Source organism: Brevundimonas kwangchunensis (assembly GCF_039523815.1).
GTDB classification, from domain to species: Bacteria; Pseudomonadota; Alphaproteobacteria; order Caulobacterales; family Caulobacteraceae; genus Brevundimonas; species Brevundimonas kwangchunensis.
The window spans coordinates 244,633-299,135 of sequence record NZ_BAAAGA010000002.1 but is presented as its reverse complement, the minus strand read 5'-3'; the positions used below and the strand labels follow the sequence as shown (position 1 = coordinate 299,135).

General features: G+C 68.3%; 60 protein-coding genes and 1 tRNA gene (2 of these 61 only partly in view). 19 read left to right on the top strand and 42 right to left on the bottom strand.

What is annotated here, in order from left to right:
* Positions 1-995, top strand: partial view of an aminomethyl-transferring glycine dehydrogenase subunit GcvPA gene (gene gcvPA, locus ABDZ95_RS06440; RefSeq protein WP_343791862.1) — the 3' portion only. It extends 352 nt beyond the left edge of the window; only the last 995 of its 1,347 coding nucleotides appear in the window; the start codon falls outside the window, past its left edge; it ends in the stop codon at positions 993-995.
* A 14-nt stretch (positions 996-1,009) separates the two neighbouring features.
* Positions 1,010-2,581, top strand: coding sequence for an aminomethyl-transferring glycine dehydrogenase subunit GcvPB (gene gcvPB / locus ABDZ95_RS06435; RefSeq protein WP_343791860.1), 1,572 nt, complete (start codon positions 1,010-1,012; stop codon positions 2,579-2,581).
* A gap of 63 nt (positions 2,582-2,644) precedes the next feature.
* Here the strand turns inward: gcvPB and ABDZ95_RS06430 are convergent, their stop codons facing one another.
* The 15 genes from ABDZ95_RS06430 to ABDZ95_RS06360 all read right to left on the bottom strand — a co-directional run bounded on the left by ABDZ95_RS06430 (position 2,645) and on the right by ABDZ95_RS06360 (position 13,545).
* A complete protein-coding gene (locus ABDZ95_RS06430) occupies positions 2,645-3,112 on the bottom strand; it encodes a DUF6789 family protein (protein ID WP_343791858.1) in 468 nt (155 codons plus the stop codon).
* Between the two features lie 171 nt (positions 3,113-3,283).
* Complete coding sequence (locus ABDZ95_RS06425) at positions 3,284-3,802, bottom strand: F0F1 ATP synthase subunit B (protein WP_343791856.1); 519 nt, start codon at positions 3,800-3,802, stop codon at positions 3,284-3,286.
* Positions 3,802-4,365, bottom strand: a complete 564-nt coding sequence (locus tag ABDZ95_RS06420) for a F0F1 ATP synthase subunit B family protein (RefSeq protein WP_343791854.1) — start codon at positions 4,363-4,365, stop codon at positions 3,802-3,804. Before ABDZ95_RS06420 ends, ABDZ95_RS06425 begins: the two co-directional genes overlap by 1 nt.
* An 86-nt stretch (positions 4,366-4,451) precedes the next feature.
* On the bottom strand, positions 4,452-4,676 hold the full coding sequence (locus tag ABDZ95_RS06415; protein ID WP_343791852.1) for a F0F1 ATP synthase subunit C: 225 nt from the start codon (positions 4,674-4,676) through the stop codon (positions 4,452-4,454).
* A gap of 53 nt (positions 4,677-4,729) precedes the next feature.
* Positions 4,730-5,521: a F0F1 ATP synthase subunit A gene (locus tag ABDZ95_RS06410; RefSeq protein WP_343791850.1), complete on the bottom strand. Its 792-nt coding sequence runs from the start codon at positions 5,519-5,521 to the stop codon at positions 4,730-4,732.
* A gap of 4 nt (positions 5,522-5,525) precedes the next feature.
* A complete protein-coding gene (locus ABDZ95_RS06405) occupies positions 5,526-5,783 on the bottom strand; it encodes an AtpZ/AtpI family protein (RefSeq protein WP_343791848.1) in 258 nt (85 codons plus the stop codon).
* Between the two features lie 243 nt (positions 5,784-6,026).
* On the bottom strand, positions 6,027-6,437 hold the full coding sequence (locus ABDZ95_RS06400) for a hypothetical protein (protein WP_343791846.1): 411 nt from the start codon (positions 6,435-6,437) through the stop codon (positions 6,027-6,029).
* 790 nt (positions 6,438-7,227) lie between these two features.
* Positions 7,228-7,656, bottom strand: a complete 429-nt coding sequence (locus ABDZ95_RS06395; protein WP_343791844.1) for a hypothetical protein — start codon at positions 7,654-7,656, stop codon at positions 7,228-7,230.
* Between the two features lie 68 nt (positions 7,657-7,724).
* A complete protein-coding gene (dxs, locus tag ABDZ95_RS06390) occupies positions 7,725-9,635 on the bottom strand; it encodes a 1-deoxy-D-xylulose-5-phosphate synthase (RefSeq protein ID WP_343791842.1) in 1,911 nt (636 codons plus the stop codon).
* A gap of 115 nt (positions 9,636-9,750) precedes the next feature.
* Positions 9,751-10,620, bottom strand: coding sequence for a polyprenyl synthetase family protein (locus tag ABDZ95_RS06385; RefSeq protein ID WP_343792292.1), 870 nt, complete (start codon positions 10,618-10,620; stop codon positions 9,751-9,753).
* A gap of 38 nt (positions 10,621-10,658) precedes the next feature.
* Positions 10,659-11,021, bottom strand: coding sequence for a tRNA-binding protein (locus ABDZ95_RS06380; RefSeq protein ID WP_343791840.1), 363 nt, complete (start codon positions 11,019-11,021; stop codon positions 10,659-10,661).
* Positions 11,021-11,269, bottom strand: coding sequence for an exodeoxyribonuclease VII small subunit (locus ABDZ95_RS06375; RefSeq protein ID WP_343791838.1), 249 nt, complete (start codon positions 11,267-11,269; stop codon positions 11,021-11,023). Before ABDZ95_RS06375 ends, ABDZ95_RS06380 begins: the two co-directional genes overlap by 1 nt.
* A 58-nt stretch (positions 11,270-11,327) precedes the next feature.
* On the bottom strand, positions 11,328-11,936 hold the full coding sequence (locus ABDZ95_RS06370) for a peptidylprolyl isomerase (RefSeq protein ID WP_343791836.1): 609 nt from the start codon (positions 11,934-11,936) through the stop codon (positions 11,328-11,330).
* Positions 11,936-12,589, bottom strand: a complete 654-nt coding sequence (locus ABDZ95_RS06365) for a histidine phosphatase family protein (RefSeq protein WP_343791834.1) — start codon at positions 12,587-12,589, stop codon at positions 11,936-11,938. Before ABDZ95_RS06365 ends, ABDZ95_RS06370 begins: the two co-directional genes overlap by 1 nt.
* A 35-nt stretch (positions 12,590-12,624) precedes the next feature.
* Positions 12,625-13,545 (bottom strand): histone deacetylase family protein, encoded by a 921-nt coding sequence (locus tag ABDZ95_RS06360; RefSeq protein WP_343791832.1) that lies wholly within the window; start codon positions 13,543-13,545, stop codon positions 12,625-12,627.
* 63 nt (positions 13,546-13,608) lie between these two features.
* Here ABDZ95_RS06360 and ABDZ95_RS06355 point away from each other — a divergent pair, with 63 nt between their 5' ends.
* Genes ABDZ95_RS06355 through ABDZ95_RS06335 form a run of 5 tightly spaced genes read left to right on the top strand, consistent with a single transcriptional unit; the run spans position 13,609 to position 16,520 of the window.
* The gene (locus tag ABDZ95_RS06355; protein WP_343791830.1) at positions 13,609-14,136 is read left to right on the top strand and encodes a GNAT family N-acetyltransferase; all 528 of its coding nucleotides are present in this window, start codon (positions 13,609-13,611) and stop codon (positions 14,134-14,136) included.
* A gap of 14 nt (positions 14,137-14,150) precedes the next feature.
* Entirely contained in the window at positions 14,151-14,441 is a 291-nt protein-coding gene (locus ABDZ95_RS06350; RefSeq protein ID WP_343791828.1) for a nucleotidyltransferase family protein, read from the top strand.
* Positions 14,431-14,796, top strand: a complete 366-nt coding sequence (locus tag ABDZ95_RS06345; protein ID WP_343791826.1) for a HepT-like ribonuclease domain-containing protein — start codon at positions 14,431-14,433, stop codon at positions 14,794-14,796. Before ABDZ95_RS06350 ends, ABDZ95_RS06345 begins: the two co-directional genes overlap by 11 nt.
* The gene (locus ABDZ95_RS06340; protein WP_343791824.1) at positions 14,796-15,974 is read left to right on the top strand and encodes a vWA domain-containing protein; all 1,179 of its coding nucleotides are present in this window, start codon (positions 14,796-14,798) and stop codon (positions 15,972-15,974) included. The genes ABDZ95_RS06345 and ABDZ95_RS06340 overlap by 1 nt, the downstream gene beginning before the upstream one ends.
* 33 nt (positions 15,975-16,007) lie before the next feature.
* On the top strand, positions 16,008-16,520 hold the full coding sequence (locus tag ABDZ95_RS06335) for a hypothetical protein (RefSeq protein ID WP_343791822.1): 513 nt from the start codon (positions 16,008-16,010) through the stop codon (positions 16,518-16,520).
* Positions 16,521-16,584: 64 nt separating this feature from the next.
* Here the strand turns inward: ABDZ95_RS06335 and ABDZ95_RS06330 are convergent, their stop codons facing one another.
* The 5 genes from ABDZ95_RS06330 to ABDZ95_RS06310 form a co-directional block, all read right to left on the bottom strand.
* The gene (locus tag ABDZ95_RS06330; RefSeq protein WP_343791820.1) at positions 16,585-16,770 is read right to left on the bottom strand and encodes a CsbD family protein; all 186 of its coding nucleotides are present in this window, start codon (positions 16,768-16,770) and stop codon (positions 16,585-16,587) included.
* 100 nt (positions 16,771-16,870) lie between these two features.
* Positions 16,871-17,314 (bottom strand): NUDIX domain-containing protein, encoded by a 444-nt coding sequence (locus ABDZ95_RS06325; protein ID WP_343791818.1) that lies wholly within the window; start codon positions 17,312-17,314, stop codon positions 16,871-16,873.
* A 24-nt stretch (positions 17,315-17,338) separates the two neighbouring features.
* Entirely contained in the window at positions 17,339-18,385 is a 1,047-nt protein-coding gene (locus ABDZ95_RS06320) for a sensor histidine kinase (protein ID WP_343791815.1), read from the bottom strand.
* Positions 18,382-18,807: a response regulator gene (locus tag ABDZ95_RS06315; RefSeq protein WP_343791813.1), complete on the bottom strand. Its 426-nt coding sequence runs from the start codon at positions 18,805-18,807 to the stop codon at positions 18,382-18,384. Before ABDZ95_RS06315 ends, ABDZ95_RS06320 begins: the two co-directional genes overlap by 4 nt.
* On the bottom strand, positions 18,804-20,327 hold the full coding sequence (locus ABDZ95_RS06310; RefSeq protein ID WP_343791811.1) for a sensor histidine kinase: 1,524 nt from the start codon (positions 20,325-20,327) through the stop codon (positions 18,804-18,806). Before ABDZ95_RS06310 ends, ABDZ95_RS06315 begins: the two co-directional genes overlap by 4 nt.
* A gap of 124 nt (positions 20,328-20,451) precedes the next feature.
* Between ABDZ95_RS06310 and ABDZ95_RS06305 the strand changes: the two genes are divergently transcribed.
* Positions 20,452-21,156 (top strand): hypothetical protein, encoded by a 705-nt coding sequence (locus tag ABDZ95_RS06305; RefSeq protein WP_343791809.1) that lies wholly within the window; start codon positions 20,452-20,454, stop codon positions 21,154-21,156.
* 1 nt (position 21,157) lies between these two features.
* Here ABDZ95_RS06305 and flhA read toward each other — a convergent pair whose 3' ends face one another.
* From flhA to fliQ, 10 genes are all read right to left on the bottom strand, one after another.
* Complete coding sequence (gene flhA, locus ABDZ95_RS06300) at positions 21,158-23,242, bottom strand: flagellar biosynthesis protein FlhA (protein WP_343792289.1); 2,085 nt, start codon at positions 23,240-23,242, stop codon at positions 21,158-21,160.
* A gap of 22 nt (positions 23,243-23,264) precedes the next feature.
* On the bottom strand, positions 23,265-24,179 hold the full coding sequence (bla, locus tag ABDZ95_RS06295; RefSeq protein WP_343791807.1) for a class A beta-lactamase: 915 nt from the start codon (positions 24,177-24,179) through the stop codon (positions 23,265-23,267).
* Between the two features lie 14 nt (positions 24,180-24,193).
* On the bottom strand, positions 24,194-25,585 hold the full coding sequence (gene flbD / locus ABDZ95_RS06290) for a sigma-54-dependent transcriptional regulator FlbD (protein WP_343791805.1): 1,392 nt from the start codon (positions 25,583-25,585) through the stop codon (positions 24,194-24,196).
* Between the two features lie 72 nt (positions 25,586-25,657).
* The gene (fliN, locus tag ABDZ95_RS06285) at positions 25,658-25,990 is read right to left on the bottom strand and encodes a flagellar motor switch protein FliN (protein WP_343791803.1); all 333 of its coding nucleotides are present in this window, start codon (positions 25,988-25,990) and stop codon (positions 25,658-25,660) included.
* Positions 25,990-26,640 carry a FliH/SctL family protein gene (locus ABDZ95_RS06280; RefSeq protein WP_343791802.1) on the bottom strand — a complete coding sequence of 217 codons (651 nt, stop codon included), beginning with the start codon at positions 26,638-26,640 and terminating at the stop codon, positions 25,990-25,992. The genes fliN and ABDZ95_RS06280 overlap by 1 nt, the downstream gene beginning before the upstream one ends.
* 2 nt (positions 26,641-26,642) lie before the next feature.
* Complete coding sequence (fliG, locus tag ABDZ95_RS06275; RefSeq protein ID WP_343791800.1) at positions 26,643-27,680, bottom strand: flagellar motor switch protein FliG; 1,038 nt, start codon at positions 27,678-27,680, stop codon at positions 26,643-26,645.
* Positions 27,680-29,317: a flagellar basal-body MS-ring/collar protein FliF gene (fliF, locus tag ABDZ95_RS06270; protein WP_343791798.1), complete on the bottom strand. Its 1,638-nt coding sequence runs from the start codon at positions 29,315-29,317 to the stop codon at positions 27,680-27,682. Before fliF ends, fliG begins: the two co-directional genes overlap by 1 nt.
* Before the next feature lie 95 nt (positions 29,318-29,412).
* On the bottom strand, positions 29,413-30,483 hold the full coding sequence (gene flhB, locus ABDZ95_RS06265) for a flagellar biosynthesis protein FlhB (protein WP_343791796.1): 1,071 nt from the start codon (positions 30,481-30,483) through the stop codon (positions 29,413-29,415).
* The gene (gene fliR / locus ABDZ95_RS06260; protein WP_343791794.1) at positions 30,476-31,246 is read right to left on the bottom strand and encodes a flagellar biosynthetic protein FliR; all 771 of its coding nucleotides are present in this window, start codon (positions 31,244-31,246) and stop codon (positions 30,476-30,478) included. Before fliR ends, flhB begins: the two co-directional genes overlap by 8 nt.
* 4 nt (positions 31,247-31,250) lie before the next feature.
* Positions 31,251-31,514 (bottom strand): flagellar biosynthesis protein FliQ, encoded by a 264-nt coding sequence (gene fliQ, locus ABDZ95_RS06255; RefSeq protein WP_343791792.1) that lies wholly within the window; start codon positions 31,512-31,514, stop codon positions 31,251-31,253.
* Positions 31,515-31,664: 150 nt separating this feature from the next.
* On the opposite strand from fliQ, the gene ABDZ95_RS06250 reads away from it, so the two are divergent.
* From ABDZ95_RS06250 to ABDZ95_RS06240, 3 genes are all read left to right on the top strand, one after another.
* A complete protein-coding gene (locus ABDZ95_RS06250; protein WP_343791790.1) occupies positions 31,665-32,798 on the top strand; it encodes a hypothetical protein in 1,134 nt (377 codons plus the stop codon).
* Between the two features lie 146 nt (positions 32,799-32,944).
* A complete protein-coding gene (folE, locus tag ABDZ95_RS06245) occupies positions 32,945-33,520 on the top strand; it encodes a GTP cyclohydrolase I FolE (protein ID WP_343791788.1) in 576 nt (191 codons plus the stop codon).
* 66 nt (positions 33,521-33,586) lie between these two features.
* The gene (locus tag ABDZ95_RS06240; RefSeq protein WP_343791786.1) at positions 33,587-34,735 is read left to right on the top strand and encodes an acyltransferase family protein; all 1,149 of its coding nucleotides are present in this window, start codon (positions 33,587-33,589) and stop codon (positions 34,733-34,735) included.
* A 4-nt stretch (positions 34,736-34,739) separates the two neighbouring features.
* Here the strand turns inward: ABDZ95_RS06240 and ABDZ95_RS06235 are convergent, their stop codons facing one another.
* Both ABDZ95_RS06235 and ABDZ95_RS06230 read right to left on the bottom strand, forming a co-directional pair.
* Positions 34,740-35,123, bottom strand: a complete 384-nt coding sequence (locus ABDZ95_RS06235) for a VOC family protein (RefSeq protein ID WP_343791784.1) — start codon at positions 35,121-35,123, stop codon at positions 34,740-34,742.
* Positions 35,124-35,178: 55 nt separating this feature from the next.
* Positions 35,179-36,504 (bottom strand): amidohydrolase family protein, encoded by a 1,326-nt coding sequence (locus ABDZ95_RS06230; protein ID WP_343791782.1) that lies wholly within the window; start codon positions 36,502-36,504, stop codon positions 35,179-35,181.
* Between the two features lie 118 nt (positions 36,505-36,622).
* Here ABDZ95_RS06230 and ABDZ95_RS06225 point away from each other — a divergent pair, with 118 nt between their 5' ends.
* The gene (locus ABDZ95_RS06225) at positions 36,623-37,465 is read left to right on the top strand and encodes a 2OG-Fe(II) oxygenase (protein WP_343791780.1); all 843 of its coding nucleotides are present in this window, start codon (positions 36,623-36,625) and stop codon (positions 37,463-37,465) included.
* Between the two features lie 6 nt (positions 37,466-37,471).
* Here ABDZ95_RS06225 and fliE read toward each other — a convergent pair whose 3' ends face one another.
* From fliE to flgB, 3 genes are read right to left on the bottom strand one after another with little or no spacing between them, the layout of a single operon-like run.
* Positions 37,472-37,771 carry a flagellar hook-basal body complex protein FliE gene (gene fliE / locus ABDZ95_RS06220; RefSeq protein ID WP_343791778.1) on the bottom strand — a complete coding sequence of 100 codons (300 nt, stop codon included), beginning with the start codon at positions 37,769-37,771 and terminating at the stop codon, positions 37,472-37,474.
* 10 nt (positions 37,772-37,781) lie between these two features.
* A complete protein-coding gene (gene flgC, locus ABDZ95_RS06215) occupies positions 37,782-38,201 on the bottom strand; it encodes a flagellar basal body rod protein FlgC (protein ID WP_425542975.1) in 420 nt (139 codons plus the stop codon).
* 19 nt (positions 38,202-38,220) lie between these two features.
* Complete coding sequence (gene flgB / locus ABDZ95_RS06210) at positions 38,221-38,631, bottom strand: flagellar basal body rod protein FlgB (RefSeq protein WP_343791776.1); 411 nt, start codon at positions 38,629-38,631, stop codon at positions 38,221-38,223.
* A gap of 148 nt (positions 38,632-38,779) precedes the next feature.
* Here flgB and ABDZ95_RS06205 point away from each other — a divergent pair, with 148 nt between their 5' ends.
* The 3 genes from ABDZ95_RS06205 to ABDZ95_RS06195 all read left to right on the top strand — a co-directional run bounded on the left by ABDZ95_RS06205 (position 38,780) and on the right by ABDZ95_RS06195 (position 40,285).
* Positions 38,780-39,067: a FliO/MopB family protein gene (locus ABDZ95_RS06205; protein WP_343792285.1), complete on the top strand. Its 288-nt coding sequence runs from the start codon at positions 38,780-38,782 to the stop codon at positions 39,065-39,067.
* Positions 39,064-39,885 (top strand): flagellar type III secretion system pore protein FliP, encoded by an 822-nt coding sequence (fliP, locus tag ABDZ95_RS06200; RefSeq protein WP_425542973.1) that lies wholly within the window; start codon positions 39,064-39,066, stop codon positions 39,883-39,885. Before ABDZ95_RS06205 ends, fliP begins: the two co-directional genes overlap by 4 nt.
* 121 nt (positions 39,886-40,006) lie before the next feature.
* The gene (locus ABDZ95_RS06195; protein WP_343791774.1) at positions 40,007-40,285 is read left to right on the top strand and encodes an HU family DNA-binding protein; all 279 of its coding nucleotides are present in this window, start codon (positions 40,007-40,009) and stop codon (positions 40,283-40,285) included.
* Between the two features lie 11 nt (positions 40,286-40,296).
* Here ABDZ95_RS06195 and ABDZ95_RS06190 read toward each other — a convergent pair whose 3' ends face one another.
* On the bottom strand, positions 40,297-43,137 hold the full coding sequence (locus tag ABDZ95_RS06190) for a tetratricopeptide repeat protein (protein ID WP_343791772.1): 2,841 nt from the start codon (positions 43,135-43,137) through the stop codon (positions 40,297-40,299).
* A 183-nt stretch (positions 43,138-43,320) separates the two neighbouring features.
* Here ABDZ95_RS06190 and ABDZ95_RS06185 point away from each other — a divergent pair, with 183 nt between their 5' ends.
* Positions 43,321-43,728 carry a DUF983 domain-containing protein gene (locus ABDZ95_RS06185; protein WP_343791770.1) on the top strand — a complete coding sequence of 136 codons (408 nt, stop codon included), beginning with the start codon at positions 43,321-43,323 and terminating at the stop codon, positions 43,726-43,728.
* Here ABDZ95_RS06185 and ABDZ95_RS06180 read toward each other — a convergent pair.
* The 5 genes from ABDZ95_RS06180 to ABDZ95_RS06160 all read right to left on the bottom strand — a co-directional run bounded on the left by ABDZ95_RS06180 (position 43,725) and on the right by ABDZ95_RS06160 (position 49,958).
* Complete coding sequence (locus ABDZ95_RS06180) at positions 43,725-45,320, bottom strand: sensor histidine kinase (RefSeq protein ID WP_343791768.1); 1,596 nt, start codon at positions 45,318-45,320, stop codon at positions 43,725-43,727. The genes ABDZ95_RS06185 and ABDZ95_RS06180 overlap by 4 nt on opposite strands.
* Positions 45,317-46,027, bottom strand: coding sequence for a response regulator (locus ABDZ95_RS06175; RefSeq protein ID WP_343791766.1), 711 nt, complete (start codon positions 46,025-46,027; stop codon positions 45,317-45,319). The genes ABDZ95_RS06180 and ABDZ95_RS06175 overlap by 4 nt, the downstream gene beginning before the upstream one ends.
* 2 nt (positions 46,028-46,029) lie before the next feature.
* A complete protein-coding gene (locus tag ABDZ95_RS06170) occupies positions 46,030-47,616 on the bottom strand; it encodes a DUF4153 domain-containing protein (protein WP_343791764.1) in 1,587 nt (528 codons plus the stop codon).
* Between the two features lie 106 nt (positions 47,617-47,722).
* Complete coding sequence (locus ABDZ95_RS06165) at positions 47,723-49,474, bottom strand: ATP-binding protein (protein WP_343791762.1); 1,752 nt, start codon at positions 49,472-49,474, stop codon at positions 47,723-47,725.
* Positions 49,475-49,881: 407 nt separating this feature from the next.
* Positions 49,882-49,958, bottom strand: a tRNA-Arg gene (locus ABDZ95_RS06160).
* A 298-nt stretch (positions 49,959-50,256) separates the two neighbouring features.
* Here ABDZ95_RS06160 and ABDZ95_RS06155 point away from each other — a divergent pair.
* From ABDZ95_RS06155 to ABDZ95_RS06145, 3 genes are read left to right on the top strand one after another with little or no spacing between them, the layout of a single operon-like run.
* A complete protein-coding gene (locus ABDZ95_RS06155) occupies positions 50,257-52,737 on the top strand; it encodes a helicase-related protein (RefSeq protein WP_343791760.1) in 2,481 nt (826 codons plus the stop codon).
* Positions 52,734-54,062, top strand: a complete 1,329-nt coding sequence (locus ABDZ95_RS06150; protein ID WP_343791758.1) for an MFS transporter — start codon at positions 52,734-52,736, stop codon at positions 54,060-54,062. The genes ABDZ95_RS06155 and ABDZ95_RS06150 overlap by 4 nt, the downstream gene beginning before the upstream one ends.
* A complete protein-coding gene (locus ABDZ95_RS06145) occupies positions 54,059-54,337 on the top strand; it encodes an RNA-binding S4 domain-containing protein (protein WP_343791756.1) in 279 nt (92 codons plus the stop codon). Before ABDZ95_RS06150 ends, ABDZ95_RS06145 begins: the two co-directional genes overlap by 4 nt.
* Here the strand turns inward: ABDZ95_RS06145 and ABDZ95_RS06140 are convergent.
* On the bottom strand, positions 54,327-54,503 hold the 3' end of the coding sequence (locus ABDZ95_RS06140; protein ID WP_343791754.1) for a YceI family protein. It continues 453 nt past the right edge of the window; the window shows 177 of its 630 coding nt (coding positions 454-630); its start codon lies beyond the right edge, outside the window — the gene reads right to left on this strand; it ends in the stop codon at positions 54,327-54,329. The two genes, ABDZ95_RS06145 and ABDZ95_RS06140, sit on opposite strands and share 11 nt — an antisense overlap.

Sequence of the window (54,503 nt, the reverse complement as noted above, 5' to 3'; positions counted from 1 at the left end):
CCCAGGTTGCGAACCTGACCGGCATGCCGGTGGCCAACGCCTCGCTGTATGACGGCTCGACCGCCATGGCCGAGGGCGTGCTGATGGCGACCCGCGTGACCCGCCGGAACAAGGCCGTCATCTCGGGCGGCGTTCACCCGCACTATGTCCGCGCCACCGAGACCGTGGTCCACGCCGTCGGCGTCGAGACCGAGGCCCTGCCGGCCGCCGTGGACGCCGAGGCCGATGTCATCGCGAAGATCGGTCCGGACACCGCCTGTGTTGTCGTCCAGACGCCGAACGTCTTCGGCACGGCCACGGACGTCACGAAGATCGCCGAGGCCGCCCAGGCCGCCGGCGCCCTGCTGATCGTCGTTGTCACCGAGGCCGTCTCAATGGGTCTGCTCAAATCGCCGGGCGAGATGGGCGCCGACATCGTCGCGGCCGAGGGCCAGTCGATCGGCAACGCCCTGAACTTCGGCGGCCCCTACGTCGGCCTGTTCGCCTGCCGTGAGAAGCTGATCCGCCAGATGCCGGGCCGCCTGACCGGCGAAACCGTGGACGCCGACGGCGAGCGTGGCTTCGTCCTGACCCTGTCGACGCGCGAGCAGCACATCCGCCGCGACAAGGCGACGTCGAACATCTGCACCAACTCGGGCCTCTGCACCCTCGCCTTCACGATCCACATGAGCCTGCTGGGCGAGACGGGTCTGCGGAAGCTGGCGCTGCTGAACCACGAGAAGGCCGTGGCTACGCGTGATGCCCTCGCTGCGATCCCGGGCGTCGAGATTCTCACCTCGCGCTTCTTCAACGAGTTCGCCATCCGCCTGCCCAGGAATGCGGCCGAGGTGGTCGATACGCTGGCGGGTCACCACATCCTCGCGGGCGTGCCCTACAGCCGCCTGGCGCCGGATGCCGGCATGGACGACGTCCTTCTGGTCGCCGCGACCGAAACCACCCTGGACGCCGATATCAAGCTGCTTGCCGCCTTGCTCGGCAAGGTCCTGGCCGCCTGACGGGAGATCGAACGATGAGCACCATGAACACCGTCGGCCGCCCGACCACCCCGAACCAGGTTTCCTCGAAACCCGCCACCCTGACCGGCGCGCGCGGCCTGCTGCAGGACGAGCATCTGATCTTCGAGAGCGACGGTTGGGGCAAGACCGGCGTCGACCTGCCTGAACCGCAGACGACCGGTTCGGACCTCGGCGATCTGGTCCGCAAGGACCCGATCGGCCTGCCGGGCCTGAGCGAGCCCGAAGCGATGCGCCACTATGTGCGCCTGAGCCAGAAGAACCACGCCATCGATCTGGCCATCTATCCGCTGGGCTCGTGCACGATGAAGCATAACCCGCGTCTGAACGAGAAGATGGCGCGCCTGCCGGGCTTCTCGGACATCCATCCGCTGCAGCCCATGTCGACCGTGCAGGGCGCGCTGGAGCTGATGGATCAGCTGTCGCACTGGCTGAAGACCCTGACCGGCATGCCCGCCGTGGCCCTGTCGCCCAAGGCCGGCGCCCATGGCGAGCTGTGCGGCCTGATGGCCATTCGCGCCGCCCACGAGGCTTCCGGCGAGCACGAGAAGCGCCGCAAGGTGCTGGTCCCGACCTCGGCCCACGGCACCAACCCGGCCACCGCCGCCTTCGTCGGCTATACGGTCGTCGAGGTCGCCCAGACCGACGACGGCCGTGTGGACGTGGCCGATCTGGCCGCCAAGCTGGGCGACGACGTCGCCGCCATCATGGTCACCAATCCCAACACCTGCGGCCTGTTCGAGCGCGACATTCTCGAGATCAGCCGCCTGACCCACGAGGCGGGCGCGTACTTCTACTGCGATGGCGCCAACTTCAACGCCATCGTCGGCCGGGTCCGCCCGGGCGATCTCGGCGTCGACGCCATGCACATCAATCTGCACAAGACCTTCTCCACGCCCCACGGCGGCGGCGGTCCCGGCGCCGGTCCGGTGGTGCTGTCGGAAGCCTTGGCGCCCTTCGCTCCGGCCCCATGGGTTGTGCATGACGCTGACGGTTACCGGCTGGTCGAGCGCGAGGAAGACGAGGCTGAGCAGGCCTTCGGCCGCCTGTGCGCCTTCCAGGGCCAGATGGGCATGTACGTCCGCGCCCTCAGCTACATGATGAGCCACGGCTCGGACGGCCTGCGTCAGGTGGCGGAGGACGCCGTCCTGAACGCCAACTATATCAAGGCCCGCCTGTCGGACCTGATGAGCCCGGCGTTCCCGGAAGGGCCGTGCATGCACGAGGCCCTGTTCGACGACGAGTGGCTGAAGGGCACGGACATCACGACGCTCGACTTCGCCAAGGCGATGATCGACGAGGGCTTCCACCCGATGACCATGTATTTCCCGCTGGTCGTCCACGGCGCCATGCTGATCGAGCCGACCGAGACGGAGTCGAAGCAGGAGTTGGATCGCTTCATCGAGGCGATGCGTCTGCTGGCGGAAGCCGCCAAGGCCGGCGATGTCGAACGCTTCAAGGGCGCGCCGTTCCACGCGCCGATGCGGCGTCTGGACGAGACCCGCGCGGCCCGCTCGCCGGTGCTGCGCTGGACGGCCCCGGAGGGATCGAACATCGCGGCCGAATAGGTCTGCGATCTGTACCGAAGATCAGGCCCGCCGGTTCGTCCGGCGGGCCTTTTCTTTGGACGGTCAGTGGGCCGGGGCCGTACCGACCATGGAGCCGAGGCGCTTCTCGCGTGCGACCAGGCGGGCGTAGACGTTGCCCAGCACGATGCCGAAGATGGCGTGGCTGACAATCATCCAGGCCAGGGTGCCGAAGCCGGCGCGCATGAAGAACATGCCGACGCCCGCGGCAGGAGCCACGGTCAGGCCCATGACCACGAAGGCGGCCACGGCGAAGAGGATGCCCTTGGTCTCGGGCGTGTCCGTGGGCAGCCGTGGACACAGGATCGCAAACAGCGGCCCCAGCACGAGCGTGCCGGCGGCGAAGTGCGCCACCCAGCCGACAAACGGATTGCCGGGCATCTGGATGACGTAGGCGAGCAGTTGTGGAAAAGCGACGGCCCAGTGACCGAACAGCATGTTTGCGGCTTCGACGATCGAGACCGCCACGGTGGCCGCGAAACCGGCGACCAGACCCTTTTGTACGCGTGACATCATGACCGATAGCGCCTCCCAACGCCTTCTTCTGGTTCTGATAACGCAGGGGAAGCATACGCCTGTTGGAAGAACCGGGGTTCACGTTGCCGTGCTTCGCAGGTGCGGGAGAAATGAAAAGGCCCGCCGGCGGAACCGGCGGGCCTTGGTCGTTCAGTCACTTGTCGCGGCCTAGTTCAGGCGTGTGCCCAGCTGGGCGATCGCCGAGTCGAGCAGCGGGTCGGACTTCTGACCGGCCAGACGTTCGGCGAGGATCTGCTCGGCGGCCTTGGCGGCGAGATCGGTGGCGGAGGCCTTCACCTCGGCCATGGCCTGAACCTCGGCCTGTTCGATGCGGCGTTCGGCCAAGGCCTGACGACGGGCCATCGACTCTTCCAGCTTCACCTTGGCTTCCGCCTCGAGGCGACGGGCTTCGACCTCGGCGGTGCGGAGCATTTCGGCGGCCTGGGCTTCGGCTTCGGCCTTCTCGGCGCGGATCTGCGCCAGCAGGGCTTCGGCCTCAGCGCGCAGGCGGGCGGCCTCGTCGAGTTCAGACTGAATCTTGACGGCCTTGGCGTCGAGAACACTGGCGACCAGCTTCGGCACGCCAGCGAGCACGAGGATCGCGAAGAAGAGGATCAGGCCGATGCCGACCCACAGTTCAGGGTTCGACAGGTTGTAGAAGTGACCGAAGTCCAGGAAGTGGGGCATTACGCGGCTCCCTTGACGACGGCGGCGACTTCGGCGGCGGACGGCGCCTTGCCGGTCAGGCGCTCGACGATGGCGGCGGTGGCGTCGCCGGCGATCGCGCCGACGTTGGCCATGGCCGCATCACGGGTCTTGCCGATGGCGGCCTCGGCCTCGGCGATGCGCGCCGAGACGGCAGCTTCGTCAGCAGCCTTGCGGGTCGCGGCTTCGTCAGCGATGCGCTGGGCGGCGGCGGTTGCGGTGGCGCGGGCGCTCGACCGGGCGGCGGCGACCTCGGCCTTGGCGGCCTCGGCTTGGCTGGCCGCTTCGGCCTGAACCTGACGCGCTGTCGAAACAGCGTTGGAGATGGTGTCGGCGCGCTCATCCATGACGCGGCGCAGGCGCGGCGCGAAGACCTTGCTGATCAGCAGGTACAGGATGGCGAACAGGACCAGCAGGTAGGCGATCTGCCCGAACCAGTGCTGGGTTTCGAACTGCGGCAGGCCGCCTCCGCCGCCGTGGCCATCGGCCGCGGTCGTCGCGTGGGCATCGGCGCCATGCGGATCAATAGGAGGAGTGGGGGCCATCAGAAGTCCGTAGGTCTTGAAAAGGCGACGACGGCGGGCGGGCCGGTTCAGGCCTGCCGCGCCGCCGTTTCAGCGAGGTCGCTGGATCAGCCCAGCCAGGCCAGGATGCCCAGAACGAAGGCCAGGATGCCCAGAGCTTCGACCAGGGCGGCGCCCACGAACAGGTTGCCGACTTGCGAGGCGGCGGCCGACGGGTTGCGCAGGGCGCCCGACAGGAACTGGCCGAAGATGTTGCCCACGCCGATGCCGGCGCCGAGCATGCCGAGGGTGGCCAGGCCGATACCGAAGTACTTGAAGGATTCGGCTTCCATGATGAGTGTCCTATTCAGTCAGGGTTGGTTTGGAAGGAAGGCTGGGCGGGCTTTTAGTGGCCGTGACCCAGGTTGACCACATCGTTGAGATAGATGCTGGCCAGAACGGCGAAGACGAAGGCCTGCAGGAAGGCCACGAGAAACTCCAGGGCGGTCAGGCCGACCACCATGCCCATCGACAGGGCGGCGACCGGCAGACCCAGCAGACCCATGCCGCCGGCGGCGGCGAGCGCGCCCATCGAGACGACGAAGCCAGCGAAGATCTTCAGCGCGATGTGACCGCCCAGCATGTTGCCGAACAGACGAAGCGCGAGGGTGATCGGACGCAGCAGGAACGACAGGAACTCGATCAGGCCGACGACCGGGCGGATCAGCAGCGGTGCGCTGGTCGGCCAGAACAGGGCGAAGAAGCCCAGACCATGCTTGGCGAAACCGATACCGATCACCAGCAGGATGGTCAGCAGGGCGAAGGTCCCCGTCACGGCCAGCTGCGAAGTGGCGGTGAAGGTCAGGAACATCCCCAGCAGGTTCATGCCCAGAATCAGGGTGAACAGGGTGAAGACGAACGGGAAGTACTTGCGACCGTCGTGACCGATGATCGAGTCCGTGACTCCGTCGACCAGACCGAAAAGCTGCTCGCCGGCGGCCTGCAGACGGCCCGGAACGACCTTGGCGTTCGAGGTGACCAGCGTCAGGAACAGGACGACCAGCGCGAAGGCGATCGTCATGGCGACGTGCGAATTGGTCACGGCGAGGTGGACGTTGCCGACGATCGGCAGGGTCACTTCACCGAAGTCCAGGCCCGGAAGGGGATGGATCTCGAACTGTTCGATCGGATCGGCCACGGGCCTATCGCTCCTCGTCTTCTTCGTCGTCGAACGGGATGGATTTGGGTTCCACCCCGGCCGCCTTCGCCTGCGCCATCAGCCGGTTGGCCGTGCGGCGCGCCATGTAAATCGACAAGGCGAAGCCCAGAAGGACACCGCCGATAATCCCCCATGGCGTGGTTCCGAGGAACCGGTCCGCCACGAACCCCAGAGCCAGACCTACGAACACGCCGCCGAACAGGTCGGCTACGATCTTCCACGCCTGGTTCGCCACGGCCATTCCAGCGACCTCGGACGAAGTCGGCGGAGCGGACCGTGCCTCCAGATCAGATGCGCTCTTCTGGAGGCGAGCGATCGCCTCTTCGCGCGATTCCTTTGGCAGGGACATGGCGGCCTCAGCGCTCCTTGATCCGTCGTGTGACGAACCCCGGAGGGGGTCTGAATTCGGCGCGGAACCTATAGGCGGGACCCCCGAAGGTCAAGGCGGCTCGGGATTGCTCTATCACGTTGAAAATGCGCACGATTATTTCCCCGTCCGGCAAACGTGGCGAACGGTCGCTGGCGCAGCGGCGGATTCGGAGGATTTCGCCCTCTCGATCTCGTCCACGATGGCCGCATGCCGCCGCGTCTCGGCTTCGAGATCGGGCGAGTCGAGCTCCGGCATCCGGGGCCAGCCCTCCTGCTCGCAGATGGTGTTGGCATGGGCGTGCAGACGGATCAGCAGTTTCTGGCGCAGAACCTCCTCGGCCGCCAGGTCGATCGGCAGGTCCGGGTCGGCGGTCTTGCCGGCGAGCCGGCCGTACTGATCGGCCAGCGTGGCGAGCTGGCGGGCGTCGGCGAAGCGACCCTCGCGCATGGCGGCGGCGGATTGGGCGGTCGCCTGCCTGGCGAGGTCGGCGGGGGATTCGGCGGCGGGGGTGAGTTTGGGTTTCATGGGGGTTCCTGTGGGTTGGGTTGTTTGCGTGGCGTGACCCCTCCACCCCCGCCTTCGGCGGCGGTCCCTCTCCCCGCTACGCGGAGAGGTGAGTCAGCGCACGCTCACCTCTCCACGCAGTGGGGAGGTGGCTCGACGGCGACCAGCCGGCGAGACGGAGGGGTCATGCAGGCGCGCTCTCCGGCATCGCTGCGGGAAAGTTCGGGGAAGGCGCGGGGCGGCCGGGCCTCGCCCGGTGCTGATAGATAAATACCGTTTCGACGAAGCAGACCGCCCCGCGTGGTCGTTGGACGCGCGCCCCCGGGTTGGCGGCCCTGTTGGAGCCTTGCCGGGTCAACGATCGCTCCCGTTGCCGGGACCGACCGGAGTGGAACAGGCAGTTCCACTGAAGCCGCGCGGCGAGCAAGCGGACAGCATCCATCACTGTCCGACGAGGACCCCGAGACTACCCGTCGCCCCGGCTTCGTCGCTCGACCACAGCCCGCCGTCGTCGAGAAGCGTGGATCCGACGCCCTCCCCATCGACGGGATGGCGAAGAGTATGAGGCCGGCGGAAAGTCAGGACGCTTCGTAACGCTACTTTTCTGAGAGAGCGGGGGATTTCAGCGGGTTGGCCGGCGGGGGATGGCTGACAATCGGAAAATAGTGCGCGGCGTAGAACCCCTCCGTCTCGTCTCGCTAGCGCGCCGAGCCACCTCCCCACCTGCGGTGGAGAGGTGAATCTGTGTCTGTGCTCACCTCTCCATCGAAGATGGGGAGGGGGACCGCCGCCGGAGGCGGTGGTGGAGGGGTTACTGCTGCGGCGTCACCGCCACCACAGGCGCTTCGACCGAGGCCTGCTCCGCCTGCTGGTCGCAGCGTTGGCCGGTGTACAGGCCGTTGAGGTAGTACCAGCGCTGTTCAACGGCGGCTTCGCGGGCGGCCTTGCGCTGGCGTTCTTCCGCGGTCAGCGCGTCCGCGCCGGCCATGGCGAGGCCAGCGCCGGGGACAACCATGGCGACGCCGGTGCGGGCGACGCCCATGAAGCGGCCGAAAACGCTGGGACGCTCGCTGCCGAAGGTTTCGCTGAGCGTGGCCGCCTCGTCGGCGATCTGGACGCAGGTCATGGCGCTATCGCTGGTGCGGAAGACCTGAAGCTCGGGCGGCGCATTGTCCTGCGCCAGCGCGGAAGGCGCGGCGACCAGCAGCGCAAGGCCGAGGGCGAGGGATATGGATTTCACGACAACTCTCCGAACCGCCCCCGGACCGTCAGGAAACGGCGGTCGGGGCATTCGGGTTGCGTGGAGCCTTACGCCCGGACGGCGCGGCTGGCCTCGACACCCAGCGCCTGAAGGGCTGCGGCGGCGATGTGTTCGGCGTTCAGACCGGCGGCGGCGTACTGGGCCACCGGCGAGTCCTGATCTTGGAAGACGTCCGGCAGGTGCAGGGTGCGGATCTTCAGACCCGAATCCAGCGCGCCCTTCGAAGCCAGCATCTGCAGCACGAAGCCGCCGAAGCCGCCCATGGCGCCTTCCTCGATCGTGATCAGGGCCTCGTGCTCGCGCGCCAGACGCAGGATCAGTTCCTCGTCCAGCGGCTTGGCGAAGCGGGCGTCGACGACGGTGGCCGACACGCCCTTGGCGGCCAGCGCATCGGCGGCCTTGAGCGTTTCCTGCAGGCGCGTGCCGAACGACAGCAGGGCGACGGCCGTGCCCTCGCGCACCACCCGGCCCTTGCCGATCTCCAGCGGGGCCGACAGCTCGGGGATGTCCACGCCGACGCCGTCGCCGCGCGGATAGCGGAAGGCCGACGGACGGTCGTCGATCTCGAGGCTGGTGGCGATCATGGCGGCCAGTTCGGCCTCGTCCGAAGCGGCCATCAGCACCATGCCCGGCAGGGCACCCATGAAGCCGATGTCGAAGCTGCCGGCGTGGGTCGAGCCGTCGGCGCCGACCAGACCGGCGCGGTCCATGGCGAAGCGGACGGGCAGGCTCTGGATCGCCACGTCGTGGACGACCTGGTCATAGCCGCGCTGCAGGAAGGTCGAATAGATGGCGCAGACCGGCTTCATGCCGTCGGCGGCGAGGCCGGCGGCGAAGGTGACCGCGTGCTGCTCGGCGATGCCGACGTCATAGGTGCGGTCCGGGAAGGCGGCGCCGAACAGGTCCAGACCGGTGCCCGACGGCATGGCGGCCGTGATGGCGACGATGGACGGATCGCGCTCGGCCCGCTTGATCAGCTCGGTCCCGAAGACCTTGGTGTAGCTGGGAGCGTTGGAGACGGGTTTGGACTGCTTGCCCGAGACGACGTCGAACTTGACCACGGCATGCAGCTTGTCGGCGCTGCTTTCGGCCGGGGCATAGCCCTTGCCCTTTTGCGTGACGACATGGACCAGCACCGGGCGATCGGTGATGGCGGCGGCGTTCTTCAGGATGGGGACCAGGTTGTCCATATCGTGCCCGTCGATGGGGCCGACGTAGTAGAAGCCGAGCTCCTCGAAGAAGGTGCCGCCGACGACCATGCCGCGGGCGTACTCCTCGGCCTTGCGCGCGGCGTTCCTGAACGGGCGCGGCATGTGCTCGACGAACTTCTTGCCGATGTTGCGGACCTGACGATAGGCGCCGCCCGAGACCTGACGGGCCAGATAGGCGCTCATGCCGCCCACCGGTGGGGCGATCGACATGTCGTTGTCGTTGAGAATGACCATCAGCTGGCCATTGGTCGCCTCGGCGGCGTTGTTCATCGCCTCATAGGCCATGCCGGCCGAGATCGAACCGTCGCCGATGACGGCCACGACGCGGTTGCTCTCGCCCTTCTGGTCGCGGGCGGCGGCGAAGCCGAGGGCGGCGCTGATGGAGGTCGAGGCGTGGGCCGCGCCGAACGGGTCGTATTCGCTCTCGGCGCGCTTGGTGAAGCCCGACAGGCCCCCGCCCATGCGCAGGGTGCGGATGCGGTCGCGACGGCCGGTCAGGATCTTGTGCGGATAGCACTGGTGACCGACGTCCCAGATCAGGATGTCCTTCGGCGTCTCGAAGACGTGGTGCAGGGCCACGCTCAGCTCGACCACGCCCAGACCGGCGCCCAGGTGGCCGCCGGTCACGGAGACGGCGTCGATGGTCTCGGTGCGAACCTCGTCCGCCAGCTGTTTCAGCTGGGCGATGTCGAAGTCCCGCATGTCGGCGGGGATCTTCACCTGATCGAGAAGCGGGGTGTCGGGCATTCGGGTGGAGTACCTAAACCTAAGTCTTCCAACACGCTGTAGCGCATTTCGCTGCGTGACGGATCGAACCGGTCTGGAAAATCAGTGCAGGACCGGTGCAGGGCGGATGGCTGTATCAGGACCGGCGCTGAAGCACAAAGTCCACGCTGGCCTTGAGGATATCCGCGTCGGGGCCGAAGACGTCCAGATGGCCGCGGGCCTGGTCGGCGAGGTGCGCGACCCTCTGTCGCGCCGCCTCTATGCCCAGCAGGGTGACGAAGTTGGTCTTGCCTTGGGCCGCGTCCTTGCCCGCCGCCTTGCCCAGGATGTCCTGATCGCCCTCAGCGTCCAGCAGGTCGTCGACGATCTGGTAGGCCAGACCGATGTCGTGGGCGAAGCTGGTCAGGGCCTGACGGTGCATCTCGCGGGCGCCGGCGATGATCAGCGGGATCTCGAAGGCGTAGGTGAACAGGGCGCCGGTCTTGAGCCGCTGCATGCGGGCGACGCCGCCGAGGTCATCGCGCACGCCCAGCAGGTCGATCATCTGGCCGCCGGCCATGCCCCGCGCGCCCGACGCCAGCGACAGGCGGGCCGCCAGCTCGCAGCGGACGGCAGGGTCCTCGTGGGTGTCCTCATGCAGGACGATGTCGAAGGCGGCCGTCTGCAGGGCGTCGCCGGCAAGGATGGCGGTGGCCTCGTCATAGGCCCGGTGCAGGGTCGGCCGGCCGCGGCGCATGTCGTCGTTGTCCATCGCCGGCAGATCGTCGTGGACCAGGCTGTAGGCGTGGACGCACTCCAGGGCGCAGGCGGCGCGCAGGACGGGGCGCTCCTCGATGTCGAACAGGGTCGCCGCTTCCAGGGCGAAGAAGGGGCGCAGGCGCTTGCCGGGGCCCAGCGCCGCATAGCGCATGGCCTCGGTCAGGCGGGACTCGGGGCCGTCGGCGCGGGGCAGCAGCTCGTCCAGCGCCACAGTGACCAGATCGGCGATCTCGGCCACGCGGTCGATGACGCCTTGTTCCGGGGAATTGGCGGCGTGCGGGGGCTTCAAAACAGCCTCCCGCCGACGGGGATTTCGCGATCGACGCCGACCAGCACGACCTCGCCGTTCTCGTCCGGGAAGCCCAGCGTAAGGACCTCGGACATGACCGGGCCGATCTGGCGCGGCGGGAAGTTGACCACGGCGGCGACCTTGCGGCCCTGCAGCTGGTCCAGCGTGTAGTGGACGGTGATCTGGGCCGAGGACTTCTTCACTCCGATATCCGGGCCGAAGTCGATGGTCAGCTTGTAGGCGGGCTTGCGCGCCTCGGGGAAAGGCTCGGCCTTCACGACCTGCCCGACCCGGATGTCGACCTTCATGAAGTCGTCGAAGCCGATGGTTTCGGCGGGAGCATTCACCAGGGAGGGCATCAGCCGAACTCGGCGGGCTCGACACCCTTCGCCTGGCCGTCGGAACCGACCACGATCTTCTCCACGCGCAGCTGGGCGGCTTTCAGCCGGGTCTCGCAGTGGGCCTTGAGGCGCGCGCCTTCCTCATAGAGGGCGATCGACTCTTCCAGCGGCGCCTGGCCGGATTCGAGCTTCTGGACGATCTGTTCGAGGCGCTGCAGGGCGTCCTCGAAGCTGAGGTCGGCGGGGATTGAGGCGGCTTCAGTCATGGCCGGCGACCCTAGAGGCGGCGCGCGCCTGCCTCAAGCACAGACCGGAGGTGCGACGTCATTCCGGATTGGAAGAAACCTCGACCCGGCGCGCGGACAGGATCTGCACGCGCGGCTCCAGCATCTGGCCGCGCATGTCGCCCTCGCCTTCGGTGGCCGATTTCGGGGCGGCGAGGATGCGGCGGGCGACGTCCATGCCCTCGACCACCCGGCCGAAGACGGCGAAGCCCGGATCGTCGGGCGTGACCTTGCCTGCGTCCAGCGAGCTGACGTCGCCGAGGATGATGAAGAAGTCGCCGGTGGCCGTGCCGGGGGCGAAGCGCGCCATCGACAAGGCGCCGTCGGTGTGGGTCAGGCCCGTCTCGCTGGTCGGCTCGTGGGCGATGGGCGGGAGGGTGCGGTCGCTGAGATTCCGCGTCCCGCCCTGGATCAGGCCGTGGCCGGGCGCGAGCTGGAGCCCGCGATAGAAGGTCATGCCGTCGAAGCGGCCCTCGTCGACATAGCGCAGGAAGTTGGCCGAGGTGATCGGCGCGCGCGGGTCGGTCTCGGCGAGGATGACGCCCTCGGAGGTGCGGATCTCGACGCGGACGGGGGAGTCCTGCGCAACGGCGGACAGCGGCACGGCCACGGCGGCGAGGCAGAGCAGCCCGGCCAGCAAGGCGCGCATCAGGCCTTCTCGTACCGGCGCTGGGACCAATAACGGAAGCCCTGGTTGTGAACCAGCTTCCAGCCGGCGGCCTTCAGGCGCTTGCCGACCATGTGATTGAAGTAGCCATGGGCGAAGACCAGCACGTCCTGTCCCGCCTCGGCCTTGCCGATCAGGGTCTGGGCCGCCTGCTCGGCGCGGACCTCGGCCTCGCGTCGGGTTTCCTGCCCCTCGTGATGGTTGAAGGCGTGCCACCAGAAGCGGGCGACGCCGCCCCAGTATTTCGGCGGCAGCCTGAACCACGACGGGAAGTGCGGCGGCGGCAGGGGCGCCTCGATGAACAGGGCATCGACGGTCACGTCCTTGCCCCCGGCGGCGGCGGCGGCCGTTTCGAGAGCACGCGGACGGGTCGAGGAATAGATGACGGCCGCGCCCTCGGCGGTGGCCAGCAGTTCGGGCGGCGGGGTCTGGCCGGCGCGCAGGCCGCCGACCTCGTACTTGGCCCACCACGCCCGGTACTGATCGGACGTCAGCATGCATTTGCGCGACAGGGCCGGCTCGCCGTGACGGGTCAGGGTGATCGAACCGCGGCGCACGGAGACGAGGGCCGCGCCCCGGGGAATCGGCGCGGGATCGGCGGCGTCAAGCTGGAGGTCGCGGGCGGGGGCTGACATGCATTACAGGCGGAAAGTTCAGAACGATCCGGCCTTTAGTCCTCCCCCAGAGCCTGGACATGGGCGGCCGCAGAACGACCGAGCCCTTCTAGGTCGTAGCCGCCCTCGAGCGAGGAAACAACCTTGCCTGAACAGCACGACCTCGCGACTTCCACGACGGCGTGTGTCGCCCAGGCGAAATCGTCCGCCTCCAGACTTTGATGCGCCAACGGATCGCGGCGATGGGCGTCGAAGCCGGCCGATATCAGGATCAGGTCGGGCCGGAAGGACTGCAGCGCCGGCATCAGGCCGCCGGCGAAGGTCGCGCGCCATGCCTCGCGGGAGGCATGGGATTCGACCGGCGCGTTGACGATGTTGCCGACGCCGGTCTCGGACGCCGCGCCCGTGCCGGGATACAGCGGCATCTGGTGGATGGAGCCGAGGAACAGGCTGTCGTCGTTCTCGAACGCTGCCTGGGTGCCGTTGCCGTGATGGACGTCGAAATCGATGACCGCGACCCGCGCCATACCCTCGGCCTGGGCCACACGGGCGGCGACCGCGACGTTGGAGAACAGGCAGAAGCCCATGGCCCTGGCCGGCTCGGCATGGTGGCCCGGCGGGCGGACGGCGGCGAAGGCGCGGACGGTCTCGCCGCGTGCGACGGCGCGCACGGCGTCGATGACCGCTCCGGCGGACAGGCGGGCGGCGCGAACGCTGCCGGGCGACAGGATGGTGTCGGCGTCCAGCTGGTTGATGCCGCTCTGCGGCGACGCGGCCAGCAGGCGGGCGACATAGTCGGCCGGGTGCAATCGCTCCAGATCGGCGACGGCCGCCTCGGTCGCCGCATGACGGTCGCGGCCCAGCCCGGCGTCGGACAGGGCGTCCAGCACCGCATGCAGGCGTTCGGGTCGTTCGGGGTGTCCGACGCCGGGCTGGTGGGCCAGCATGTCCGGGTGGGTGAACAGGGTCACGCTCATGCGGCGAGACTAGGCGTCCGGTCCGGCCTTGTCGCGCACTGATCGGGGCCGTAAGCGCGGGGCATGACCGAGCCCGTGATCCGCCCTGCCCGCCTCGACGACGCCGCCGCCCTGGCGGTGATCGGGCGCCAGACCTTCATCGACACCTTCGTCACCGGCTTCGGCATTCCCTATCCGGAGGCGGACCTGACCGCCTTCCTCGACGCCGGCTTCAACGCCAAGGCGATCCGCACGAAGCTGCAGGAGCCCGGCGCGGCGTGGTGGGTGGCCGAGCGGGACGGGGAACTGCTGGCCTTCGCCAACACCGGGCCCAACACCCTGCCCCACCCCGACGGCCGCGCCAGCCACGCCGAACTGCGCCGCCTCTACGTGTCGAAGGCCGCGCAGGGGCTGGGCCTTGGAACGAAGCTGCTGGCCGTGTCGCTGGAGTGGATGGAAGCCAATACCGACGGCCCGTTGTGGATCGGCGTCTGGAGCGGCAATCTGAAGGCCCAGAAGCTGTATGCGGCCTACGGGTTCGAGAAGGCTGGCGAGTATCAATACCCGGTCGGCAGCTGGATGGACGACGAGTTCATCCTGCGGCGCGGATAGACTATATTGGCGTGATGACCCGCGACGAGCTCCTGACCAAGCTGCGCGCCCTGAAGCCCTGGATGGCCGAACAGGGGATCGTGAACGTGCGCCTGTTCGGCAGCTATGCGCGGGACGAGGCGGGCCCCGACAGTGACGTGGATCTGCTGGTGGATGAGGCCGGGCCGCAAGGTCCGTGGGGAAGCTCGCCGGTGGAGGACGCGCTGACCGAAAAGCTGGGCATCAAGGTCGAGCTGGTGTTGAGCCAAAACCTGACCAACCCCTACATTCGCCATACGGCGGAAAGGGACGCCCTTGTGGTCTGACCCGCGCGACGCCGCCTATGTTTATGAGATGATCCAGCGCATCTCGCAGATCGAAGGGCTGGTCACTGATCGAGACCGTGACCTTTTTCTCGCTGACATCTCCCTGCCCCACGCGTTGGCCCTGCATTTTCTGGTCCTCGGAGAAACGGCCAACAAGTTGTCGGCATCGTTCAAGGCATCGTTCAAGGCAGCAGTCCCCGAAGTTGAATGGAAAAAGATCATCAACCTTCGCCACCTGATCGCTCACGAGTATCGACAGATCGATCATGCCGAACTTTGGCGATTGTCACTGACAAAAATCCCTGAGCTCAAAGCGGCGCTTCCGCCACTCCCGCCTCCCGCAGAAATCTTCTGATGCTCCTCCCCTTCTTCACCGCTCTTCGCGACGCGAAGGTCCCCGTCTCGATGAAGGAATGGCTCCATCTGATGGAGGCCATGGACAAGGGCGTAGCGGCCGGGAAGGTCGAGGATTTCTACCATCTGTCGCGGGCGGTGCTGGTCAAGGACGAGAAGCACTACGACCGGTTCGATCTGGTCTTCGGAAAGGTGTTCAAGGGGATTGAGACGATCGGCGCGGGCGAGGACCTGACGACCGACATCCCCGAGGACTGGCTGCGGTTGCTGAACGAGAAATACCTGTCCGAGGAGGAGAAGGCGCAGATCGAGGCGCTGGGCGGGTTCGACACGCTGATGGAGACGCTGAAGCAGCGCCTGGAGGAGCAGCACGACCGGCATCAGGGCGGGAACAAGTGGATCGGCACCGGCGGGACCAGTCCGTTCGGCAACGGCGGCTACAATCCCGAGGGCGTGCGCATCGGCGGTCAGGGCAAGCACGGCCGGGCCGTGAAGGTCTGGGAAAAGCGCGAGTACCGGAATCTGGACGACCAGGTCGAGCTGGGCACCCGCAACATCAAGGTCGCCCTGCGTCGTCTGCGCCGCTTCGCCCGGCAGGGCGCGCCGGACGAGCTGGACATGGACGCCACCATCGACGGCACTGCGCGTCAGGGCTGGCTGGACATCCACATGCGGCCCGAGCGCCGCAACACCATCAAGGTGCTGCTGTTCCTCGACATCGGCGGCTCGATGGATGCCCATGTGAAGATGTGCGAGGAGCTGTTCTCGGCCGCGAAGACCGAGTTCAAGCATCTGGAATTCTTCTACTTCCACAACTGCCTCTACGAGGGCGTCTGGAAGGACAACCGGCGTCGGCATGCAGAGAAGATCGACACTTGGGAGGTGTTGAACAAATACCCCGGCGACTGGCGGGCCATCTTCGTGGGCGACGCCACCATGAGCCCCTACGAGATCACCATGCCGGGCGGCTCGGTCGAGCACTGGAACGAGGAAGCCGGCGCGGGCTGGGTGAAACGCGCCACGCAGCAGTGGGACAAGGTCGCCTGGCTGAACCCCTCGCCCGAGAAATACTGGGGCTATTCCGCCTCGGTCGGGCTGATCCGCGAACTGGTGGACGAGCGGATGTATCCGCTGACGCTGGAGGGACTGGAGAAGGCGATGCGGGCGCTGGCGAAATAGATTACGCTGGCGCTGCATTCGGGAGGGAACGCCATGCTCGCCGCCGTCTTCGCCTCGGTTCTGGTGATGCAGCAGGCCGCCTCCGGGCAGGTCGTCTGGAATGCCCCGGCGCCGACTGAACCGGAAACGCCGGCCATCGCCGCACCGCCGATCCCTGACTGGGCGCGCAACGATCCCTATGGCTACGAGCGTTCAGAGTGCAGCCCTCTGATCCGCAAGGCGGACGAGACGATGGAGGCCTGTCAGTCGCGTGTGCGCTTCGCCCTGGCGGCCAACCTCGGCGACGCCTTGCCGGCCGGGCTGTCGGGCGGCGGCGCGGCCGAGAACTGCCGACAGGAAGCCGCTGGCGATCGTTACGCCCTGCAATGCGGCGCACCGTCCCGGTCGGCGCCGACAGGGCCGGTGTTGCAGGAACGCGCTTGCGAGACCCGGCCGCAAGCCCGCGCGCAGGGCGGGGTCGCCTGGCAGCAGGATTGTCGCCCGACGGGCGCCCAACCCGACAACCGCGACGAGGGCCTGCGCTTCCGCATCGGCGGCAACGACTGACGGCCTCACATGCGAACGCCGCGCCCGATCAGGGGCGCGGCGTCGATGATCCGCGGGGGATCGATCAGTTGCGCTTGTCGCCGCGCAGGGTGTCCTTCAGACCGCCGACGGCGTTCTGGACCTTGCCTTCGACCTGATCGGCCTTGCCTTCGGCTTTCAGCTTCTCGTCACCGGTCACCTTGCCGGCGGCTTCCTTGATCTTGCCGCCCATGTTCTTGGCGGCGCCTTCGATACGATCCTGATCGGGCATGATGTGCTCCTGAGATGGCGTCGCCGGGATGGCGCCGCTTCGGACAGAACAACCTTCGGGAGCCGTGGCCGTTCCCGACCGCGCCAAAACAGTCGCGTGATCAGGCGTTCTGGCGCAACAAGGCCGTCACCGCCCAGGCATGAGCCTCATGGCGGAGCGACGCCAGGGCTACCGAGGGCTCAAGCCAGACCAGTTCGTGGTCGGCCTCGACCTTTGCGGCGGGATCCTGCGACACGAGCTCGGCGGTCCAGAACCCGCCCGCGTTGTTCAGCGGCTCGCCGGTGGATTTGCGGAAATACTGGGCAGCCTCGGCGATCCGTTCGAGCGGGCGGACAGTCAGGCCGGTCTCCTCGACAAACTCGCGGACGACGGCCTGCGGCTCGGTCTCGTCACCGTCGACGGCGCCGCCGGGCAGGTCGAAATAGCTGCCCTCGCCCCGATCCACGCGCACGCAGGCCAGCAGGCCGTCACGCAGCAGCAAGCCGAAGGCAGTGGGACGGAACCGGTAGTCGGTCGAGGGATCGGGGGCGCCGAACTGCAGCATACGGACGATAATGCGCGAGAAGGGCTAGAGGTCGAAGGCGAGCCGGGCGCGGACGCCCTTGTGGCCGTGGTCGATCTCGACGGCGGAGCGCAGGCCCGAGGCCATGGCCGAGATGATCTTGCCGCCCAGACCCGTGCCCTTGACCGCGCCGTCGCCCATGCCCGGACCGTCGTCCTCGACGGTCAGCAGGGCGCGGCCGTTCTCGCCCGGCTTCAGGATGACGCGGATCTCGCCGCCCTGTCCCGGCGCATAGGCGTACTTGACGGCATTGGTGACCAGTTCGGTCACGACGACGCCCAGCGACACCGCCTGATCGGTCGAGACGACCATCGGTTCGGCCTGCAGGACCAGCGACGGCGAGCCGTCGTCCGGACCGACCGACTTGGCCAGCTCCTGGATCAGGCCGTCGAGATATTCGTCCATGGCGACCGTTGCCATGTCGCCCGAGGTGTAGAGGCGTCGGTGGACGTGTGCGACGGCCTCGATGCGGGCCTGCGCCTCCTTCAGCGCCGCGCGGGCGCCCTCGTCGGACAGATGACGCTGCTGCAGCGACATGAAGCTGGACACCAGCTGCAGCGAGTTGCCCACGCGGTGGTTGACCTCGCGCAACATGGCCTCGGCGCGGTCGCGGGCGAGGCGGACCTGCTCCTGCGCCTCCTCGTGGGCGCGGTGGAGGCGGCGGCGGTTCAGCGCGTCCTCCAGCGCATTGCGCAGCAGGGCGGTGAAGTCCTCGGACACATCCTTGATGACATAGTCGGCGGCGCCGGCGCGCAGCGCGGCCACGGCGATGCGGCCTTCCTGGGCCCCGGTCACATAGACCACCGGCGGCGGGTCGTTCAGGGCGATGATGTCCGGCAGGACGTCCAGGCCCTCGCGGCCCGGCATATAGTGATCCAGCGCCACGACATCGAAGTCGGCGGCGCGTTCGGCAAGCACATCCAGTCCCGCGTCGCCATCGGGCGCGCAGGTGACCACGTAGCCGTGGCGGCCCAGCTCCTTCTCGACCAGCCGCGACAGCCCGCGGTCATCGTCGATGTAGAGCAGGCGGATGGGCTCCCCCGTGGTGCTCACTCGATCTCCGGCGCCTGCATGACGGACAGGAAGAGACCCAGCTGGCGGATCGCGCCGGCGAAGCTCTCATAGTCCACCGGCTTGGTGATGTAGACGTTGCAGCCCAGATCGTAGCAGCGCTGGATCTCGACCTTGTCGTCGGTGGTCGTCAGGACCACGACCGGGGCGCGGCGCAGGCGCTCGTCGTTCTTGACCTTCTCCAGAATGTCCGTGCCCGACATGTCCGGCAGATTCAGGTCCAGCAGGATCAGAAGCGGGCCGTTGGCGCGCACTTCGTCAGAAAACAGATAATCCAGCGCCGAGCCGCCATCGTCGAAATGGGCGATGTCGTTGGCGATGTTCGCACGACGGATGTTCTTCTCGATCAACCGGGCGTGGCCGTGATCGTCCTCGATCATCACGATCTTCACGGACGTGCTCATGCAAAATCTCCGGCGTCAGCAAGGATGAGGCGTGTGGGGAATTTGAGGGTGAATGTCGAGCCTTTTCCAAGCTCGGACGTCACGGTGATATCTCCGCCGAGGCGGCGCACGCTGTTGCGCACGAAGGCCAGGCCGAGACCCTCGCCCGGCCGGTCCTGACGGCCCGAGCGGCGGAACAGCTCGAAGATGCGCTCGTGGTCGCGATCCGAGATGCCCCGGCCGTTGTCGGCGATGCGGTAGACGACCCAGTCGCCCTGCCGCTCGCCCGTGACCTCGATCAGGCCGGGTCGGGAGGCGTCGAGATACTTCACCGCGTTGTCGATGAGGTTGCCGAAGATCTGCTCGATGGACAGGCGGTCGCTGTCGATCGCGGGCAGGTCGGCGACGCGGATCTCGGCGTCGGCGGCCTCGGTCTGGTGGCGGACGCTGTCGGCGATCTGCTGCGCCATGGCCGACATGTCGAGGCGCTCCGGCGTCAGGTGGCGGCGGCCTTCCCGAGACAGTTTCAGGATCGCGTTGATCAGGCGGTCCATCTTCTCGGTCGATGCTCGGATGAAGCCGATGGCCTCGGGCATCTCCTCGCGGACGGCCACGATAACCTCGGGATCCACCTTCCGCTTCTTCTCGGCGTCGGCGATGGCCGCGTCGACGATCCGGCCCGCCTGCTCCAGCTCGGAAGTATAGCCCATCACGTTAACGAGCGGCGCGCGCAGGTCGTGGCTGACGATATAGGCGAAGCGCTGGATTTCCTCGTTGGCGCGGGTGAGGTCGGCCGTGCGCTCACGCACCTGCCCTTCCAGCCCGGCGTTCATGCGGTCGAGGGCATCACGCCCCGCACGGATTTCGACGATATAACGGTGGATCAGCCAGGCGCTGACCGCGCCAAGGACGAGGATCAGCACCGCGCCGAGCGAATTGGCGATCACGGTGACCGTGCCGGCCCATTCCGACTGGCGCGTGCGGAACTGCAGTCGGGTCTGCAGGATCTCGTCCATGGCGAGGGTTTCCGACCGGATCTGATCCATCGCCGCCTTGCCGCGGTTCGATCGCACGACGCCGAGGGCCTCGCCGACACGGCCGGTGCGGGCCAGGTCGATCGTGCGCTGCAGTTCGACGACCTTCGTCTCCGCAAGCTCGCGCGTGTGTTTCGCGCGCTCGCCGACATCCAGATCGCCTTCGGCATGCATCGACAGGGCGTCGAGCGACTCCGGCAGGCGGGTGATCGCCGCATTGTAGGTCTGTAGGTAGTCGCTGTTGCCCGTCAGCAGGAAGCCGCGCTGGCCGGTCTCGGCGTCGATAAGGTTGATGAAGACGGTCCGGATCTCGCGCCGCAGCTGCTGGGTGCTTTCAACGTCGTCGTTGAAGCTGGCCGTGCGCTGCATCATCACGAAGGTGGCGATGTTGGTTGTCAGCAGCAGGATGAGGGCGACGATCAGCAGGCCCGCGACGCGACGGCCCAGCGTCGGCGTCCGCAGGAACTGGACCAGACCTTCCAGAAAGGGACGGAGCGCCGAAATCATCGAGCGGGAGCATTAGCGACGCCGTTGTAACTGTCCAGTCGCCCCAAGGGAGAAACTCTCTCGATCTTCGGGATTTAGGGTAATGATCCGAAGTGCAGGACCTTGGGGAAGGGACGAATCTCGCATGGTGTGGTGGTGGTGGATTGTTCCGGCGGCTGTCGGATTCATCGGACTTGTTCTGTTCTTCAAGGGCTTCGGCGCCTTGTTCCGAGGCCGGTTGTTCAGCGGCCTTCTGGTCGGCGCGGGCGGCGCGGGGTTCCTCGCAGCAGCGGCCATCGCCACCCTGATCGCGCTGGACGTCCAGACCTGGGCTCGCCTGACCTATGAACGGCCGGTGGCGCAGGTGCAGACCCGCCAGCTGGGCCCGCAGTACTATGAGGTCACCCTGATCCAGCCGGATCGCGGCGGGGACCTGCCCGCGGCGGCGAACCTCTATCCGGTGCACGGCGACGAGTGGCGGATAGAGGCCCAGGTGCTGAAGTGGCAGCCGTGGGCCAATATGCTGGGCCTCGACACCCAGTACCGGCTGGATCGGCTGTCGGGCCGCTATCAGTCCACGGAGCAGGAGATCAACGCCGAGCGCAGCGTGCATCCGCTGACCGGCGGCGACGACTACGCCCTGCCCTGGCGGATCAGCACCTGGGACGCGGCGCGGCGCTATCGCCGGTACGTCGACGCGGTGGACACCCTGTACGGCGGCGCCGCCTATATGCCGATGGCGGACGGCGCGCGGTACGAGGTCTGGATCACCCAGTCTGGACTGGTCGCCCGCCCCGCCAATGACGCTGCGCGCAATGCCTCGTCAGGCGGCTGGCAGATCGCCCGCTAGATCAGACCGAGCCGATGGTCCGCAGGCGGGCACGGGGGTGGACCTCGTTCTGGCTCATGACCACCGTCTGGCCGCGGAAGCGTTCGATGATCGAGCGGACGTAGGGGCGGATCTGCGGGCCGGTCAGCAGGACCGCCGTCTCGCCCGCCATCGCCGCGCGTTCAAACACGTCGCGGGTCGCCCGGATAAAGTCCTGCAGGCGGGAGGGCGCCATGGCCAGTTGCTTGTCCTCGCCCTGCCCGATCAGGGCCTCGGCGAAGGCCGCTTCCCACTCCGGCGACAGGGTGACGATCGGCAGGGCGCCGTCGTCGCCCTTGTGCTGCCAGCATAGCTGGCGAGCCAGACGGGCGCGGACGTGTTCGACCAGGGTCGTGACCGAGCTGGTATGCGGCGCGGCCTCGGCCAGACCTTCCAGAATGGCCGGCAGATCGCGGATCGAAACCTTCTCGCGCAGCAGGGTCTGCAGGACCCGCTGCAGGGTGGTGACGGTGACCACCGAGGGGATCAGTTCGTCGACCAGCTTCTTCTCTTCGGCGCCCAGCTCCTTCAGCAGCTTCTGCACCTCGGCATAGGAGAGCAGGTCCGCCATGTTCTCCTTCAGGATCTCGGTCAGGTGGGTGGTCAGCACCGTCGACGGATCGACGATCGTGTAGCCGCGGAAGGTCGCTTCCTCGCGCAGGCTCTCGTCGATCCAGGTGGCCGGCAGACCGAAGGCCGGTTCGCGGGTGTGCTCGCCCGGCAGCTCGACCTGACGGCCGGCGGGGTCCATGGCCATCAGCGAGCCCAGACGAACCTCGCCCTGCCCTGACTCCATTTCCTTGATGCGGATGGCGTAGCCCTGGGTCGGCAGGCGCATGTTGTCGAGGATGCGCACCGACGGCATGACGAAGCCGTACTCCTGCGCCAGCGAGCGACGCAGGGCGCGGACCTGATCGGTCAGGCGACGGCCCTCCAGATCGTTGATCAGCGACAGCAGGGAGTAGCCCAGCTCGATCTTGACCTCGTCGATGGTCAGGGCGGTGCCGATCGGCTCCTCGACGTCTTCCGTCGGGCCGGCGACCACGCTTTCGGCGTCCACCACCTTGGGCTTCAGTCGCTGCCGCCCCAGCTTCCAGGCCATGAACCCAGCGCCCAGCGCCAGTGCCGCGAAGGGCAGCAGGGGCATGCCGGGGATCAGGCCGATCAGGCCGGCGGCGCCCGAGACGACGCCCAGGCTGACCGGGTTGGTGGCCAGCTGCGCGACCATCGCCTTGTCGGCCGTGCCCTCGACGCCCGCCTTCGACACCAGGAAGCCGGCGGCGATCGAGACGATCAGGGCCGGGACCTGGGTGACCAGACCGTCGCCGACCGTCAGCAGGACGTAGGTGTTGGCGGCCTCGCCGACAGGCAGGCCGTGCTGGATCACGCCGATCAGGATGCCGCCGATCACGTTGATGAAGGTGATGATGAGGCCGGCCACGGCGTCGCCGCGCACGAACTTGGAGGCGCCGTCCATGGCGCCGAAGAAGGTCGATTCCTGCTCCAGCTCCTTGCGGCGCAGCTTGGCGGTATCCTCGTCGATCAGGCCGGCCGACAGATCGGCGTCGATGGCCATCTGCTTGCCCGGCATGGAGTCCAGGGTGAAGCGGGCCGAAACCTCGGCGATCCGGGTCGAACCCTTGGTGATGACGACGAAGTTCACCACCAGCAGGATGGCGAAGATGATGATGCCGATGATGAAGCTGCCGCCCATCATCAGGGCGCCGAACGACTGGATCACCTGACCGGCCGCGTCGTGACCCTCGTGACCGTGGGTCAGGATCAGGCGCGTCGAAGCCAGGTTCAGACCCAGACGATACAGGGTCGCGACCAGCAGGACGGTAGGGAAGATGGCGAAATCCAGCGGGCGCTTCATCATCAGCGCCGTCATCAGGATCAGCACAGAGCTGACGATCGAGATGGCGAGCAGCAGGTCCAGCAGGAAGCTGGGCACCGGCACGATCAGCAGCATGATGATGCCGATGACGCCCAGCGCCATGCCGACTTCGCCGCGCATCAACCATCCGCGCATGTCCGAACCCGTCGGGCGCGCCATGCCGTCCTTCATCAGGGGCGAGGAAACCGGGGCGTCAGTCATGACCCAGCGCCTTCAGCGCCAGCCGGGTCGCCTCGGCGATCACGGCCTCGCGCGCGTCCGGGTTCGAGTCCCGCGTCGCGTGATAGTAGATGGCCAGCACGACCGGCCTGCCCGACGGCGGCGTCAGCACGCCGATGTCATTGACCGGGCCATAGCCGCCCGTGCCGGTCTTGTGCGCCACGGTCCAGCCGGCCGGTACGCCGGCCTTGATGCGCCCCGGACCGGTCGGGGTCTCGACCATCCAGCGGGTCAGCAGGGCTTTCGACTCCGCGCTCAGCGGGGTGTCGCCGGAGACCAGCAGGCGTTCCATATTCCGCACGGACTGCGCCGGAAGGATGGTGTCCTTGTCGCCGTCCAGTCGGTTCATCTCCGGCTCCAGACGGTCCACGCGGGTGCTCTCGTCGCCGATGCCGCGATAGAAGGCGCGCAGGGCGTCGATGCCGCCCATCTCGCGGATCAGGATGTTGGCCGCCGGGTTGTCGCTGAGGCCGACAGTGCCTTCCATCAGCTGCTCGACGGTCAGGGTCGAGCCGATCGCCGGCTCGGTCGTCGGCGCGTGGCTGATCATGTCCGCGCGCGTGATCGGGATGGCGCGATCCAGCCGCTCCTGCCCCGCCTGCACCCGCAGCAGGGTGGCGGCGGCCAGATACATCTTGAAGGTCGAGCAGTAGACGAACCGCTCTTCGCCACGCCAGGCCAGGGCGGCGGCGCGGCCGATGTCGAGCGCGGCCACGCCGATGCGGCCGCCGTGGCGGGCTTCCAGCGCCGACAGGTCGAGCGGCTGGAACACAGCCTGCGCCATCGGACGCGCCGGCTGTTCGGCCGGCCGGGCGTCGGTTTCGGTCTGCGGCGAGCAGCCCATGACGCCGAGCGCGCCAAGGCCGGTCAGGACGCTTCTGCGGTCCATCGGCAGGGTCATGGTCAGGCCGCGTAGCCGGACGCGGCGATGCCCGATTGCGGGGCCGGGATGCTCGTGCCCTCGTCGGCGTATTCGTTCAACTTGTTGCGCAGGGTGCGGATCGAGATGCCCAGGATGTTGGCCGCGTGGGTGCGGTTGCCGAGGCAGTGCGACAGGGTGTCGAGGATCAGCGTCTTCTCCATCTGCGCGACGGTCTGGCCGACGTGCGAACGGGTGACGACGTCGGCGACGTGGGCGGCGCGACCGGCCGGGCCAGCGTCATAGGCGGGCGCTCCGCCGCCGGCGTTCAGCGGCTGGCCGTCCGGCAGGCGGATGGCCTCGACGTCGATCTCGGGCCCGATCGCCAGCAGCACCGCGCGGTGCATTGCGTTCTCCAGCTCGCGCACGTTGCCGGCCCAGCGGTGGGTGGTCAGGGCGCGGCGGGCCTCGGCCGAGATCGGACGGACCGGCACGCCGTTGGCGGCGGCGTATTTCTTGACGAAGTGGTCGGCCAGAACCGCGATGTCGCCCGGACGCTCGCGCAGCGCCGGCAGGCGCAGGTTCACGACGTTCAGGCGGTAGAGCAGGTCCTCACGGAAGCTGCCCTCGGCGACCGACTTGGCCAGATCGCGGTTCGAGGTGGCGATGATACGGATATTGACCGGCACAGGCTTGTTGCCGCCGACGCGGTCGATCACCCGCTCCTGAATGGCGCGCAGCAGCTTGGCCTGCAGGCGGACGTCCATCTCGGAGATTTCGTCCAGCAGCAGGGTGCCGCCGTCGGCTTCCTCGAACTTGCCGATGCGGCGGGCCATGGCGCCGGTGAAGGCGCCTTTCTCGTGTCCGAACAGCTCGGATTCCAGCAGGTTGTCCGGGATGGCCGCGCAGTTGACGCTGATGAACGGACGCTCCGACCGCTTGGAGCCAGCGTGCAGGTAGCGCGCCATGACTTCCTTGCCGACGCCGCTTTCGCCGGTGATCAGGATCGAGGCTTCCGAGCGGGCGACCTGGTCGGCCAGCTGGATGACGTGCTTCATCGACGGATCGGCCGAGATCATCGGGCGCTCGTCGTCGGCCACGGCCGACAGGACCGCCGCGATCAGGTCGGCCTCGGGCGGCAGCGGGATGAACTCCTTGGCGCCGGCGCGGATGGCGTTGGCCGCGTCGGTCGCGTCGGCGTCGACGCCGCAGGCGACGACCGGCACATGGATGCGCTCGTTCTCGTTGGCCGAGATCAGGGCGGCGATGTCGACGCGATAGTCGACCATCAGCAGGTCGGCGCCCTGCCCCCGGCGGAGCTGTTCCGTCGCCTGATCGCCACGCTCGACGTGCTGGACCTTGGCGCCGTGCGCCATGGCCATCTTCACCGCCGTCGCCAGCTGTCCGCTGAGCCTGCCAACCACCAGAAGCCGCATGGGTCTTCTCCCTTAATTCTCTACCGCCGGTCGCCGCCCTCCCCTTGGAAGACGCGATTTCCTTGAAATCGCTTAGGCGCCCGAGTCTTCCGTCTTGATGATTTCCGTCATGGTCACGCCGAGGCGGTCCTCGACGACCACCACCTCGCCGCGGGCGACCAGACGGTTGTTGACGAAGATGTCGATCGCCTCGCCGACCTTGCGGTCCAGCTCCAGCACGCTGCCGCGGTTCAGCTTCAGCAGCTGGGCCACCGACATGTGGGCCTTGCCCAGCACGGCGGAGATGTTGACCGGAACGTCGAAGACGGGCGCGAGGTCGTGCGCGCTCTTCTCGCTGTGCTCCTCGGGAGCGGCGAGGCCGCCCGTTTCGGAGAACTCTTCCAGAGCCATGTTGTCGGACGCCATCAGGGCCTCCCCTCAATGAGGTGTTCAGCGTGCCCGGCCTCGGAGGCGAGGGCGGAATTCAGAGCCTCAGCCATGCGGGCGAAGGCGTTGTCGGCATCGAAGTCGGCGCGGCCGTCGGCCCATTCCAGACGGAAGGCGGCGGTCGGCAGGCCGGGCTCATCGCGGAAGGCGACCAGTCCGGAGAAGCCGGCGTCGGCGCACAGCTGCTCCAGCTGTGCGCGGGTCTCGTCGGTCAGTTCGCCGGTGCGGATGACCAGACGGGGCGAGGCGTCGATCTCCTGCCCCAGCGCCTCGAGCGCCGCCTGCAGCGGGCCGTGGGGGAAGCGGTCCAGCGAGGCGGCGGCGACGACGCGGGCGGCGGCCAGCGCCAGCTCCACCGACTGCTCGCGATGATGCCGGGCGATCTGGGTCAGGGCGGGCGCGGCGGCGTTCAGGGCCTGACCGATGGTCGACAGGGCCATTGTCTGGATGCCGGCCAGCTCGGCCAAGGTCTGGTCGCGGGTCTCGGCGCGGGCCTGGGCGACCAGCATCTCGACCTCTTCGGGGCTGTACGACCGCTTGGCGGGCTTCCAGGCCGAGGCCTGCACGACGACGCCGTCCGCGTCGAACTCGGTGTCGAAGGCGAAGGGACGGGAGGGGGCCGAGCTCATCATCAGTAGATCAACTCGTCATCGCCGCCCTGGCCGACCAGCATGATCTCGCCCTTGGCGGCGAGATCCTTGGCGACCTGGACCATCGCCATCTGGGCCTGATCGACGTCCTTGAGACGCACGGGGCCCATCGACTCCATGTCCTCGCGCATGATCTTGGCGGCGCGCTCGGACATGTTGGAGAAGAACATCTCGCGCAGGCTCTCGGACGCGCCCTTCAGGGCCAGACCCAGCGAGTCCTTCTCGACCGCGCGCAGCAGGGTCTGGATGCCGCCCGGATCCAGCTTGGACAGATCCTCGAAGACGAACATCAGGGCGCGGATGCGCTCGGCCGCCTCGCGGTTGCGCTCTTCCAGCGCACCGATGAAGCGGGCCTCGGTCTGGCGGTCGAAACTGTTGAAGATGTCGGCCATCAGCTCATGGCTGTCGCGCTTGGACGTGCGGGCCAGGTTCGACATGAACTCGGTGCGAAGGGTCTGCTCGATCTTGTCGAGGATGTCGCGCTGAACCGGCTCCATGCGCAGCATCCGCTGCACGCACTCAAGGGCGAAGTCCTCGGGCAGCGACGTCAGCACGCGGGCGGCGTGGTCCGGCTTCACCTTCGACAGGACCACGGCGACGGTCTGCGGGTATTCGTTCTTCAGATAGTTGGCGAGGACCGCCTCGTTCACATTGCCCAGCTTGTCCCACATGGTCCGGCCGGCGGGACCGCGGATTTCCTCCATCAGGCCGTCGACGCGGTCGGCGGGCATGAAGGAGGCCAGGAGGCGCTGGGTCTGTTCGAAGCTGCCCATGACCGAGCCCGAGCCGCTCATGCCCGAGACGAACTCGACCAGCAGCTCCTCGACGACGTTGGAGCTGACGGTGCCCAGACCGGCCATGGCCTGGGAGATTTCCTTGACCTCGTCGTCGTCCAGCCCCTGCCAAAGGCGAGTGTGTTCCTCACCCAGCGAAAGCAGGATGACGGCCGCCTTTTCGGGGCCGGTGAGCTTGCGGGCGTCCTCGACCGCAGGCTTCTTGTTGATCATCCGGCTGGCCATCAGCCTTCATGCACCCAGCTTCGGAGGATGGAAGTCGACTCCTCCGGGTGCTTCTCGACGAAGTCGGCGACCTTCTTGACCGACGACGCCTTCACCTGACCCTCGATGCGGGCGATATCCAGGCGCTGGTCCATTTCCGACGGACCGCCGAGCTGGCCGGCCATGCCGGGCGCGCCGCCGACGACGGTGGTCTGCAGCGAGGTCACCGGCACGCCACCGGCGCCGGCCAGTTGGGGCTGACCGGCCGCGCCGCCGCCGGCCGCAGTCTTCAGCAGCGGACGCAGGACGAAGAAGATCAGCAGCACGCCGGTGATCAGCAGCACCAGCAGCTCGACGCCGCGCATGATGTCGTTCTTGGTGAAGTTGAACAGCGAGTTGCCGGCCTCTTCGCCACCGACCGCGGTGACGTCGCGGTTGAAGCGGACGTTCAGCACCTCGATGCGATCGCCGCGCTCGGTGTTGATGCCGACGGCGGCCTCGACCAGCGACTTGATCTGGGCGATCTCCTCGGGCGTGCGTGCCGCATAGGTCGGCTCGCCGCCATTGGCGCCGGGCGTCCAGCGGCCGTCGACCGCGACCGAGACGGCCAGCTTCTTGACCTCGCCGGCTTCCTTCACCGTGGTCGTGGTGGTGTTCGAGATCTCGTAGTTGGTGGTCTCGGTGTTCTGGGTGTCGCGCGAGCCCTGGGCCGTCGCACCCGGAGCCTGACCGCCCGGAATGTTGTTGGTCGCCGTCGCGCCGCCGTCCGGAGCGCCGGTCGTGTCCTGGCTTTCCGAGCCGTTGGTCGAGGTCGAGCGGACGACCTGGCCGTCCGGGTCGAAGCGCTGTTCCTGGGTGGTCGAGCGGGCATGGTCGATCTCCGCCGTGACCTGCACCCTCGCGCCGCCGACGCCAACCACGCCCTCGACGATGTCTGTGATGCGCGCCTTCAGCTGGGCTTCGGTCTGGCCGCGGGCCTCCTCGGCCGAGGCCGCGCTGAAGCCCTCGCCGTCCGTGCCGGCGGCAAGCGTGCGGTTCGAGGTGTCGGTCAGGGTGACCTTCTCGGGCTTCAGGTTCGGCACCGAGGAGGCGACGACGTTGCGGATCGCCTGCACCTGCGCGCCCGTAAGCTGGCCGCCCGTGACGCCGACGACGACCGAGGCGGTCGGCTCGGCGGCCTGCGACTGGAACAGCTCGCGGCGCGGGGTGGCGATCATCACGCGGGCCGACTGGATGCCGCGCATGGTCTGGATGGTGCGCGCCAGCTCGCCCTCGAGCGCGCGCTTCTCGTTCAGGTTCTGCTGGAACTCGGTCTGGCCCAGCACCGACTGGTTGTCGAAGATTTCGTAGCCGACGCTGCCCGAGGTCACGAGCCCCTTGCCAGCGACCAGCATGCGGGCCTCGCCCACCTGATCGCGGCTGACGAAGATGGTCGAGCCGTCGCCGCGCGAGCTGTATTTGATGCCGGCGCTGTCCAGCGCCGTGGTGACCTCGGACGCCTCGCGCAGGTCGAGGTTGGAATACAGCAGGGCGTCCGGCGCCTGGCCGATGCGCAGCATGACCGCGACCAGCACCGCCGCAACGCCGGCGGCGACGCCCAGCACCACGGTCAGCCGACCGATCCCGAACCTTTGCAACGCCGCCGTAAAGCCGCCCACGCGTTCCCGCCCTGATACTTGCGGGAACTGACAAGGGCCCGCTGGGCAGAAAATGCCGGGCGCGTGGTAAACGCCGCGTTAAGGGGCCTGAAGGATCAGCGTTTCTTGCGGCTTTGCATGACGAAGCCGATCACCTTGGCGGCGGCCTCGAAATGCTCGCGCGGGATGACCTCGTCGACCTCGACGGTCGCGTACAGGGCCCGGGCCAGCGGCACGTTCTCGACGATCGGCACCGAGTGTTCCCGCGCCACTTCCCGGATCTTCAGGGCGAGGACGTCGACGCCCTTGGCCACGCAGACCGGGGCCGGATCGTCCTTTTCGTAGCGCAGGGCGACCGAATAGTGGGTCGGGTTGGTAACGATCACGGTCGCGGTGGGCACCGCCTGCATCATCCGCTTGCGGCTGCGCTGGGCGCGGATCTGCTTCAGCTTCGCCTTGACGTGCGGGTCGCCCTCGGACTGCTTGTAGTCCTCCTTGACCTCTTCCTTGGTCATCCGCATCCGCTTGGCGAAGCGCATCTTCTGCCAGAGGAAATCGGCGCCCGCCGTGAAGGCCAGGAAGATGATCGCCGCTCCCATCAGGGCGATGGCGAGGTCACGCGAGAGCGGCAGGATCGCGGCCGGCGACATGGCGGCGAGGTTCTCGAACTCTCGCGTATGCGGCTTCAGCACGAACCAGCAGATCACGCCGACGGCGATCAGCTTCAGGAAGGTCTTGCCGAACTGGAACAGACCGTCCGGGCCGAAGATGCGCTTGAAGCCTGCCATCGGGCTGACGCGATCCCACTGGGGCTTCAGCTTGTCCGGCGTGAACATCAGACCCGACTGGGCCATGCTGCCGCCCGCCCCGCCGATGATGGTGGCCAGAGCCACAGCCCCAAGGAAGGGCGCGACGGTCCAGACCGCCTGGGCGCCGATCTCCACGCCCGCACCGGCCTCAAGCCCGCCCAGCATGGTGTGAGGCGCGGCGATGAAGGGCAGGAGTTGCTCGGCCATCGAGGTCGCGAAGAAGCCGCCTGCGCCCAGCACCACAGCCGCCGCGCCCAGCAGGGACGCGGCCGAGCCGACGTCCATGGACTTGGCGACATCACCCTTTTTCCGCGCGTCTTCTAGTTTTCGCGGGGTGGCTTCTTCTGTCTTCGACTCGGGATCGGCGCCTTCAGCCACCGGCGCCTCCCGCGAAGACCTGGGCCAGGGCGCGGTAGCGGTCGATGAAGACCGTACCCAGCACGCCGAGGCTGAGAGCGAAGACCGACAGCCCCAGGATCACGCTGAGCGGGGCGGCGGCGAAGAAGATCTGGAACGACGGCATGACCCGGCCGACCAGTCCCGAGGCGAGGTTGAAGATCAGGGCGAAGACCAGCACCGGCGCCGACAGCTGCACGCCCAGCATGAAGCTGTCGCCCAGCGTCTTGACCGCCATCGCCGTGAAGTCGCCGGTGACCAGCGGGCGCGCCGGTGCGATCAGCTCATACGATCCGACCAGCCCGGCGATGAACAGGTGATGGGTGTTGGTCGCGAAGATCAGGGTCGTGCCCAGCAGCATCAGGAAGGCCGAGATCGTCGTGCCCGGCTGGGCCTGCATCGGGTTGGCGGTCTGGGCGAAGCCGAGCGTCGTCTGCAGCGAGACGATCTCGCCGGCCGTCGACAGGGCCGTCAGGAAGCTGCGCAACAGGGCGCCGATCATCAGGCCGACGACGACCTCGCGGATGACCCAGCCCACCATCGAACCGAGGCTGGCCGGAAGAGCGGGCAGGCCGCCGGCCACCACCGGCCACAGCACGAGGGAGATCATCAGGGCCAGCGACAGGCGGACACGCGGCGGGACATAGCTTTCGCCGACGCCGGGCAGCATCAGCAACACCGCGCCGATCCGTGCGAAGATCAGCGCGCCCTGCCAGACCTGCTCCGATGTGGCCCAGGCCTCCACTCGCCTACATGCCGGCGATGCGGGCCGCGATCGTCCTCATGAACCCGCCCAGCAGCGCGCCCATCAACGGGAGGAACAGCAGCAGGGAAACGAAGATGGCGATGATCTTGGGCGCATAGACCAGGCTCTGCTCCTGGATCTGGGTCAGGGCCTGGAACAGGCCGATGACCACGCCGACCACCAGCCCGACCAACAGGATCGGGGCGCACAGCTGGATCGTCAGCCACAGGGCGTCACGACCCACATCCAGAACTTCCGTGCCGTTCATGCCACGCTCCAGAGGCCGCAACACGCGCAGCCGATACCGGGCAAGAAATGCCGGGAGCGTGGTTAACAGGGCGTTAGTGACCGTAAACCTTGCCAGGTAACCCGGCGTTGAAATCAGGGATCGCACACTGGAGCGAGGGGACCACCATCCATGATCCAGATTCCGATCCTGCTAAGCGCGGCGACCCTTGGGGCAGGCATCGCAGCCTGTTCGGCACAGACGCCGTCCCGATACGCCCCCTCACCATGGGTCGAGGGACGGGACGCCGAGCGGGCGCCGTTCGCGCCGCGAGCATCTCCGGACCATGTCGTGGTCATGGTCGGCGACAGCGCAGGACGGCAGGAGCGGCGCGTCGTTCGTCGACATGGCGACTGGGCCCGGATCGAACAGAGCGACATCCATGGCACATCGGCCTATCTCGTGAGCCTGACGGCCCCGCTCGCGGTATCGTTCGATCAGGGAGAAGACGGACGCTACACCCGCCTCTTCATGCGAGCCGCAAGCGGTGGTCCCACAAGCTCTGATGCAGCGAGACCCACGGGCGAGGTCGATCATCTTCTGGGTGAGAGCTGCACAGTCTGGGACATAACCTCGCGCGTCATGTCGTATCCTTCGGACGCCTGGTGGCTGAGCTGCATCACGGACGACGGCATAGAGCTGTGGCAGCGATACGAAAATCCGAGGGGCTATCGCAGCGAACGACGCGCCATCAGCCTTGTCCGGGAACCGGTCGCCGCCGAACTGGTCACGCCCCCGCCCGACCTCCTTGATCCCGGTCGTTGGGCGACAGATCCGCTGCCAGAGTCGGGGGAAGGCAGCATCGTCGATATGGACAACAAAAGGACCGATCGTTTCCGCGTGGAGAAACGGTTCACACGTCTGGGAAGCCTGCAACGTCTCGAGGATCATTCCGGGTTCGTCGTGACCTCCTCTGCCGCGCCCTTCCACCTCAGGTTCGAACGGGACAGCGAGGGCCGCTACGTTCTGCTGACAATGTCCAGCGAGGAGCCATCCATACCGATGGCCCCGCCCGTTCCCGCGGAAGATGCGCCGCTCCTGATCGCGGGCGAGCGGTGCGAATGGCTCTACATGACGCCGGGCCTTCACGACTACGCGAGGTTCGATTGCCGCACTGCGGACGGCGACCTTCTCGCCGAGCGAACCCATGTCCGCGGCAGCAGAACGGTACTCGAGGCGCGCCAGACCGTGAGGAGGAGATTGTCTGCGGCCGATGTCATTCCGCCCCCTGAAGTTCTCGACCCAGCGAACTGGGCCCTTCGATAGGCGAGCTTCTCCTTCCCATCATGGGGAGGGCGGCTCGCGAAGCGAGACGGGTGGGGAGCGGTGGGCGCGATTACGAACCCCACCCTGTCGTCGCTATTGCTCCGACATCCCTCCCCATGAAGGGGAGGGAGAGCTATAGGACCGCCATGACCAAGCCGAGCATCACCCAGGCCGACGCCGAAGCCGCCGTCCGCACCCTGATCGAATGGGCGGGAGACGATCCGAACCGCGAGGGCCTGCTTGAGACGCCGGCGCGCGTGGCGCGCAGCTATCGCGAGCTCTACGAGGGCTATGACGTCGATCCGCGCCAGTATCTGGAAAAAACCTTCGAGGAGGTCGGCGGCTACAACCAGATGGTCGTGCTGAAGGACATCCGCTTCGTCAGCGCCTGCGAGCATCACATGCTGCCGGTCGTGGGCGTGGCGCACGTCGGCTATCTGCCGACCGACCGGGTCGTGGGCATCTCCAAGCTGGCTCGCGTGGTGCGCGGTTTCGCCCGTCGCCTGCAGATCCAGGAGAAGATGACGTCCGAGATCGCCCTGGCGATCGAGGAGGTGCTGCGTCCGCAGGGCGTGGGCGTGGTCATCGAGGCCGAACACAGCTGCATGACGCTGCGCGGCGTCAATGCGCCGGGAGCCAGCCTGACCACCAGTCACCTGAGCGGCGTGATCCGCGACGACCCGCGGACACGCGAGGAGTTCCTGCGGCTGACGCGGCGCTGACCGCCGCAATCGCGCCGCGTTTCAGGCCCGACCCTTGCGACGAGCAGCTCCGTAAGGAGTTTTGCCGTGGCCTGGACAGCAATTTCGACCCGAAACGAGACACTTCCCATCGTCCGCGGTGGGTGGCTGGACGCCCTGCGTTTCATTGTGGCCGGGTTGATCATCCTGCATCACTTCCAGATGTCGGCCCCGGTGCCGCTGGCCGAGGGCCTGCATCCGGTGTTCGAGCGCGGCGGCTTCCTGCTGACCAACTTCTTCCTGATCGACAGCGGCTACGTCCTGATGCGCGTCTATGGCGCCTCGGTCGCGGGCGGACGAATGTCGCCGGGCGACTTCTTCCTGAAACGCTATCTGCGCGTCGTGCCGGCGCACCTGATCATGGGGCTTTCGCTGGTCGTGCTGGTCGTCGGCGGCGGCATGCTGGGCTTCGCGCCCCGTGCGCCGGAATGGTTCGCCTGGGATCAGTTCTGGGCCCAGATCACCCTGACGCAGGCCTATGGCGTTCCCGGCGGCTATGGCTGGAACGCGCCGAGCTGGTCGATCTCGGCCCTGATCGGCTGCTACCTCGCCTTCCCCTGGATCCTGCGCGGCCTGATCCGACTGGGGCCGTGGACCGTGCTGGCTCTGGGCGTCGGCCTGTACCTGCTGGCCAATCAGCTGACCTGGGCTGTCTTCGGATACCCGGTCTATCAGATGCCGATGGGCCTGGGCCTGTTCCGCGCCCTGCCGCTGTTCTTCCTGGGTATGTGCCTGGCCTGGTTTGCCCAGAAGGTCTGGATCTCGCCGCGTCTCGCCGGGTGGGCCGGGATCGGCGCCGCCCTCCTGCTGGCCTTCGTGCAGTATTTCGACAAGCACGCCCTGATCTCGCTGGCCTGCATCTCGACCATCATCCTGGCCGCCGGCGCCACGCCGACGCCGCGCCCGTCGAAATGGGTCGAGAAGGCCGCGCAGGTCTCGTTCTCGATGTTCATCACCAACGAGGTCGTGCGCATCGCCTGGTTCGGCGTCGCCAATGTGCTGATCGCGAAATACGCCCTGTCCTCGCCCGTCCAGTGGGCGCTGTGGTTCGCGGGCGTGGCGGCCGCCTTCGTCTTCGCCTGGCTGTTCCACCACGTGATCGACACGCCGATCCAGAACCGCATCCGCGACTGGCTGAAGTCGCGTCGCGGTCGCCGGATCGAGGTGCGTCAGCCGGTGGTGTCGCTGGAGGGCTGAAGCCCTACATGCCCTGAACGAGGTGAAGGATGTTGCCGTCCGGATCCTTGAACCAGACCATCTTCATGTCGCCGTTCTCGTGGATGTCGCCATTCAGCGTGCCCGGCATGTCCGGATAGTGCTCGAAGACCACGCCCTTCGATTTCAGATCATGGGTCACGTCGACGATGTCGCCCTTCATCTCCCAGGTCACGGCATTGGCCTTGTTGGTCCCTGCGAACTGCGAGGCATAGACGCCCAGCGAGGTCTGGCCGGTGCGGAAGCTGAGGAAGCCGTCCTCGACGCTGCTGGCCTCGATCATGAGGCCGAGGATGTCCTCGTAGAAGGCCCGGGCGCGGGCGAGGTCGCTGACGGCGACGATGGCGGACGAGTTGCGGTCCCTGAGCATGGCGCTCTCCCTTTTGGCTGGAGAGCCAGCGCCTCGCGCCGCGATCCGGTTCCCGTCAGCCGCCGCAGCCGTCCGGCGAGCCGGCGACCACGCGACCGCCCTTCATCACCGTGCGGGGCGTGCGCAGCGGCCCGAGGCCTTGGGTCGGGTCGCCGTCGACCGCCACCAGATCGGCGAAGGCGCGCGGACGGACGACGCCCAGACCATCGTCGCCCAGCATCCGGCCCGCTTCCCATGTGGCGGACTGGAGCGCCTGCGTCGGCGTCAGGCCGGCCTCGACATAGCCGTCCATCGTTCCGCGCGATCCGGCGCCGCGGCCGGGCGCATACGGGAAGTAGAGATCGGAGCCGAGGGCGATGCGGACGCCGGCGCGATGGGCGCGCATCAGACGGTCGCGCCCGCCCTGCAGATGGCGGTCGACCTCCTCGCGCGGGGGCTGTTGCGGCCAGCTGCGGGTGAACTCCAGCGCCATCTCGAGCGAGGGATCGGTCGGCACCAGCCACACCCCCTTGCGCGCCATCAGACGCAGGGTCTCGTCGGAGATCTCGTAGGCATGCTCGATGGAGGTCACCCCGGCCTCGACCGCCTCGCGGATCGAGGCGTCGCTGGTGGCGTGGGCGGCGACGGGAATGTTGTGGCGCTTCGCCTCACTGACGATGGCGGCGATCTCCTCGACCGAGAGGCGTGTGCGCTGGGGTGTCGCCTCCGGGTACATCTTGATGACATCGGCGCCGCGGGCGATCGCCTCGCGCACGGCGGCGCGGGCGTCCTCGACCCCGGTGACGATGCGGTACTCGCCGTTGACCAGATCGTGCGGATCGCCAGGCATCGGCTCCATCTGCCCGCCGGCCGGCGCGAGTCCGGGGCCCGAGCCATAGATGCGCGGTCCGGCCACCCGGCCGTCATTCACCGCCCGCTCCAGCATCAGATCGAGGAACCGGCCCGAGTTGCCGAGATCGCGCACGGTGGTGAAGCCGGCGTCCAGATACTCTCTTGCGCGACCGGCTGCGGTCAGGGCGCGGTAGACGTCGCCCTGCACCGCCTGGTCTCGCGCGGCGACGTCGGACAGGCCTTCACCGCTTCTCTGCTCCAGCAACAGGTGCGTGTGGGCGTCGATCAGGCCCGGGATCACCGAACAGCGACGCAGATCGATGACGGTCGCCCCCTCCGGCGCGGCCAGCCCCTCCCCCACTTCGGCGATACGCTCGCCGCGGATCAGGATGTCGCGCGCGCCCACCATGCGCCCCGCCTCGGAGTCGAACAGGTTTCCGGCGCGGACCAGCACGACGGGCCGGGGCGCGCCCTGCGCCTCGGCGAGGGTCGGCAGGGCGGCGGCCAGAAATGCGAAGGCGGCGGCTGTTGTGGCGAGGCGGGACGTCATGGGCTCTCCGGGCGGACTGTTCAGGTCAGAGGCCTCTTATGACCTCAGCGGATGCTCGCCGAACCGTGAATTCGCCGTAAGCTTGGCGGAACGCGCGGCTCGGTCCTAGAAGTTCAGCGTGAGCACAGACGACCTGACCTTCGATCCTGCTGAACTGCACGCCGTCTCGGCAAAAGGCGACGGCGTGGCGTCGCACCGTCTGGCGGTGCTGACGGCGATGGGGCTGTGGGTCCGGCAGGATTGGGCGGAGGCGCTGCGACTGCTGGAACGGGCGGCGGCGCAGGGGCATGAGCCGGCCGGCGACGATCGCGCGGCCTTGGCGGCGCTTCCGGACCTCGGCCAGTGGCTCACGCCTCCGCGCCCGCGCGCCCTGATGGCCGGCCCGGCGATCCTGACAGTGCCGGACTTCCTGCCGCCGTCCGTGTGCGACTGGCTGATGGATCAGGCGCGGGAGGAGACGCGGCCGGCGCTGGTCTATGACCCGGCGACCGGCGACGGCCTGCGCAACGACATCCGCACCAACTCCGCCAGCCAGATCGGGCTGGAACGGATGACGGTCACCATGGCCCTCGTCCGCGAGCGGATCGCGCGCATCGCGGGCCTGCCCGTGCCCGGGCTGGAATGGACGCAGGTGCTGCACTATGGCGTCGGCCAGACCTTCGACTGGCACGTCGACTGGCTGAACCCTGACGAGCCGGGATATGCCGCCGATCTGGCGTCACGCGGCCAGAGGATCGCGACACTGCTGGTCTATCTGAACGACGACTACGAGGGCGGGGAGACCGCGTTCGAGGCGGGCGGACTGCGCCATCGCGGAAAGAAGGGCGATGCGCTGATGTGGGCCAACACCCTGCCGCAAGGCGGGGTCGATCCGCGCACGCGTCATGCCGGCCTGCCGCCGACTGCGGGCGAGAAATGGGTGCTGTCGCAGTGGCTCAGGGGCCGGGCGCCGACAGGCTAGTCGCCGTCAGATCGGCATCCGCATGATTTCCTGATAGGCCTGGATCACCTGATCGCGGACCGCCATGACGGTTTCCAGCGAGGCCTCGGCGGACGAGACGGCGGTGACGACGTCGATAAGGCTGCCCTGCCCCTGCACCGAGGCGGCCATCTGGGTTTCTGCGGCGCGCGACTGGGTCGTCATGTCGTTCATGACGCCGGACAGCATTTCCGCGAAGCCGGACTGCCCCACGCTGGCGGCCGGGGCCGCAGGCATCTGGACGCCCTGCGTCGCCGCATAGGCCTTGGCCGCCATCAAGGGGTTCATCGGCTAATCCCTATCGCTTCAGGATGTCGAGGGTGCGCGTGTCCATCGTTCGCGCGGTCTCGATGACGTTCAGGTTGGCCTCGTAGGCGCGCTGCGCCTCGCGCATGTCCATGGCCTCGACAAGGGTGTCGACATTCGGGCGCAGCACATAGCCCTCGGCGTTGGCGGCCGGATGGGACGGGTCGTACTCGGTCCGGAACGGCGAGGCGTCCGGGCGGACCTCGGCGAGGGTCACGCCGGTCGCGCCGTCGATCTCGCGGGCCTGGAAGACCGGGATCTGCCGACGATAGGGCTCGCCGCCAGCGACTTGGGCAGTCGATTGCGCGTTGGCGATGTTCTCGGCGATCACGCGCATGCGCGACTGCTGGGCCTTCAGCGCGCTGGCCGCGACGGCCATGGCGTTGTTCCGGGGCGGGACGGGATCAGGCATCGGCGTTTCCCTTCATCGATCAGCGACCCGGGACCTTGGCCGCCATACGGAGCATGGCCATGGACTTCTGGTAGAAGCCGATGGCGGCGTCATAGGCCATGCGGCTCTCGGCCATCTTGAGCATCTGCTCCTCGACCACGACCGAGTTGCCGTCGAGGGTGGTCTCGGAGTCCGGGGCCGAGGTGGTGTCGAAGCGCGAGGTCGACTGGCCGGCCGGGGCGATGTGCATGGCGCTCGTGCGCGTCATCCGCACATCGCCGGTCCCTGCGCGAAGCGCGGCGGCGAAGTCGGTCGGCTGGTTCAGGTCGCGACCGACGTAGCCGGGCGTGTCGGCGTTCGCCACGTTCTGCGCGATCACGCGCTGGCGTTCGTCCAGCCAGGACAGGCGGCCCTTGATCTGGCCCAGTAGCGGCAGGTCGTTGAAGCCCACGGGTCCGATGCTCCGGGCGCGGATCGCCCAAAATCGATCGGCAGAAAATGCCGCCCCCATGGTTAATGAGGAGTTATCTCAACGCGCCGTTAACCACGACTGCCCGAGTGTGAGCCGCCGGAACCAGTTCACCGGCGGGGCCGCGCGCATGAATTTCCTCGATCTTCTCAGGGCCATGTTCGCCCTCGCCTTCACCCTCGGCATCATCGGCCTGGCCGCATGGGCCGCGCGTCGCTATGCGCCGCAGCTGATGGCCAAGCTGAGCGCGGAGCGCGGCGAGCGCCGCATGCAGGTGGTCGAGACCCTGGTGCTGGATCCGGCCCGGCGGCTGGTTCTGGTGAAGATCGATGACGAGGAGCGCCTGCTGATCCTCGGCGAGGGCCGCGAGCTGATCGAACCGCGCGGCCCAGGCGCCGGCATGGGAGCTTCCAAGTGAGCCTGAAGGGCGTCTTCGCCCTGCCCTCACGCGCGGAACTGAAGCGCGCGGCCCTGCTGTCGCTGCTGGTGACCGCCCTGAGCCTGATCTGGCCGCTGGCGGCGCTGGCGCAAGAAGTGGCCGCGGGCGGTGCGGGCTCGGCCATCAACATCGATCTGGGAACTGGCGCGGGGCTGACCGAGCGGGTCGTCCAGCTGGTCGGCCTGATGACCGTCCTGTCGCTGGCGCCGTCGATCGTGATCATGACCACCAGCTTTGTGCGGATCGTGGTGGTGCTGTCCCTGCTGCGGACCGCGCTGGGCATGCAGCAGTCGCCGCCGAACGCCGTTCTGGTGTCCCTGGCCCTGTTCCTGAGCGCCATCGTCATGGCTCCGACGTGGCAGGACGCCTATGATTCGGGCATCCGACCGCTGATGGATCAGCAGATGGAGCTGCCCCAGGCCTTCGATGCGGCATCAGAACCTGTGAAGACTTTCATGCTGGGTCAGGTCGATCAGGACGACCTCGCCCTGTTCGTCCGCCTGTCCAACATCGAGGCCCCGGCCAACGCGGTCGAACTGCCCCTGCGGGTGGTCACTCCGGCCTTCATGATCAGCGAGCTGAAGCGAGCTTTCGAAATCGGATTTCTCCTTTTCGTTCCGTTCCTTGTGATCGATCTGGTGGTCGCCAGCGTGCTCATGTCCATGGGTATGATGATGCTGCCTCCGGTGGTTGTCTCCCTGCCCTTCAAGCTGATCTTTTTCGTGCTCGTGGACGGCTGGAGACTGGTCGCCGGGAGCCTCGTCGAGAGCTTCCAGAGAGCGTCCGGAACGGGATAACTCCCCACCCCGTGGGGCTTTCAGCGCCAAAGCCGCTTGCCAACCGCGAAAAAAGCGGCGTTGATCCGGTCGTCATCGCTCCTGAGTCTCGGAGCGAACTTCAATCGGGAAACGACCCACAATGACCACTCAAGCCGAACTCATCGCCGCCGTCGCCAAGGACGCGGGTGTCAGCCAAGCCGACGCCGGCCGCGTCCTGACCGCGATCGTCGAGAACATCCACAAGTCGCTGATCGCTGGCGGCGACGTCCGCATCTCGAACCTCGGCGTGTTCGACACCGCCGCTCGCGCCGCCCGTGAAGGCCGCAACCCGGCCACCGGCGCGACCATCAAGATCGCCGCCTCGAAGGCCGTGCGCTTCCGCGTGTCGAAGCCGCTCAAGGACGCCGTCAACGGCTGATCCCTGAAAGATCAGGCGGCCGGCCTCGCTGCAGGGGCCGCCGCCGGAGCTTGTGGACGGGCGGGAGCCGCTGGGCGGTTCCCGCCCGTTTTCTGTCTGAACTCGGTCTTCATCGCTCCGACCCAGCCGGCGAAGGTGTCCGCCGAGGCCGACAGGGCGGCGAAGTCGCCGACCGTCGCCGCGCCGCCCGTGCCGTCGTCCAGCGCGATCGACATCACCGTCTTCGACCGGGCGTTGGGAATGAACTGGCGGTAGTTGCGCGACATCCGTCCGAGACCGACGCCATCCCGTGCCAGTGAGTACGCAATCCCCGCCCGAATGACGTTGGCTTCCTCAGCCGCGGTCAGGGCGGCGGTGTTGCGATAGCGATCGCCCAGCAGGCCTTCGTACAGGAGCGCGGCCCCGGCCCAGTTCTCCTGCTTCCAGAAGATTTCGGCGCGCACGGCGCGCGCAGCCGCCGAGCTGTCGCTCTCCAGCACCTCGAGCGCGTGATCGTAGCGGCCGAGGTTCATCAGAGCTCTCGCCTCCAGCGCCCGGCGCTCTGCGTTCATCGCCGTCGGCAGCAGGGTGGTGCGTGAGCTCCAGATGGCCTGCAGCGCCTGCTCGGGCTGGCGGTTCATCAGATAGATGGTCGCCAGATCGGTCGCGATCTGGGCCTTGGCGACGCCCTCCAGCCGGTTGTCGACCTGATACTTCAGCAGCTCGGCCGCCTGGGTCAGCAGATCCACGTCGACCAGACGCCGCGACATGCGCCGGACCATCTCGTCGCCATCGGCGCCGATCGGGGTCAACTCGCGGAAATCGTAGAACAGGGCCAGCGCCTGAACCGGCTGCAAACCGTCCGCTCCGCCCTCGAGGAACAGCATGCGGAAGATGGCGTCGCGGTCGGCGACCAGATCCGACGCGCCCGGCAGGCGGTTGAGGTTGTCCGACGCCGCCAGCGCCGTCAGGGCCTCACGGTACAGCCCCTGCGACTGGTACAGCGACGCCAGCTGACGGATGACCGCCAGCTCGGTCTTGTCGCCGCGCCAGCGATAGCGAAGGCTCTCCAGCTCCTTCGCCGCAGCGTCCGGCTTCATCGCGCCCTTGGCCAGCGACAGACGGATCGCGCCCAGACGGCCCGGCACGGCCACGCCGTCCAGCGGCGCACGGCCGACGGCGGTGTAGACCGCGAGAGCGCGGTCGCTCATGCCGTCCATCTCGAACAGCTTCGCCTGTACGGTGCGGGCGGCCAGCTGGTCGACGGCTGGCGCGTTCTGGCTGAAGACATAGGTCAGAAGGGCGCGAGCCGCGGCCGGGTCGCCGCTCTCCAGCGCCGCCTCGGCATGAGCCGCGCCGAAACGGGCGCGCCATTCGGGCGGGAAGTCGTCGACCGCGCCGGCTCCGGCCGAGAAGGCCTGACGCGCGGCGGCCCAGTCACCCTGTTTGGCGGCGATGTAGCCGCGCCAGACGGCGGCGGACGGATCGCCGGCCAGCGCGCCGGAGGCGAGATCGGCCGAGGCCTCCTCGAACCGGCCGATGCTGGCCCTGGCGGCGCCGCGCAGGCCGCGCACCTCGGGCTCGCCGGCCATGTTCGGAGCCTCGGCGATGATGGCGTTCAGGACGCCGATGGCCTCGTAGTTCAGGCCCGATCCGACGAGGAAGCGGGCCAGCGCCATGCGCATCTCGATCGGCGCGCGCGGATTGCCGGCGGCGGCGGCTGCCTCTGCGGCGGCGGCGTCCTGCAGCTGGCGATAACGGGCCGAGAAGCCGGCGTGACCGGCATCCGCCCAGTTGGCGAGGATCAGGGAGGGGAAGCGCGCCTTCGTGGGCGCGCCGGCCTCGGCCGGGGCCGCGTCGAGTTGGGCCGACGGGGGCGACAGAAGAAGGCCGCCGGGGCGGGTGATGGTGACCAGGTCGCCATCGGCCTTCACGGCCAGATCGGTGACCGATGTCTCGATGGCTAACCCGTGCGCCGAAGGCAGCAGGGTCATGTCCATCGTCTGGCGACGGTCGGCGAAGCCCTTGCCCGGCGCCAGGGCGGTGACGGCGGCGAAGCGGTCGCCGGCCAGCGGATCGGTCAGCCAGACGGCCTTGGTCGCGCCGGCCATGTTGGCCACCAGCGTCGGCTCGCCTGTGTCGTCGCGATTGACGCTGACGCCGCCGACCGAGGCCGCCGGACCGCCGATGGTGACCGTCCAGGTCGCGCCGTCGTTGCTGGCCGAGACCGGCAGGTTCTCAGGGGCCGACAGGCGAACGGCGACGTGGTCGGCGCCGGCGGTCCAGTGCGCCTGGGACGCCGGACCGAGTGCGCTGGCGCCCGACATGTCCAGCCGGGCCTTGGTGTCGAACACCACCCAGACGGCCTCGCCGCGGCGGAAGACGGCCGCGCCGACCGGCGTGGGCCAGCGGAAGCTGAGGGCGACGCGATCGCTGGTCGCCTGCGAGGTGACCGCCACTGCCTGGGTGATCGCAGGAGCGGCCTGCTGCTGGCCCTCAGGGGCCTTCGCATACAGGTTGAGATAGACCGCGCCGTCGGCCGAGCCGCTGTGGGCGTCGGCGCCTTCGGCCAGGGTCAGGACCAGTTCGGTGCCGCCCCGGACCGAGCGGGTCTCGACATCCGTGACGCCCGGCGGCGGATCGACCCGCAGGCGCGAGACATCGGGCGCGGCCGTGGTGCCGATGCGGACGATGACCTGCTGACCTTGCCGGCGAACCTGCGAGCGGGCACCGATGACGCCGGCGAATTCCACGCGGGTGAAGGTCGGATTGGCGCCGATGCGGATTGTGACCGGATCGACCGGCCCCACGCCCTCCTGCGCCAGCGGAGCCATCGGAGCCAGCACGACAGCGCCGGCCGCGGCGGCCGCCACGGTCGTTCTGAGGATGCGCTTGCTGTGACGGGCCCCGGACATACGCGCGCACACTCGCGCGACGGCCTTTAAACGCGGTTAACGGTTGGTGACCCGCGTGATTTCAGGCCGGGACAAAACGTCCAGTTGCGGTCAGGGTCGTCGAGGCCGACATGCGGTCGAGCCTGTGTAACCGGACGTCCGATGACCGAGCCCGTCTATCCGCCGCTGAGCACCCTGAAGACCGGCCTGCGCTGCCGCTGTCCGCGCTGCGGCGAGGGCCCGTTGCTGCGCGGCTTCCTGAAGATCCGCGACAACTGCCCCGAATGCGGTCTGGACTACGGCTTCGCAGACCCGGCGGACGGCCCGGCCTTTTTCGGCATGAGCATCGTCGGCGTGGTCGGCATGGGCCTGTTCATGTGGTTCGAGTTCACCGTTCATCCCCCGGTCTGGGTGCATTTCGTCGTCACCATGCCCCTGCTGACCCTCGCCTGCCTGGCGGTGCTGCGCCCGCTGAAAGGCTGGCTGGTCTCCGAGCAGTTCGTGCACAAGGCGGCTCCGCCAGAGTGGGAGAGCATCGGCAAGCACGGCGACGGATCGAAGTGGCGCTAGGCGTCGGCGATCGGCAGGCCGATTTCGAACACCGCGCCCGCTGCTGACGGCGCCAGATCCAGCGTCGCCTTGTTGGCGGCCAGAAGGGCGCGAGCGATCGACAGGCCCAGCCCGGCCCCGCCCTGGTCGCGCCGGGTGGTGAAGAAGGGTTCGAAGATCCTCAGGCGGTCGGCCGGGGTCACGCCCGGACCATCGTCCGTCAGGCACAGGATCACGCAGCCCGGCGCCTCGCGCGTCGAGATGCGGACCGACCGCGCACCGGCCTGACGGCTGTTCTCCAGCAGCGTCGAGACGACCATCTCCACTGTGGCTTCGGGGACCGACACGGCCGGAAGATCGGCCGGCAGCGCGTTGATCACCTCCAGCGCCGGCGATCGCGCGTCCATGGCCTTCAGCACAGCCGGGCGAAGATCGACCGACAGGCCCGCCTCGGGGCGCGCCATATCCGCGCGCGCCAGATCCATCAGCCGGGTGACGAGGGCCGACAGGCGCCGGCTGTCCGATGCGATGTTGTCGAGGAAGCGCCGGCGGCGATCCGGCTCCATGTCGTCGTGGTCCTGCAGCAGTTCGACGGCGCCCTGAATGCCGGCCAACGGGGTCTTGAACTCGTGGCTGACGGCGGCGGCGAAGTCGCGCAGGTAGCGGGAGCGGCGGTCCACCGCCTCGGCCATGCGGTTGAAGTCTTCGTAGAGGGTGCGGATCTCGACCGCGGCTGTGGACGACGGCAGCGGCACGCGGCCGCCGCCGGACGCGACCTCCCGCGTCGCCCGGCTGAGCGCCTCGATTGGCCCGGCGATTCCCCGCGAGACCAGCACGGCGAGGAAGGCGAGGAAGCCGAGCGTGCCGATGATGCCCAATCCGATCTTGATCCTGTCCTGATACATGCCGCGGAACAGGGCGCGGGGAGAGCGCGACGTCAGCACCACCCCCTCGACCTGACTGTTCACGACGATGGGCCGGGCGTGATGGATGCGCAGGGCCGAGGCGCGGCTGACCCATTCCATCGAATAGCGCTGGCGGTAGGAGGCATTGCGCCTCAGCACCGTCTCGGGCCGTCCGGACAGCGCCGTCTGCACCTCGGGCAGGTCGCCCCATGCGCCGCCCTTGGCATAGCCGTTCAGGGCGATGCCCTGCCGGTCCAGCAGGATGATGGACGCCAGGGTCGTGCGCGAGGCCTCCGCCGCGATCGGTTCGACCCGGGCAGCGACCTGAACGGCCTCGGGATCGGCTGCGGTCGGGGTCGGTCGCGCGGCCGGACGGGGCGCGAGCACGGGGGTCGAGCCCAGATCGATGGTCGCCTGTTCCGGCTGGTAGTAGCCGGGCGCCTCACGCACCTCGACCGGCGGGGGCGAGACCATGACCGAACCGGGCCACATGGTCTCCGCGGCAGCGGCGATGACCGCGCTCTGGGCGACCAGTCCCGCTTCGGTCTGGCGCACGAGGGCGTTCTCGTAGACCCGCAGGAAGATGGCGCTGAGCCCCGGCAGGATGCCTGCGAAGATCAGGACCGACAGCAGGATGGTGCGCAGCCGCAGCGCCGGCCAGTGGCGGCGCACGAACAGGCGGAACCGGCCCGGCGGGCGCTCGCTCACCCGGCCATGCCCTGACAGGGACCGAGTTGATAGCCGAGGCCGGCGCGGGTCTCGATCACGTCGCCGCCGCCGACCGCCGCGAACTTGCCGCGCAGGTTGCGGACGTGGCTGTCGATGGTGCGGTCGGTCATGGCGAAGCCGGGACCGTGGACGCGGTCGATGATGGCGTCGCGAGTGAAGACCATGCGCGGCTGGGCCGCCAGCACGCGGACGATGGAGAACTCGGTCACCGTCAGCGGCACCTCGGCGCCGTCCCAGGACGCGCGCCAGCCCTCGGCGTCCAGCGCCAGCCGGCCGTGGGTGACCGCGCCGGACGGCAGGGGCGCGGGCGTGCGGGCGCTACGGCGCAGGATGGCGGCGACGCGGGCCACGACCTCGCGCGGACTGAAGGGCTTCACGACATAGTCGTCGGCGCCCAGCTCGATGCCCAGCACCCGGTCGATCTCGTCGTCGCGGGACGACAGGAACAGCACCGGCAGATCGCCCTGGCTGCGGATGCGGCGGCAGGTCTCCAGCCCGTCCATGCGCGGCATGTTGATGTCCAGGATCACCAGATCGGACGGATGCGCCTCCAGATCCGCCAGCGCGGCCTCGCCGTCGGCGGCCTCGCGCGTGGCCAGTCCCGCCTTGCCCAGGGCGAAGACGAGCAGGTCGCGGATATGCGGGTCGTCGTCGACCACCAGAACGGTGCGCTGCATGATGGCCATGTTCAGACTCCGGGGGCGTTGGTCAACGGTGCAGCGACGGGCGGGACCGCGATGGGCGGTGCCGGCATCGGCATGAGTGGCGGCGCGATGAAGCCGTCCCACTGGCGGTCGCCAGCTTTGGGCGGCGCCAGCGGGCGATCGGCCAGAAGAGACCGGACCTTCTCCAGTCGCCGCGCGTCCCTCCATGTGTGGCTGCGGATATCGCCTTGCTGGCGCTCCAGCAGGTGGATCATGTCGACCCGCACCGCCGCCAGCCGGTCGCGCAGCACAGGATTGTCCGTGGTCCGCTCCAGTTCGACCAGCGACACCAGCGCCGGGGCGCCGAGGCCGCGCAGATAGCCGAGGTCCAGCGCCGCGCCGGTCCCGTCGACCTCCCGCGCATTACGCACATTCCAGGCGGCGGTGATGGCCGACAGATCAACCACGCTGACTACCGCCAGCACCACCAGCAGCGCCTTCACATTGGCGTCGATCAGCCAGTGGCCGTCATGGTCCTTGAGCAATCGCCAGCAGATCAGGGCGAGGCCGACCGCGACCAGCACCATCCAGATCATGGCCGCGAGGCGGAAGCGGGTCAGGCCGTAGGCCTCGACATAGTCGGCGGTTCGCAGGATCGACGAGGCGACCAGCAGCAGGTTCTGTCCGACCCAGACGGTAACCAGCCCCCGCACCAGCGGACGACGCGCGGTCTCCGATCCGGGCCGCAGGGCGATCAGCACGAAGGCCGCGGCCAGCAGGGCGGTGACGACCAGCGGATAGGCGCCGCGATGGGCGTACTCGGCCAGGGTCACGCCGTCGGGCAGGGGCGCGCCGCTCCAGAGGAAGACCAGATCCAGCCCGTTCTGCAGGGCGAAGACGGCGTTGAAGACGACCAGCGACAGGGTGATGGTCGCCGCGGCCGGGCCCGGCACACCGGCGCCACGCAAGGACGGCAGGCCGATCAGGCGACGCCGCCAGCGTGGGCGGAAGGTCGCTCCCGTCGCCGCAAGCACCGCGCCCCAGAAGACGATGTGGACACCCAGATCCGGGGCCAGATGCGGCAGCCGGATCTGCTCCACGACGCGCTGGATGATCGGGTTGGCGCTGGCGAAAAGGGTCAGGAAGATCGCGCCGCCGGCCAGCGGCACGACGACCAGCCCCAGCAGTGACAGCACCTTGAGCCGCACGCCCGTCCGTCGGCCCGCTCTGCCCAGCCGACCGAGATCCAGCAGCGGACCGAACACGGCGCCGAAGCCCAGCACCACGAACCGCTGCACCCAGCGCCAGACTGGCTCGCCCGATTTCACCCGCGCCGACAGCACCGCGACGCCCAGCATCAGGCCGAACAGGAAGACCGCCAGCAGGCCCGGCCGATCGGCGAGCACCAGCGCGAAAACCCCCGCCGCCGCCAGCGCCGGAAGCGCTCTCGGATCCTTGCGCAGACCGGGGCGGACCAGCACCACCCCGCCGATCCACAGCAGGGCCAGCGGCCCGATGGCGCCGACGATCTGCTGGCTGACGATCAGCCAGTCGGCGACGGCGGTGATGACGACCGCGGCCGCGACCTTGAACCAGAAGCCGCTTCGGCTGAACGGTTGTGTGTGAAGCATGGGACCTCCCCTTCGATGGGAGGTCGTTGTCGCCGGTCAGGGTTCACTCACGCGGGATCGCGAAAGGAACCTTGGCGGAAACCGTGTGCAGAAGCCGTGCAGACGCTCAGGCCGCCGCGACCGCCTCGGTCGTCACGGGACGCGTCGCGCGGTGCAGGGCCTCGTAGAGCTTGCCCGGCTCCAGTGGCTTGGCCAGCCAGTCCGTCATGCCCGCCGCATGGCAGGCGGCGACCTGCTCGGGCTCGGTGCCGGCGCTGAAGCCGATGACCGGCACGGTCGCATTGGGGCCGCCCGAGGCACGCAGGCGACGCGTGGTCTCGTTGCCGTCGATGCCCGGCATGTTCACGTCCATCAGGACGACGTCGAAGGCCTGTTTCCCCAGCAGATCGAGCGCCAGCTGGCCGTCCGAAGCCGTCGACAGGTCCACGCCCAGCGGCTGCAGCACAAGCGCCAGCGTGCGGCGATTGATCTCGTGGTCGTCGACCGCGAGGATCCGCAGGCGCGGACGCAGCTCGGCCGAAGGCTCCGGGGCGGCGCTGACGGCGGTCGGCACGCCCTCGGGCAGGCGCACCGAAAGGGTGAAGGCCGCGCCCTGGCCCGGCTCGCTGACCACCGTCAGGTCGCCCTCCATCAAACGCGCCAGATCGCGGCTGACCTTCAGGCCCAGCCCGGTGCCGCCATAGGTGCGGGCGACCTCGGCCGAGCCCTGGGCGAAGGGCGTGAACAGCCGGTCCATGGCCTCGGGCGAGATGCCGGCGCCTTGGTCGCGGACGGTGATGCGCAGGTCGCGTGTGGCCCCTTGCGCCTCGACCGCCACCTCAAGCGCGATGCGGCCCCTGGCCGTGAACTTGATGGCATTGGACATCAGGTTGTTCAGGATCTGGCGCAGGCGATAGGAGTCGCCCTTCAGCCACTGCCCCTCGGCCACCGCGGTCGCCGACAACTGCAGCCCCTTGTGGGACGCCTGCGCGCGCCAGAAGCGTTCGGTGTCCGAGACGAGGGTCGACAGCTCGAAATCGCGCGTCTCCAGCGACATCGCCCCGGCTTCCATCTTGGAGTGGTCCAGCAGGTCGTTGAGCATCCGGGTCATCAGGGCGCTGGCGTCGATGATCAGGTCGGCGGTGTCCTCGCGCTGCGCCGGATCGACGTCGTCGCGGATGACCTGGGCGCCGGCCTGGATGGCGCTGACGGGGGTGCGCAGCTCGTGGCTGATGATGGCGGCCATCGCCGCGCGGTCGGCCATGGCGCCCTCGGCCTGCTGCACGCGCCGTTCCGCTTCGCCCAGAGCGCGCAGCTCGGCGGCGCGGGCGGCGTGGACGCGCCAGTAGACGTTCAGGATCGCGCCGATGAACAGCAGCGAACCCAGGCTGGTCAGCACCGGATCGCCTGCGGTCGAGCCCAGCACCGCCATGACGGGCATGGCGATCAGGGCGATCAGATAGGGCGTTGCGCCGACGAAGAAGATCGAGCGGGCCTCGATGCCCGAGGCCACATTGGTCAGCAGCCCGCCGGCGATGATCAACATGGCGAAGCCCTGCAGCCCGCGCCCGTCGACGTTCCAGATCGCCACGGCCGTACCGGCGAACAACGCGGCCATGGCGAAGGTCGAGGAGAGAGCCAGCAGCACATCGACGCGCGCGGGCACCCGCTCGGCCCGCCTGAAGCGGAACATGGCGAGGATCTCGAAGGCCTGGATCACCGCGACCGCGCCGAGCCACGGCAGGATCCAGCCCGCCTGCCCGGCCTCGAACAGGGCCCATGACACCAGCAACGCCAGCAGGACCCGGATCGGAACCTGTTTTTGCCGCTCCCTCGCCGTCGCCGACAGCAATGCGCCCAATGTATCGAGATGCTTCATGCCACCCTCCGCATGACGGGGTTACCCGGCGTTCCCGAACATCCCGTGAATCACGGCGCGAAGCCGGATCGGGGCCGAGCAGCCCTGACGTCCTTGCAGGCCTGTCTGTTCGTCTCAAAGGTTGCGACGCGCGGACATTCCTTCGGCGCCCGAGCCGATGATACCGTTTCGGGCTGGGGGAGGCGTCGGGGCATGGAGCAGGATCGGTACGGACCGTTGAGCGAAGTCCTGCTCGAAAGGGCCTGGACCGCCATCGGCGAAGCGCGCGCCTTCGCGGAGCCGGCGATGTGTATCGCCGCACCGGCGCGGCCGCCGGTCTCAACGCCCCACGTTGATCCCGCCGCGATCGAGCAACGCCGCGGCTCCTGATCGCGCAGCCGCGCCTGCATCACCGAATGCTGTGGATGTGGCGACCCCGGGAGGACTCCAACCTCCGACCTCGGCTTTAGGAAAGCCTTGCTCTATGCAGCTGAGCTACGGGGCCCCGTGCGGCTGACCTAGCCGAGCGCGCCGGTCGTGGGAAGCACTGACGCCGCCCGAAATTCCGTCGCGTCGACGCCGTCCACAGCCGCCTTCGCCGAACAGCGCTTCACTGTTGTGGTTAATCGTCTTTAAGATACAATATCTTGTAGGGAACAAACCCCGAATCGGGCCGAGTCGCCGATTCGGTCCTGATTCGTTTCGCGCCTGTTCCGCCATCCACAAGCGTTGCGTTTACCGCGGTCCCGGCGACGAGACGTCCGCTTGAGGAACGCTTCGGGAAACGCCACCTTTGAACGGTCATGAGTGATCGAGGCACAGGTCTGGCTCCGTCGCGCGTCACCGCGATCCTGGGGCCCACCAACACCGGCAAGACCCATCTGGCGGTCGAGCGGATGCTGGGTCATGCCTCCGGCATGATCGGCCTGCCGCTGCGGCTGCTGGCGCGCGAGATCTACGACCGCATCGTCGCCCGGCGCGGCGCCTCGAATGTCGCCCTCGTCACCGGCGAGGAGAAGATCATCCCGACCCGGCCGCACTACTGGGTGTGCACGGTCGAGGCCATGCCGCTGGAGCGGACGGTTGAGTTCCTGGCCGTCGACGAGATCCAGCTGATCGCCGACCCGGAGCGGGGCCACGTCTTCACCCAGCGCCTGCTGCACGCCCGCGGCCGGGAGGAGACCATGTTCCTGGGCGCCGGCACGGCCGCGCCCCTGATCCGCTCCCTGATCGACAACGTCGAGATCGTCTCGCGCGACCGCCTGTCGACGCTCAGCTATGCGGGCTCAAAAAAGCTGACCCGCCTGCCCCGACGCAGCGCCATCGTCGCCTTCAGCACCGATCAGGTCTACGCCATCGCCGAACTGATCCGGCGCCAGAGGGGCGGCGCGGCCGTGGTCATGGGCTCGCTGAGCCCGCGCACCCGCAACGCCCAGGTCGAGCTGTTTCAGTCCGGCGAGGTCGACTTCCTGGTGGCCACCGACGCGATCGGGATGGGCCTGAACATGGATGTCGACCACGTCGCCTTCGCCGGTCTGCGCAAATTCGACGGCCGCCGCACGCGCTGGCTGCACGCGCACGAGATCGGCCAGATCGCCGGCCGCGCCGGCCGCCACCTGCGCGACGGCACCTTCGGGGTGACCGGCGAGGCGCTGGAGCTGGACCCTGATCTGGTCGAGCAGGTGGTCGAACATCGCTTCGATCCACTGGAGGCCGCCGAGTGGCGCAACGCCCGGCTGGACTTCGACACCCTGCCCGATCTGCTGCGCTCCCTGACCGTCACCCCCGGCGTGCACGGGCTGAAGCTGACCGAGCCGGCGCTGGACGAGACCCTGCTGCGCCGCCTGTCGAAGGACGAGGACGTCGCCCGCGTCGGCCGCTCCCGGGGAGCCATCATGCGCCTGTGGGAGGCCTGCCAGCTGCCGGACTTCCAGAAGACGACGCTGGACGAGCACGGGCGGCTGGCGAAGGAGATCTTCCAGGCCCTGACCGGCAAGCGCGGCCGGCTGACCGACGACTGGACCGCGCCGCGGTTCGCGGAGCTGGATCGCGACGACGGCCAGATCGACCAGCTGTCGGCGCGCCTGAGCGGCGTCCGCACGCTCAGCTACATCGCCAACCGCCCCGACTGGCTGGATAACGCGCAGGGCTGGCGCGAGAAGACCAAGGCACTGGAGGAGAGACTGTCCGACGTGCTGCACGAGCGGCTGACCGCCCGTTTCGTCGACCGTCGCACCACCGCCCTGATGCAGGCGCTGAACGTGCGCGGCGACGCGATCGCCGAGGTCGCCGACGACGGCGAGGTGATCGTCGAGGGCCATGCCGTCGGCACCCTCAGCGGCATCGACTTCCGCATCGACAAGGGCTCCTCCGCCCTGGAGGACCGCGCCCTGCGCCACGCCGCGCGACAGGCCGTTACGCCGGAGATCGCCAAGCGGCTGGGCAAGCTGGCCGCCGATCCGGACGAGGCCTTCTCGGTCCTGCCCGACGGCGCGGTGTTGTGGCAGGGCGTGCAGGCCGGACGGATCATCGGCGGTGAGCCCTTCTCTCCCCGCGTCCGCCTGCTGGGCGATCTCGGCGCTGTAGCCGCGCGCGAACGGGCAGAGAGACGGCTGGAGGCTTGGCTGGCCAGCGAGGCGGGACGCGCCCTGCGTCCCCTGCGCCGCCTGAAGGGCGCGGTCGAGAACGGGACGCTGAAAGGCCTGCCGCGCGGGCTCGCCTTCCGCCTGCTGGAGGCCGGCGGCGTCCTGCCGCGCCGCGAGGTCGAGCGCGATCTGGCCGCCCTGAGCCAGGCCGAGCGCCGCACGCTGAAGGAGTTCGGCGTCCGCCTCGGCGCCTATGCGGTCTGGCTGCCGGCCCTGCTGAAAGGACGCGGTCGGACTGTGATGCAGGCCTTCGTGGCGGGTGAGCCGTGGCGGCCGCGCGAGACGGGCCTGACGGTGCTGCCGAACCCGGCGCCGTCCGCGCGCCTGCTGTCGGCCTTCGGCCATCTGGCTGTCGGCCGGGTATCGGTCTCCGTCGACCTGCTGGAGGCCTTGGCCGAGCGCAATGCGAAGGCGAAGGGCAGGCTGTCGGACGAGGATCTGGCGGCTCTGGGCGTCAAGCGCGACGAGGCCGCCATGTTGCTGGGCCGGTTGAAGCCGACCCGCGCCCAGCGCCCGGACAAGCCGGCGAAGATCAAGGTCGACGAGGCCTCGCCCTTCGCCGCCCTCGCCGCCCTGACGGCTCCGGCTCAACCTGCCGCCAAACCTCGGCGGCGACGTCAGCGCGGCGGCGCCCGATGACGCCCTTCCATCAGGTGCTGGCCAACAACGCCGTGGCCAACATCACCAACTATACGATCTGGTTCGCCCTCACCTTCTGGGTCTTCATCGAGACGCAGTCGGTGTTCGCCACCGGCATGATTGCGGGCGTCTATCTGGTGCTGACCGCCGCCTTCGCCATCTGGTTCGGCAGTCTGGTGGATCATCACCGCAAGAAGCGTGTGATGATCGGGTCCAGCGCGGCGTCTCTGGTCCTGTACCTGGCCTCGTTCGCGGTCTGGCGGATGGCGCCCGAGGACAGCTTCCACGACGTCGGCGGCCCGTGGCTGTGGGTGCTTATCGGGGTGATCATGCTGGGCGTCATCGCCGGCAATATCCGCAGCATCGCCCTGCCCACGCTGGTCACCCTGCTGATCCCCGAGGACCGCCGCGACAAGGCCAACGGTCTGGTGGGCATGGTGTCCGGCATCGGTTTTCTGACCACCTCGGTGATCAGCGGCTTCCTCGTCGCTTCGGGCGGGATGTTCGCGACGCTGGCGTTCGGGATCGGCTTCACCGTCCTCGTCCTGATTCACCTGTCGCTGGTGAAGCTGGAGGAGCCGGAACCGCAGGCCGGCGCCCACGACGAAGAACCGGCGAAGAAGAAGGTGGACCTGCGCGGCACCCTCGCCGTCATCGCCGGAGTGCCCGGCCTGTTCGCCCTGATCCTGTTCGCCACCCTCAACAACTTCCTCGGCGGCGTCTTCATGGCCCTGATGGACGCCTATGGTCTGTCGCTGATGGCGGTGCAGGCCTGGGGGCTGATGTGGGGCGCCGTGTCGGTCGCCTTCATCCTCGCGGGCATCGTCATTGCGAAGACCGGGCTGGGACCCAAGCCGCTACGCACCCTGATGATCGTCAATCTGATCATGTGGGGCGTGGCCTGCGTCTTCACGATCCAGCCGTCGATCTGGCTGCTGGGCGCGGGCTGTTTCCTCTGGATGTTCCTCGGGCCATGGGCCGAGGCGGCGGAGCAGACGACACTGCAGAAGGTGGTGCCATACGAACGTCAGGGGCGGGTGTTCGGCTTCGCCCAGTCGGTGGAGATGGCCGCCTCGCCGCTGACCGCCTTCCTGATCGGACCGCTGACCCAGTTCGTGGTCATCCCCTTCATGACCGATGGCGCGGGCGCGGATGCGATCGGCGACTGGTTCGGCCGCGGCCCGGATCGCGGCATCGCCCTGGTCTTCACCGTGGCGGGGCTGGTCGGGGTGATCCTGACGACGCTGGCGTTCAACTCGTCCTACTACCGCAAGCTCTCGGCGACCTATGCGAAGCCGACGCCTGAGCCGCCCGCTGTCGCATGAGCCTTGAGTCCTGCCGCATCGATGTGTGGCTGTGGCGCGCGCGGTTCGCGAAGAGCCGCTCGCTGGCGGCGGCGCTGGTGGAGAAGGGCGCGATCCGGCTGACCCACAACGGCTCCCAGACCCGCGTCGACAAGCCCAGCCGCAGCGTCCACGTCGGCGATACGCTCGTCTTCGCCCTCGGCGGTCGGCTGACCGAATTGAAGGTCGAGGCGCTGGGCGAAAGGCGCGGACCTGCCGAGGAGGCCCGCGCCCTGTACTCGGACCTTACTGCTTGAGGACGAACTCGCCCTCGATGTGCAGCTTCACGTCGTCGCCCAGGCCCATCGGGATGCCATAGGTGATGCCGAACTCCGAACGCTTGATGGTCGCCTCGCCATCGAAGCCGGCCTTGTAGGTGTTGCCCATCGACGGGCCGGCCTGGTTGAACTCGACTTCCATGGT

Coding starts and splice junctions, on each gene's coding strand:
- gcvPB (WP_343791860.1), top strand. CDS start 1,010: ATGAGCACCATGAACACCGTCGGCCGCCCGACCACCCCGAACCAGGTT.
- ABDZ95_RS06430 (WP_343791858.1), bottom strand. CDS start 3,112: ATGTCACGCGTACAAAAGGGTCTGGTCGCCGGTTTCGCGGCCACCGTG.
- ABDZ95_RS06425 (WP_343791856.1), bottom strand. CDS start 3,802: ATGCCCCACTTCCTGGACTTCGGTCACTTCTACAACCTGTCGAACCCT.
- ABDZ95_RS06420 (WP_343791854.1), bottom strand. CDS start 4,365: ATGGCCCCCACTCCTCCTATTGATCCGCATGGCGCCGATGCCCACGCG.
- ABDZ95_RS06415 (WP_343791852.1), bottom strand. CDS start 4,676: ATGGAAGCCGAATCCTTCAAGTACTTCGGTATCGGCCTGGCCACCCTC.
- ABDZ95_RS06405 (WP_343791848.1), bottom strand. CDS start 5,783: ATGGCCGTGGCGAACCAGGCGTGGAAGATCGTAGCCGACCTGTTCGGC.
- ABDZ95_RS06400 (WP_343791846.1), bottom strand. CDS start 6,437: ATGAAACCCAAACTCACCCCCGCCGCCGAATCCCCCGCCGACCTCGCC.
- dxs (WP_343791842.1), bottom strand. CDS start 9,635: ATGCCCGACACCCCGCTTCTCGATCAGGTGAAGATCCCCGCCGACATG.
- ABDZ95_RS06380 (WP_343791840.1), bottom strand. CDS start 11,021: ATGCCCTCCCTGGTGAATGCTCCCGCCGAAACCATCGGCTTCGACGAC.
- ABDZ95_RS06375 (WP_343791838.1), bottom strand. CDS start 11,269: ATGACTGAAGCCGCCTCAATCCCCGCCGACCTCAGCTTCGAGGACGCC.
- ABDZ95_RS06370 (WP_343791836.1), bottom strand. CDS start 11,936: ATGCGCGCCTTGCTGGCCGGGCTGCTCTGCCTCGCCGCCGTGGCCGTG.
- ABDZ95_RS06365 (WP_343791834.1), bottom strand. CDS start 12,589: ATGTCAGCCCCCGCCCGCGACCTCCAGCTTGACGCCGCCGATCCCGCG.
- ABDZ95_RS06360 (WP_343791832.1), bottom strand. CDS start 13,545: ATGAGCGTGACCCTGTTCACCCACCCGGACATGCTGGCCCACCAGCCC.
- ABDZ95_RS06355 (WP_343791830.1), top strand. CDS start 13,609: ATGACCGAGCCCGTGATCCGCCCTGCCCGCCTCGACGACGCCGCCGCC.
- ABDZ95_RS06350 (WP_343791828.1), top strand. CDS start 14,151: ATGACCCGCGACGAGCTCCTGACCAAGCTGCGCGCCCTGAAGCCCTGG.
- ABDZ95_RS06340 (WP_343791824.1), top strand. CDS start 14,796: ATGCTCCTCCCCTTCTTCACCGCTCTTCGCGACGCGAAGGTCCCCGTC.
- ABDZ95_RS06335 (WP_343791822.1), top strand. CDS start 16,008: ATGCTCGCCGCCGTCTTCGCCTCGGTTCTGGTGATGCAGCAGGCCGCC.
- ABDZ95_RS06330 (WP_343791820.1), bottom strand. CDS start 16,770: ATGCCCGATCAGGATCGTATCGAAGGCGCCGCCAAGAACATGGGCGGC.
- ABDZ95_RS06325 (WP_343791818.1), bottom strand. CDS start 17,314: ATGCTGCAGTTCGGCGCCCCCGATCCCTCGACCGACTACCGGTTCCGT.
- ABDZ95_RS06315 (WP_343791813.1), bottom strand. CDS start 18,807: ATGAGCACGTCCGTGAAGATCGTGATGATCGAGGACGATCACGGCCAC.
- ABDZ95_RS06310 (WP_343791811.1), bottom strand. CDS start 20,327: ATGATTTCGGCGCTCCGTCCCTTTCTGGAAGGTCTGGTCCAGTTCCTG.
- ABDZ95_RS06305 (WP_343791809.1), top strand. CDS start 20,452: ATGGTGTGGTGGTGGTGGATTGTTCCGGCGGCTGTCGGATTCATCGGA.
- flhA (WP_343792289.1), bottom strand. CDS start 23,242: ATGAAGGACGGCATGGCGCGCCCGACGGGTTCGGACATGCGCGGATGG.
- bla (WP_343791807.1), bottom strand. CDS start 24,179: ATGGACCGCAGAAGCGTCCTGACCGGCCTTGGCGCGCTCGGCGTCATG.
- flbD (WP_343791805.1), bottom strand. CDS start 25,585: ATGCGGCTTCTGGTGGTTGGCAGGCTCAGCGGACAGCTGGCGACGGCG.
- fliN (WP_343791803.1), bottom strand. CDS start 25,990: ATGGCGTCCGACAACATGGCTCTGGAAGAGTTCTCCGAAACGGGCGGC.
- ABDZ95_RS06280 (WP_343791802.1), bottom strand. CDS start 26,640: ATGAGCTCGGCCCCCTCCCGTCCCTTCGCCTTCGACACCGAGTTCGAC.
- fliG (WP_343791800.1), bottom strand. CDS start 27,680: ATGGCCAGCCGGATGATCAACAAGAAGCCTGCGGTCGAGGACGCCCGC.
- fliQ (WP_343791792.1), bottom strand. CDS start 31,514: ATGAACGGCACGGAAGTTCTGGATGTGGGTCGTGACGCCCTGTGGCTG.
- ABDZ95_RS06250 (WP_343791790.1), top strand. CDS start 31,665: ATGATCCAGATTCCGATCCTGCTAAGCGCGGCGACCCTTGGGGCAGGC.
- folE (WP_343791788.1), top strand. CDS start 32,945: ATGACCAAGCCGAGCATCACCCAGGCCGACGCCGAAGCCGCCGTCCGC.
- ABDZ95_RS06235 (WP_343791784.1), bottom strand. CDS start 35,123: ATGCTCAGGGACCGCAACTCGTCCGCCATCGTCGCCGTCAGCGACCTC.
- ABDZ95_RS06230 (WP_343791782.1), bottom strand. CDS start 36,504: ATGACGTCCCGCCTCGCCACAACAGCCGCCGCCTTCGCATTTCTGGCC.
- fliE (WP_343791778.1), bottom strand. CDS start 37,771: ATGAACCCCTTGATGGCGGCCAAGGCCTATGCGGCGACGCAGGGCGTC.
- flgC (WP_425542975.1), bottom strand. CDS start 38,201: ATGCCTGATCCCGTCCCGCCCCGGAACAACGCCATGGCCGTCGCGGCC.
- ABDZ95_RS06205 (WP_343792285.1), top strand. CDS start 38,780: ATGAATTTCCTCGATCTTCTCAGGGCCATGTTCGCCCTCGCCTTCACC.
- ABDZ95_RS06195 (WP_343791774.1), top strand. CDS start 40,007: ATGACCACTCAAGCCGAACTCATCGCCGCCGTCGCCAAGGACGCGGGT.
- ABDZ95_RS06185 (WP_343791770.1), top strand. CDS start 43,321: ATGACCGAGCCCGTCTATCCGCCGCTGAGCACCCTGAAGACCGGCCTG.
- ABDZ95_RS06175 (WP_343791766.1), bottom strand. CDS start 46,027: ATGGCCATCATGCAGCGCACCGTTCTGGTGGTCGACGACGACCCGCAT.
- ABDZ95_RS06170 (WP_343791764.1), bottom strand. CDS start 47,616: ATGCTTCACACACAACCGTTCAGCCGAAGCGGCTTCTGGTTCAAGGTC.
- ABDZ95_RS06165 (WP_343791762.1), bottom strand. CDS start 49,474: ATGAAGCATCTCGATACATTGGGCGCATTGCTGTCGGCGACGGCGAGG.
- ABDZ95_RS06155 (WP_343791760.1), top strand. CDS start 50,257: ATGAGTGATCGAGGCACAGGTCTGGCTCCGTCGCGCGTCACCGCGATC.
- ABDZ95_RS06150 (WP_343791758.1), top strand. CDS start 52,734: ATGACGCCCTTCCATCAGGTGCTGGCCAACAACGCCGTGGCCAACATC.
- ABDZ95_RS06145 (WP_343791756.1), top strand. CDS start 54,059: ATGAGCCTTGAGTCCTGCCGCATCGATGTGTGGCTGTGGCGCGCGCGG.